This window comes from Bacillus sp. ISL-47 (assembly GCF_018613175.1).
GTDB lineage: Bacteria > Bacillota > Bacilli > Bacillales > Cytobacillaceae > Cytobacillus.
In genome coordinates this window covers 1-57,671 of record NZ_JAGGQS010000059.1, presented here as the reverse complement: position 1 = coordinate 57,671, position 57,671 = coordinate 1, and the positions used below count along the sequence as shown (strand labels likewise).

The following is a 57,671-nucleotide window of genomic DNA, read 5'->3' as shown; positions in this document are numbered from 1 at the left end:
TATTTGCGATGCGTCCTGAAGAGCTTCAGCTTGGATTTTTAAAAATGCTGCGGGGCACAGGGCTCAGACTAAGGGCTGAGGACCATCAATATATCTATATGGACCATTCACCATACGAAATACTGGGGAATAATGTTCTATCTTTTGATGACATAATCCGTATTAAACAGGTTGAGGACGTACTGGAGAAATACTGGAATGACCACAGGATGGATGCCACCATCGAATATTTGGTCACAAAAGTTTTCCCAACGCCTTTCGATTTCTTCCAGGAGTTCGGCAGCTATTGGGAGCTAAAAGGCTGGTCCAGAATCGGGCATCAGCTCGAGGATCTTTTCAGGCGCCTGTTTGAATTCCTGCAATCCATCCACATCGCGGACTTGGATATTGTTGAAGGCCTAATGAAGTATGATTATATTTCCAAGCAAAAATACAAGCCTCGGAAGCCATGGTGGCAGGCAAGCTTTGAAAGAGCAGATAGATCAAAGATTTATCAGCATTTGCTCGAACACCCAGCACAGCTTGGAGAGCATTTCTCCAGCCTAAAGCTGAACGAAAAGGATATATACAAACACACATTGCTTGAAAAATTGTCTTTTGATATAGAGAAGTATTTAGGTGAAGGAAAACTCGAAAGGCAAGAAACTGCCCTTCTTGCCTATTTTGATTCGAGTTCAGAAAAGGTGTCCATCTTTTTTGGATCTCTTAAATTATAGGTCCTGTTAACCTTGACTTTTGACTTCCGCTGCAAACACTCTCTTTCTGCGGGGTTCCCTTTGGGTACGCTGCTCCCAAATATGAATAAGCATTTGTGAATTAACCTCGAACAAAGGAAGTAAGGATGCATCCTTGGGGAGTCTCGCGGCTGCCGCTCCTATTAACGTGCTAAGTTAATCTTTAAGTTTTAAACATAGTCAATAATAAGAACAGCAAAAAACCGGCCTCTTCGCCGGTTTTTCTAGCATTTATCATTATTTTTTTTCTTATTTTTTTCCCGGTTCATAAAAGGCAGTTCATATAATTTATTTGCATTTATATCGCCAAACTCCATGCCAAATTCAACATTGGAAGAATCGCTTTGCTTGGCGTTCTTTAGCTTTTTTTTCTCCACTAGGATCTTCCCTCTCTCCCATGTTTGGAGTTGCGGTTTGCATTTTTCATTGGGTTTTCGCCCTGGCTGAATTCCGCCGAAAATTCCGATTCCTGCAAGTTTTTCTTAGGTGTTTTGCTATATTTCTCAACCGCATTATATTCAGCTTTGCGTTTAGCCATCCTAATCTCCTCCTGGAAAGAAAATTTACTTTTATATTTTTCGTAAAAAAACGGGTTTCATTCCTAAATTCATTTTCCTTATTTTACTGCTGAAAAAATTCAATAAAATAACACACTCAGTAAAAAATAAGTAAAAAAGGAATGAGCCGCTATGACAAAAAAGAACAGTAAAAACAAGAAGAACATTGGTATTGATGAGACACTTCCACACCAAATTGAGGCACCAAGCTTTAAGGACACTGGCATGGAGCTGCAGCCGCCGTTTGAGAATTCGTTCGGCGTTACGATCGGGGACAGTTTTTACTCCTCAGACAGCTCGCCTCTGGAAAAATGGAGCGATGAAACAGATCCTGCAGTAATGGCTGGCGATGAATGGGTTCATCCGACCAATGATATTGGCTGGAACACAACTGAAAACAAAGAACTGCTTGAAAGCAAAAAACCGCCTCAAGGGTATCCTTTCATGCACCCGACAAAGGATGTCAGCCGCGGTACTGATTAAGCAATAAATATAAAAGCAGCCCGGAAAAGCTCTTCCGGGCTGCTTTTTTTAGCCAATAATAACTCGTTCTTTTGGATAGTGAAAATTAGGCTGCTTTTCTTTCCCGCCAATAATATATAAGAATGAAGTCAGCCCTATCCTTCCGATAAACATTAATGCCATAATAATGCATTTTCCAATATTTGATAATTCCGGGGTTATCCCCATTGATAAGCCTGTTGTTCCGAAGGCAGAACAAACCTCAAATATTATCTCTATGATGTGATGATCTTGTTCAGTAATACTGAGGGTCACAACAGAGATAAAGCACATCCCTACTGCAAGCAAGGTGATTGCCAGCGATTTAAGAATATCGTCCTCGTGAATTTCCCGCTTAAAAACTTTAATATCACGATTCCCCTTGGCAAAGTGATAAATGAACAAAATATTTACTGCAAATGTAGTCGTTCTTATTCCTCCTCCAACCGAGCTAGGAGACGCTCCGATAAACATCAGAATACTCATTACAAGAAGCGTAGGCATAGAAAATTCACTCACATCCATAGTTGAAAGTCCGCCGCTTCTTGTCGTAGCTGATTGAAAAAACGCGTAAAAAAAGCTTTCATGCCAGCTCATACTCTTAAAGTAATGGCCGTATTCAAACAATAGCAGGATAACAGTACCGATTACTAAAAGAACAGCATACGTAACAGTTGTCAGCTTAGCAAATAAGGAAAAACGGAACGGTTGTTCATTATCCCATTTATTTCTGAACAAATAAGCCTTTGTTTCAATAAGAACCGGGAAGCCGATAGCCCCTAATGTAATTAAAATGATATGAATGAGCTGGACAAAGTAATCGCCAGCATAAGGCTGCAGAGATGCACCTGTTATATCCATCCCTCCGTTGGTTGTTGCACTTACAGAGGCAAATAGAGCATGGAGAAAGGCTTCCTCCCACGTGGGATAATATTTTAGAAAATGGAAGCCAAGAATTAAAGCACCCAGCGCCTCGATCACTAGGATGATTTTTATAATTTCCCTAATTAAGTTAACAAGTCCTGAAAGTGCATACTGATTATGATCCACCATGATCAGGCGCCGGCCCCGCAAACCAATTTTTCGGCCAAGCAATAGCCAAAAAAAGGTGCCCAAGGCCATAATTCCTATTCCGCCAAACTGCAAAATAAACATGATAACAAAATAGCCGAAAACGCTATAAGTTTCTGAAATATTAACCACAGTCAGCCCTGTTACACTTACCGCGCTGACTGCAGTAAAAACTGTGTCGATAAACGCGATTTCAACACCTGGTTTATGTACACCAGGTATTCTTAATAATAGAACTGATACAGAGACTGCCAATAAATAATAGCCTGATATTACTTGGGCAGGTGTTAGTTTATCCAGCCAGAGTCTAAAGTCTTTCCACATATTGTACCTGTCCCTTTCGAAATTTTTCCTAACCCTTATCATAATGAATATACCCTGTTTTTTAAAGGGATATAAGATAATTCGCAGGAAGTTTTTTATTTTTATATAATGGAAACAAAATAAATCAGGAGGTATTACATGTTATTGCCTGATCTTGCTGAGAAGATTATTGCTGAAGTACGTAAATTTCTTCATGAAGATATTATTGTTGCCAATACATCTGGAGTGATCATTGCTGGTACAGATCCAAGAAGAATCGGCACCTTACACGAGGGTGCATTCATTACGGCGAAAAATAAAGATAAGATGATTATCACAAAGGATGATCAATCAAGACTCCAGGGGGTAAAGGCGGGCATTAACCTTCCGATCTTTTTTAAGGGAGAAACTGCTGGAGTCATAGGAATTACCGGGGATCCCGATAAGATTTCTCCATTCGGGGAAATCATCCGTAAAATGACAGAGTTATTTATAAGCGAAAGCTATTATGCAGAGCAGCTGGATTGGCAGGCCAGAGCGCTGGAAGGCTTTATGTTTGACTGGCTTCAGTCAAAAGAATGGGATCCCTCTTTTAGAGAGCGCGCACATTTGCTTAAAATTAACCTGTCTATAAATAGACAAGTTTCCATTGCTGAATTTAAAGAAAATCCATTACTGATGCATAGGGACCTCTGGAATAGGATCCTGTCTTGGAATGAAGCCAGCGAGCAGGATTTAATCATTCGCTGGGGAAATGACAGAATTGTATTATTATCTGGAGTATCCATTTCGAACAATGATCTCACTTCAAAGGATAAAGTCATTCGCTTCCATCGGTTTTTAGAGAGCCTGCTATCTGTACAGGTTTGTATAGGCACCGGTAAACCGATGTCCCCTTCAAATTTGCCCGATGCATTCAGGCAAGCAGAAAGGGCTTTAAAAATAGCAAAAGACCGGGATAAAATAATATTCGACGAAGATTTGACAATGGAGATGATATTTGAGGACCTTTCAGCTGAAACAAAAATTGATTTTATTGATAGAACGGTTGGATCTATAATGACTGAAAAGGATTTACTGTTAACACTACAGGAATTATTTAAACAAAATCACTCCTTGAAAAATACAGCTGAGGCGCTTCACATACATATTAATACACTTCACTATCGGCTTAAGAAAATCTATGAGTTATCAGGGTTAAATACCTCAGATCTTGATGATTTAATAAAATTGTATCTAGCTATAAGACTTTTAGAGGAAGGTACAAAAAACAGCTGACATCTTTGTCATTTTTCATATATTTATCCATAGCAGGGGTTCCCTGCTTTTTTTATACTGAATTATATAGAGAAACTTTACAGTTCCGAGCGTATAAAACTAAAGGGAGAGGTATTTAAATGATTGAAAGACAGATTAAAGAAAGATTAACAGCCATTGTTGGGACTGAAAACTATGACGACTCAAAAGCAGGCCGGCTGGTTTATTCATATGATGCAACTCCGAACTTTCAAGCGATGCCTGATGCTGTCATAAGTCCTCGAAATGCTCAGGAAATTGCTGAAGTCGTAAAAATCTGCAACAGCAGCAGCATACCCATCGTGCCTAGAGGGTCTGGCACCAACCTTTGTGCAGGAACTTGTCCAACTGAGGGGGGAATTGTTCTCCTTTTCAGGCATATGAACAGAATTCTTGAAATAGATGAAGAGAACCTCACTGTAACGGTGCAGCCAGGTGCTATTACCTTGGATATGATTAACCAGGCAGAAGCAAGAGGGCTTTTTTATCCTCCTGACCCGAGTTCAATGAAAATTAGCACGATCGGCGGAAACATCAACGAAAATTCTGGCGGGCTGCGCGGCTTAAAATATGGGGTAACCAGGGATTATGTAATGGGGCTTGAAGCTGTGCTGGCTAATGGAGACATCATCAAAACAGGCGGAAAGCTTGCAAAGGATGTGGCAGGCTATGATTTCACCCGCTTATTAGTCGGTTCTGAAGGGACTCTGGGAATTATTACGGAAGCAACCTTAAAATTAATACCGCTGCCTGAAACAAAAAAGACCATGCTGGCACTATATCAGGACTTAGAGGCTGCGGCCAAGTCAGTATCTAAAATCATTTCACAAAAAATAATTCCGGCAACACTGGAATTTTTAGATCAGCCTACATTAAAAGTAGTGGAGGACTTTGCTCAAATTGGATTGCCAACAGACGTTCAAGCAGTCCTTTTGATTGAACAGGACGGTCCTCTTGAGGTTGTAGAAAGAGATGTGCAGAAAATGGCTAAAATCTGCAAAGAGCAAGGAGCTGTTTCAGTCCAGGTGGCTCAATCCGAAATAGAGGCTGAAGCGTTGAGAACTGCACGCCGGGCTGCTTTATCAGCCCTAGCCCGGCTAAAACCGACAACCATTCTCGAAGATGCGACAGTCCCAAGATCGGAAATCGCCAAAATGGTTAAAGCCATAAATGAAATCTCAGATAAATATAGGCTATCTATCTGCACTTTCGGCCACGCAGGCGATGGAAACCTGCATCCAACCTGCCCTGCAGATGCCAGAGATCACGACGAAATGGAGCGAGTAGAGAAAGCATTTGAAGAGATTTTCATCAAAGCTATTGAACTTGGCGGTACGATAACAGGTGAACATGGAGTGGGCGTTATGAAAGCACCTTATCTTGAACTCAAACTTGGCCAAGAAGGAATTGCAGCGATGAAGGCTGTAAAGGCTGCCCTTGACCCAAATAATATCTTGAATCCCGGCAAGGTATTTGCCAAGGATAGCAGAAAACGAGTGGTGGTTACAAAATGACGACGGCAAAAGAACAAACAATCATTCAGGAAGAATTTAAGAACCGCATGAATGAGGATGAGCTATTAAATTGTATGCGCTGTGGGTTTTGCCTTCCTTCCTGCCCTACTTATGTTGAGTCCGGTTTTAAAGAAACACATTCCCCGAGAGGCAGGATTGCCCTGATGAAAGCTGTAGCGGATGGACTGATTGAACCTGATGAAGATGTTGAGCGCTCACTTGACCTTTGTCTTGGCTGCCGCGCATGTGAACCTGTATGCCCATCAGGTGTGAAATATGGCCATCTGCTGGAGGAAGCCAGAGATATTATAAATCAGAATAAAAAACACTCACTCGCCGCAAAAGCAGTCCGGAATCTTGTTTTCAATGAGCTCTTCCCCCATCAGAACCGGATGCGGGCGGCTACAGGGCTTTTGGGTTTCTATCAGCGGTCAGGGCTCCAATCATTCGCTAGAAAAACAGGAATGCTTAAATGGCTGCCGGAAAATCTCGCGGCGATGGAAAAAGTGCTGCCTGAAGTTCCTACTATGAAAGAACTGAAAAATAGATCTTCCTATCTTTCAGCCTCAGGTGTTCCCAAAAAGACAGCCGCTTTTTTTACCGGCTGTTTGATGGATACTATGTTTATGAAAACCAATCATGCAACATTGAGGCTTCTTCAGCTCGCTGGCTGTGAAATGATTATCCCGGAAGATCAGGCGTGCTGCGGAGCGCTTCATGGACATAGCGGTGAAAAGCAATCTGCCAAAGAGCTTGCAAAAAGGAATATCGAAGCTTTTGAAAAGCTGGATGTGGATTATATTATAACTAATGCTGGCGGCTGCGGGGCTTTCCTTATTGATTATGGACATCTTCTCCAGGATGATCCGCAATGGGCTGACAGGGCTAGGGATTTTTCTGCAAAGCTAAAGGATATCAGCGAGGTTCTCTATGAACTTGACTTCCATAAGAATGTTAAGCTTGAACTCCCAAGCCAGGTGATTACCTATCAGGATTCTTGCCATCTGCGGAACGTTATGAAGACCGACAAAGCTCCCCGCACCCTGCTAAAAGCAATCAGAGGGATTGAGTTTACAGAGATGAAGGATTCTGACAGATGCTGCGGTTCTGCTGGCATTTATAATATTGTCGAATCTGAGATGTCTATGCAAATACTTGATCATAAAATGGTACATGCAAAATCATCAAACGCTGCAGCCATTGTTACCGCTAATCCTGGCTGTCTTTTGCAAATGAAGCTTGGTATTGAACGTGAAGGGCTAACCGGCAAGGTTAATGCGGTCCATATAGCAGATGTTCTTTTAGAAGCGGCAGGCGAAAAATAGAAAAGCTGTTTATGCCGAAATATTACCACTTATGAAACTCCCCTTTTTATTCATACTACAAATACAGAGGCAATAGAAAACTCTGTAGACCAATAAAAAGGAGTTGAATACGATGGCAAGAAGCAGCAATAAACTATTAGTTCCTGGAATCGAGCAATACATGGACCAGGTAAAATATGAAATTGCCCAGGAATTTGGTGTTCAATTAGGCTCTGATACAGTATCCCGGGCAAACGGATCTGTGGGCGGAGAAATTACTAAGAGACTTGTTCAGCAAGCTCAGGCTCAAATGTCCGGCCAAAACAATCAATAAAAACTTCATATAAATGGAAAAAAGTCCGGAGAATTCCGGACTTTACTTTTTACCATGATTATCTTTTTCTTTATCTTTTTGTTGTTTCTCAGGGTTATTCCCGTTTCCGTTATTTTCGTTATGTTTGGACCGTTCGTTTTGTTTATTTTTTTTTTCGTCATTTCCTTTTTTACTGTTTGCTTTGCTTTTATACTCTAAATCATTATTCCCATTATTACTTCTGCTGGTATTTTGCTTACTTTCCTGCTTCTCATTTTTCTTTGTCTGTCCCGGAGCAGCTGTCTTTTCTTTCTTTTCATTCAGCTTTCCCTCATTTACTGCAGGTTTTTCCTGCTTCTTTAATTGGCCAGGCGGAATTTCAGCAGGTTTCTTACTATTGTTAGAGATGCTGTTTTTCTCTTTTGGCTGATTGGCAGACGCCGGTTTATCTTTTTCTGATGGCTTCTTACTGTCAGCCTTTAATTTATTTTCTTTATATACCCCAGTTGTCAGCCCTTTTTCAATTGCCGTATTTCTATCTTCTTCACTTGCTTCAAATAACGTAACTTCTAGCTGCTCTTTTTGTGCAGCTTTTTTTATTTCTATTAACTCTGCCTGCAAGCGGTCATCCTCTTCTATTTTCTCCTCTGTATAAACGGCTGCAATAACAATCTCTTTATTTTCCCCCAAGTAGCCCTGGTCCTTTAATTGAAAGAGGATCTTGTCTGTTACAGACTGGATGTCTTCCTTTTTCCAGTCTTGAATCTTTTGGATAATGCGCTCTCCATCTTCATTGTAAGGCACGAGCTCGATTACCTGATACTTCTCATTGACCCCTAATTCAATGCTTGGATTAACGTCAATCGACATGTAGGCATAAACTTCATTGCTTTGATAAAAAGGCAGAAAAGAAACGACTGCTAACATGATCGCAAAAGCTGCTGCAAACACGGCCTTACCTCTAAATACATTAAAAATAGATAGAGAAGATGACTTTTTTCCGCTTTTTTGTTCGATTGGGAAGAAATCAATTTCCTGTCCAATTACGTATGCCCGATCCTGTTTACGAGCACGCAGAAATTCTCCTTCCGGGGTTAACAGCGTTAAAAAACGTTCGTTAATTTCCATAATAATACCTGTTTTCACGTTTCCAACACCCCTTTGATATAATCCTTTAAATAAACATAATCACCAGCTAATATAAGTGAGATGGCAATTATGTACTTTCTGTTTCTCTCTATTGTCTTCCTGCTAAGCGATACATACCCTTCCAACTGCTTAATCGGAAGCCGTTTCTTTTCAAGAAGGATGGTTTTAAGTTCATCATTTTCAACGAGAATCCCGGCAACAGCCATTGCATTTTTCCGTGCATCAGCATGTTTCGGCGACTGCTCAATCAGGTCGGCGAAGGAAAGATCAAATTGCTGAAGAATTTGGGTAAACTGGAGGATTTCTTCTCTTCTGAGCTCCTCATCCGTTTTCTTCCTGAAGTCTTCAATAGACAATTCATCTTCAATCGTTGAACCTGCTGTTTCGTCTTCATCCAAATTTGCCCCTCCATTAAAACTAAGGTTTTGATATTTGGATTGTTTGCGAATATAATCAATCACTCGTCTTTTTATCAGTACTTCTGAAAAACTGATCAGTGAACTGCCTTTATCCTGACTATATTTTTGGATCGCCTCATTAAAAGCAATGAGGCCAATGCTAAATTCATCATCAGATTCATGAATATATCTCTTGCAAACCGACGAAACTGTTTTAGCAATAAACGGCTTATACGACTCGATTAGCTCATTATGTAATACTGTATCCCCCTGCTGTATTAACTCTACCGTTTCTTCCAGCGTTCTTTTACGCTTTTTCGCCATGAACAATAAACTTAGCATTAGCCTCACCTCTTTTCAAAACACATTATATCATACGATGTCCAGACTGTTTTTTTAAGGGTGGCTATAGGATAAGGAAAAGAAAGCCTCCATGTGCTTTCTTTTCCTTTTTGTTCATGCTTTTATTGCTTGTTTCCTTTGTTCTCTTTCCCTTGGCCCTTAGCTTCTTCTGCTTTTTCTTTCCCTTTGCTGCCATTGCTCTTTGCTTCATCTTGTTTTGCTTGGACTTTTTTAGCTTGCTGTTCCTTTGCCGCTTTTTTAGCTGCTTCGCGTGCTTCTTTTTCTGCTTTTCTAGCCTCTGCACGAGCTTGCTTGGCTTCTTCTCTCTTTTTAGCTTCTAGAGCTTTTTCTTCAGCATGGGCTTGTTTCTTTTCAGCCTTAGCAGCATCCTTTTCTGCTTTTGATACCTTTACTGGTGCAACAACAGTTTCTTCCTCTTCAGTGACTGTCTCTTCAGTTACTGTTTCTTCTGTTTCAGTATCAACTGCAACATCATCTGTTGCTGGTTCTTCAACTGTTACCGGCTCTTCTTCCGTTACTTCTTCTGACTCTTCTTCTATTTTTGCTAACTTATCAGCCCATTTTTTAGTGAACTTTGCAATATTCTTTTCCATTGCCAGAATCGCAGGGTGATTTTCATCAAATCTTTCTGTAAATTTAGCCAAATTTGCTTTGAGGGAAATAATATTCTGAGCAAGAATCTCTTTAACCTCTTCCACTGAATCTTCTTCTGCAACTACTTCATCATCTAAAGCAACATCTTCTTCAACTGTTTCATCTTCTGCAACTGCAACATCTTCTTCAACTGCAACATCTTCTTCAACTGTTTCATCTTCATCAGCTGGTTCATCTTCATTAGCTGGTTCGTCTTCTTTATTTTCATCATCAGAATTTTCTTCGTCTGATTTTGGTTCTTCGCTGTCTGACTCTTTCTCATCATCAACAATGCTATCTGCATTTTCAATATGTTCTAATGCTTTTTCTATTGCTTCAAGAGCTTCTTCTTCTTTGCCTTCAGCAAAAAGGGCTTCTGCTTCTGCTAGACGCTCAGCAGCATATGTAGCGAGTAACTTAGCTTCTTTTACTTCATCAAAAGTAAGGGCAAGCTTAATTTTTTCCAATGTAAGCTTCGCAAAGTAGAAGAAGCTTCCAGGTAATAGGGATGGAGTTTCAGCTTCAATCTCTTCCAGCTGTCCTTCCGCTTTTTCTATTGCTTCAGCTGCGTCAGTTTCAGTTACAGTCGTAACCTCTGCTTCTGCTGCAGTTTCGCTATTTAACTCAACTGTCTCAAGATTAGTTTCATTATTATTTTCATTTGCAAATGCACTTGTAGCTGAGAATGTGAATGTACCTGCAATTACTAATGCCAGTGTACTTTTAGCGATTTTATTCATTTCTTTATTGGATAAAAATTTCAATGTCTTTCACCTCATGATTTTTTTAAGCGGCCCGCTTTATTCATTACAAGTGTACGGAAGTGGGAGGGGTGTTTGTGGGGGTGTTAAAAATTTTTATTTTTTAAAAATAGGATCTGTTAAAGCTCATTGTTAATTTGGCACCTCTGTTGATCGAACCGTCTGGAGAGCGAGATCCTCGGGCTGCCCGCGGTTCGCTGAGCTTCTGGAGTGAACTCAATAGGCAAATTTAACAGAGCCCAAATATAAAAAAGCTTTAACAGCACCTCTGTGAATGGTGTGTTAAAGCCCTTAATTAGGATTGGCCTTCCAGCCTTAATTTTGGACAGGATCCTTCCTCCATCTTAAAAGAATCCATCTAATGATAAACCCTGTTAATAGACCTGGAATAACAAAAAGCATAGGCAGAAAGACTGGTCCAAATCGTATACCAAAGATGGTAAGCTTGGTTGAGTACATTAGGCCTACAGTTACAAAATAAGCACCGAACACAAATGGAAGAAAAGATAATTGTTCTTTTTCTGGCATTGCACTTCGGTAAGCATCCCACATCGCAAACATATACAGACAAGGATAAAACATAAGCCATTGAAAATTAAGTACATGTTCAGCCTTGTCAATTTCCCACATAAAACTGTACATAATGGCGGAATTAAAATGACTGTATACATTTATGATAAATTCAAGAGCGACAAATAAGGTTCCTTTCCAAAGCTGCCCAATTAATAATTGGCTAAAACCGGGCAAGGCAATGCTCCATAAAACCGCTTCTAGTTTACTGAGTTTTTTCATTCATTTATCACCAGCTACAAGTCGATAGTATTATTGTGCTCTTTTCATAAGCCAATTATCTGTTTTATTTCCAATTATTTTCCTAAAAGCGTATTGACAAGTATTATGCCATTATAAAGAAAAATCATTCATGTAGTAGCTAGTAACAAATGAGGTGTTATTTTACCGGATAATCATGTATATACCGGACTATTGGATTGATTTACCGGTCACAAACTGCTTCAAAAAAAAAAGCCCCTTTCAGTTGAAGAGGCCACTTAAAAAGTCCTTTAAGGACAGCCTTTGTTAAACTAGCCAGTTGATTTCCACTCCAGGATGCTCAGCGAACTGCGGGGCGTGCGGTGAGCCTCCTCGGCGCTTAAGCGCCTGTGGGGTCACCTGTCCCTCTCCTCCCGCAGGACTTTGAATAAGCATCCTCGAATATTCACCGCACGAAGAAAATGCGAATGCATTTTCGAGGATCACGCACCTTCCGCTCCAATCAACCTAGTGCTACTTAACTAATTCATTCAGGTCTCCCCAGAAAAACCAAAAAATCCAAATGAAAGGGGGCTTGTTATTATCGAGATTCTTCCTCCCGGTCCTGATTTTTTTGTTCTTTTTCTTCCTCTTTTACAATTTTCAATAGTTCTTCTAGCATAGCCGCCATATCGTTTCTGCTGTATGGCCGAGTCTCCGCAGCGGGAAGCTGTTTGCTATCCTGTTCTGAATCTCTTTCTTGCCGTTCTTCGCGTTCCACCCTTTCTTCAAGCAAATACGCCGGCACTAAATGGCCTTCAGGTGTCGCATACATTTTATTTAATCGTCTTGTATCTTTGTCAAAGAAGCTGTATACAACTGGTATGACAAACAATGTAAGGAAGGTACTGCTGATTAAACCGCCTATGACAGTGATTCCCATTGGCTGGTTGATTTCTGTTCCTTCACCAATTCCCAAGGCAAGAGGAACCAAACCAAGAATAGTTGTTAAAGCTGTCATAAGGATTGGCCTTGCCCGGTCTTTCACTGATACAACAATGGCATCATAGGTCTTAAGGCCACTTTCTTTCTTTTGATTAATATAGTCTACAATGACAATCGCATTATTGACTACAATACCTGCAAGTACAATAATCCCAATGATTGCCGTTAAGCTAATTGGTGTGCGAGTTGCTGTCAGAGCGACGGCCACACCAATAATCATAAGAGGAACAGTAAACATTATCACAAACGGATATTTCAATGACTCAAACTGAGCTGCCATGACAAGGTAAATAAATACGATTGCCAGGATAAAGGCCAGTGCCATGTCATCAATAGAGGATTCAAGCAACTCCCGGTCCCCGCTAAATACAACTTCTGTTTCTTCAGGCAGTTCGAGATCGGCAATTTCTTTATCCACCTCTTTTGAAATGGCCCCCATATTTGTCGAGGATTTATATTTCAACGTGAATTGGACAGCATCCTGCTGGTTGATCCTCTGGATATTGACCGGCCCTTCTCCCCGCTCAATATTCGTTACTTCATCTAAAGCAACATAATTACCATCTGTTTTTTTAATAAGCAACGTCTTCAGGTTATCGATATCCTGTGTTATTTCTTTATCATATTCAACAAATACGCCATAAATATTGTTTTCATCATCTATCATTTGTGTTGCACGATTGCCGCGCGTCACATCATTTACGGCCATAGCGATTTGAGCAGGAGCCAAACCTTGCTCCAGCGCCTTTTCGCGGTCCACCGTTATTTGGATTTCCTCAACGGTATCCATAAGATCAGTAGTCAATTCTGTAACATCGTCAAGGTCTTTTAAGGCACTATATATTTTGTTTACATTCTCATTTAAGCGATTTGGATTCGTATCCCTCACACTAAAGGTTAAAGTATTTGGTGCAGTTCCTGATGAGGACTGCATATTGAATGAAAGGTCTGCACTTTCATTTACTTTGGATGCTGCTTTTTCCAAATCCTTTTTCACATCGTCAACAAATTCAAATGTTGATCTATCGCGCTCATCCAATTCTTTCATTTTAATATAGAGCTCCGCAATATTGGCATTCGTAGAGCCGCGGAAGGAACCCTCCTGTGTGGTTCCAATCAGGCTGACATATGTATCAACCTCATCCTCATCCTTTATTGCTTCCTCTACAGCATCAATGACTTTCTCTGTTTCGGACAAAGCTGTTCCGTTTTCAAGTTCCATACGGACAGTAAAAAATCCTTCATCCGTATTAGGAAGAAACTGCGTTCCGACTGTTGTTAATCCAAAGCTTCCTGCTGCCAAGAGCAACATTGTAATCGCAATAACCACAGCGCGGTTCCGCAATGACCATTTGATGGATCTTTCAAGTAAACGCATTAAGCCAGATTCCTGCCTTTTAGCTTCAAGGTTCGTTTTAGGCGCTTTAAGTAAACGGCTGGCAAGCGTAGGGACAACCGTTAGAGCCACTACTAAAGAAGCAAAGAGGCTAAAGGAGATGGTCAGCGCAAATTCTGTAAACAATTCCCCAATGATTCCTGTTATAAAGACAACAGGAAGGAACACGGCAACAGTAGTCAAAGTAGAAGCAGTGATTGCAGAGCCAACTTCTTTCGCGCCATCGCTTGCGGCCGTTTTCGGATCCTTCCCCATAGATAAATGTCGGTAAATATTTTCGATAACCACGATTGCGTTATCGACAAGCATTCCGATTCCAAGCGCCAAACCGCCTAAAGTCATAATATTCAATGTGAAATCTGAAAAGTACATCAGGACAAACGTAAAAATAACTGAATAAGGAATAGATATGCCAATGATTAGCGGACTTTTAACATTTTTCAAAAAGAAAAAGAGCACAATCATGGCAAAAAGTCCGCCCAGAAGCAGCGAGTTAGAAATATTCCCTATTGCCAAATTGATGTAATCTCCCTGGTCAAAAAGGACTTCAGAATCAATGCCTTCATATTGTTCCTGATCCAAAAGATCATCCAGTTTCTTAATAAACTCTTCTGAAACTTCTGCTGTATTTGCATCAGATTGCTGAAGAACACTTAATAAAACAGATGGTGACTGATTAGTCCGCGTAATCGTTCTATCGTCCTGATTGGTTAATTGTACCTCCGCTATATCCTGCAGACTTACTTTATCACCAGTAGCAGGATTAACAGTAACAGTAAGTTCTTTCAATATATCAAGTGAATCTAAACTGCTGATGATTCTTGTGGTCAGCTCTTTACCTTCTGTTAATACCGGATCACCTGGCATGGAAATATTATTTGACTGAATAACATCAACAACATCAGCCTGGCTTAGTTTGTAATCTTTTAATTTTTCCTGGTCAAGCTCCACCCGGACTTCTTTAATGGCTGTACCTGACATATTGACACTGGCCACACCTTCAACCTTCGTCAATTCCAGGTTCAGTTCCTCAGCAAGTTTTCTTAAAGTCTGGGATTCTTCATCCGCACTCAAAGATAATTGAATAATAGGAAACTGTGATGGATCAAATTTCATAAACCGCGGATCATCTGCATCTTCCGGCAGCTGTGTTTGATCCAGCCTTTGGATGACCTCACTTTGGGTTTCATCAATATCCGTTGTCCATGAAAACTGCATTAAGATAAAATTGGCGCTTTCCTGCGAGGTGGAGGTCAGCGTTTTAATTCCCGGCAATGTAGCCAAGTTTTCTTCCAATGGCTTCGTTACTTTTTCAACAACCTCCTCAGGGCTTGCCCCCGGGTAGGAAGTAACAACGACACCAACTGGCGGATTGATATCAGGTATGAGTTTTAATGGAATATTTAAAAGGGACACAACCCCTAAAATAAGTACTAAAAACATCGATACCAATGTAAAAATTGGCCTTCTTATAGAAAAATCACTTATACGCACTCATGCTGCTCCTTTCGTTGGCACTAGCTAAATGACAGTACCCGCTGCCTGTACGGATCCTGTTTAGTGAATTTCGGATTTTACGATTTACATAATGGAAAACAAATATACGGATATTCCCATTTTAACTATATAAGAGCTATTAACACGATGCAAGCAATGAGTGTGCTCTGAAATGTGTCAAAAAAGTGACACACCATTCCTTCTTTGAAAATTGAAAAAAGCAGCTTTATGCAGCTGCTTTTTCATTGGTTCTAGTAATTTTTATACCAGTCAACCCGTAAATTAAAGTTATAATTGGGCTTAGCATACAGAAGAATGCAAACGGAAGATAGACAGCTGTCTCCACCCCTAAGACGCCTGTAAGGAAAACACCGCAAACACTCCATGGCACCAAAGGATTAACCACAGTTCCCGCGTCTTCAAGAATTCTGGATAGATTCTTCGTATGCAGGCCTGCTTTTTCAAATGGCTCCCGGAAGGCATTGCCTGTCAAAAGAATGGAAAGATACTGCTCGCCAAGCAGGAAATTAATACCGATTGCTGTTCCGGCTGCAGAAGCAATCAGTGCAGGCACACGATTCAACATGACTTTGATTCCCTCCAGCAATGCTGGCAGAATACCCAGCTTAAAGAATAATCCACCCATAGAAAGAGCAAGCAATACAAGAGAAATAGAAAACATCATACTTTCCATTCCGCCCCTTGATAATAATGTATCGACTTCCTCTGAACCGCTCTCTGAAACATATCCTGAAAAAAGCAATGACATTACTTTTTGAACTCCAAAGCTATTTTGTACGAAAGCTGCTATTAGCAGCGCAGATAAAATTCCTGCTGAAAGTGTGATGATTGCTGATATTTTTTTTATGGCCATAACAGTCAGGATGGCAAATGGCAACAGAGAATACCAGTGAATCAGCCCCTGATCCAGCAAAGTTGCTTTCAGGTGAGAAATTTTTGTGAAATCTGACGCAGCCTCACCTGGTGACAATACAGCGAAAAGCACCAGGGAAATAGTGAAAGCAGGAACTGTCGTCCATGCCATATTTTTAATGTGGTCAAATAAGTCCACCTTTACAGTTGATGATGCCAGATTGGTTGTATCAGATAATGGCGACATTTTATCCCCAAAAAACGCTCCGGAAATAACAGCTCCTGCGGTAATAGCTTCTGAAAGTCCTAAAGCTGTGCTGACGCCCATAAAGGCAACGCCCAATGTAGCAGCTGTTGTCAGCGAGCTTCCAATGCTCATCCCTATCACAGATGCTACCACAAATACAATTGCATAAAAGAACTTTCCATTAACAGCTTCAAGAGCCATGTATATAAAAGTAGGAATGGTTCCGCTCGCCATCCAGCTGCTGATTAGCATTCCGATGAAGAAAAAGATGAAAATTGCTCCTAGCCCGGACTTGGCTCCTTCAACTAGCCCCTTCTCGAGCTCTTTCACAGATACCTTTTTTAATAACCCAAAAGCAAATAACCCCATAATCGCCAAAACTACCGGAATATGCGGTACTGCCCCTGCAAAAATAATAGAATAACTGATACCGCCCAAAATAATTAAAGTAACAATTAATGCCTCCAACGGCTTCAAACGCAATGCTGCTTGATCTTGGTGCATGATGTATTCCTCCTATGCATAACTGTAAGTTTAAGCAAACAAAAAGAGCCCTCTCGCCTATAGGGACGAAGGAGCTCCGCGGTACCACCCTAATTGATAAGCCCCAAAATATAGCTTATCCTCTTTAAAAAACTTTGCCCTTTTCAATGCAGTTGTAATTCAACCAATTGCTGCCTGGATTTTCAGCACCCATCCAGTCTCTATTTGCTGCCGGCAATTAGTCTCGTGATCTGCGGACAAGATTTATTTTCTTTTAATTGAGTATACGACTTTTAAACTTAAACGCTTTTTAGCGTTAAAGCGTATGTGTTAATAATATATTATCTATTTGAGGCAATGTCAAGTGTACTGTTAGAGGAATATATAGGAATTGAATGGATTTCATACGGGGAGGCTCCCTTTATTCGCGGCTTTCTTTCGTTTTCGCCCGGGCGTTCTGGGGTGCGCGATTTTCAGCTTCTTTAAGCGCCAGTTTTGCTAACTCTACCTCTCTAATTTCCCCACCCAATCCGGACTCAAAGGAAAAAAGGGCCCCCTTAAGAGACCCGCTTTCTTATTGTGAATCCATTGGATTATATAATTTGACATTCGGATTTTTTTCTTGGAACCATCTTAGTGCAAAGTCATTTTCAAATAGGAAGACTTTTTTGTCATAGCGGTCGTTGACAAGCAGGCTTCTTCCACTGGAGAGATTTTCGTTTACGTCATCGCCTTCCACCCAGCGTGCAATTTTTGAGCCGAGTCTTTCCATATACACTTCTGTGTTGTATTCATTTTTCATGCGGTGCTCAAACACTTCGAATTGCAGCTGTCCGACTGCTCCCAATAGGTATTCTTCCATTTTTACAGTTTTGAAGAGCTGGATTGCACCTTCTTGCACCAGCTGCTGAATGCCTTTATGAAAGTGTTTTTGCTTCATAACATTCTTTGCAGTTACTTTTACAAAGAGCTCCGGTGTAAACTGCGGAAGACGTTCATATTGAAAGTTATTTTTCCCGACTGTTAAGGTGTCCCCGATCTGGTATGTTCCCGGATCATAAATGCCGATAATATCTCCGCTTACAGCCGAATCCACGGTGCTTCTGTCATCCGCCATAAATTGTGTGGACTGTGCTAGCTTGATGGATTTTCCGATCCTTGGAATATTAACTGCCATACCTCGTTCAAATTGCCCGGAGCAGATTCTTAAAAATGCAATCCTGTCGCGATGTGCAGGGTTCATATTTGCCTGAATCTTAAATATAAAGCCGGAAAACTCTTCTGATAGCGGATCAATTTCACCTGCTGTTGAATTCCGCGGCTGAGGCGGCGGTGCAAATTGAAGGTATGATTCCAAAAACGTCTGTACACCAAAGTTGGTCAAGGCACTTCCGAAAAATACAGGTGTCAGTTCCCCGTTAGCAATGCGCTCTCTGGAAAATTCATTGCCCGCTTCATTTAAAAGCATAATTTCTTCAAGAGTTTGATCATACAGGCCTGAGTCCTTTAAGGAATGATCCCCCTCGATTTCACCTTCTTCGTTCAAGGTGACAAAGCGGTCCTCTTCGTCCACACGGAATTGTTCAATTCGGTTGTTAAATCGGTCATAAATGCCAAGGAACTCTTTTCCCATCCCAATTGGCCAGTTCATAGGATATGACTCAATCCCCATTACTTCTTCCAATTCAGCTAGCAATTCCAAAGGCGGCTTCCCCTGGCGGTCCAACTTATTCATAAAGGTAAAGATTGGAATACCTCTCATACGGCAGACTTTGAACAGCTTGAGCGTCTGCTCCTCAATTCCTTTAGCAGAATCAATTATCATTACTGCGCTGTCAACAGCAGTCAATGTACGATACGTATCTTCACTGAAATCCTGGTGGCCAGGAGTATCCAGGATATTTACACGGGCACCTTCATATTCAAACTGCATCACACTGGAGGTAACCGAAATTCCACGCTGCTTTTCGATTTCCATCCAGTCACTTGTCGCATATTTACCAGTCTTTTTACCTTTTACCGTACCAGCATCCCGAATGGCTCCCCCGAATAACAGAAGTTTTTCAGTCAGCGTTGTTTTCCCGGCATCCGGGTGGGAGATAATCGCAAAAGTGCGGCGGGATAAAACTTCATCATTAAAATTTTTGGACATATTAGTTCCTCTCTTACTTATATGAAAATTTGTTATAAAAGCAATGATTGGGTAAATCTATGTTAATTATTGCAATACCTTCAATTCTATCGCGCGCGAGTAAAGTTTGCAATGCATTTAAGATTTGCTTATTTCTTTTTATATTCCATTTTCAGGATTATAATAATTAAAACAAATATGATAGCAAAGGAGGCGGAATCATGGATACGATTACACATACATTATTCGGCCTGAGCCTTTACGGTGCAGTGGATAAAAGAACCATGGACAAAAATCATAAAAGGGCTTACTTGCTGACTGCTGTCGGTGCCAGCCAAATTCCTGATATAGATGTTATTTCACGTCTCTGGGACACTGAGGGGCTGTATCAAATGTGGCACAGGGGGATTACCCATTCTGTTTTTCTGACTCCCATTTGGGCATTTTTATTTTTCCTTTTATCCCTTTTGCTTTTCAAAGTAAAGGATAAGAAGCTTTTCCTGCTTGGATTGCTAGCCGTTTTCATACATAATACCAGTGATTTGTTCAATGCTTGGGGAACTGGCTATTTGGAACCTTTTTCAAATATGCGGATTACGTTTGGCACAATTCCAATTGTCGATTTAGTCATTTGGATCATAATGGGAACAGCCTTTATCTTTTCAAAAAGAAATAAGCTAAAATCACCCTACTATTACAAAATGGCGTGGGCATTCATCCTTCTGCATGTAATTGTCCAAAGCACGCAAGGCTTCTTACTATATAAACAATACGATGGCCAATACCATCAAATAGCCTTGTCTGCTGGTTTTGTTCCATGGACGTATTCAGTCATTACCAAAAATGAAGATGAAGTTATCATATATAATGATAATTTGTTTCAAGAAAAAGAAAAACAGTACGTACTGCAATCAAACGAAACCGCCGATTTGGACAAATTGTTCTCGCAGCGCCCTGAAGCTAAAACCCTTTATGAATGGTCCCCGTTTGTCGTACTCGTTGATGATGATGAACGGCTTGGGATTTATGATCCCCGTTTTTATAGAAACGGGCAGTCTTTTTTATTTGAATATATCGAAAAAAATACTAAGTGATGAGTCATGGGGCTCATCTTTTTTTTGCTATGTTCCATTTCATTATTGATTTTGGAACACTGTTGATTGGAGAAGAAGGCACGAAATCCTCGAACATGTACTTGCATTTTCTTCGTGCGGTGTTGTTTATTCAAGGATGCTTATTAAAATTAATGCGGGAAGCGCGAGTCAAAGGGGACCCGCAGGTGTTCACGCCGAGAAGGCTACCGGACCGTCCGCTGTTTCTTAGTACCTGGGAGCGGAAGTCGAAGGCCGATTTAACAGAGCCTTTTGTTTAATAGCCACTATATAGGCATTATTTTATTATTCATGATTTTGCACCTTTTGCACATAATACAACTATTAAGCTTCAAGGCGGAGTTTTTTGGGAATAGGAGTACTGCTGACTCAATCCGTCCAGTCTCGTGCAAGAAATACTACATAGTATAAGAGGTGTAAAAAAATGAATTTTCTTTGGGGAATTTTCGGCATCATTGTCGTTTTGGGTATCGCATTCCTGCTTTCGAACAATAAAAAGGCAATTAATTTGCGGACTGTTGCCGGCGGGCTTGCGATTCAGCTGATTTTTGCCTTCCTGGTATTAAAGTGGGAAGCCGGCAAAAATGCACTGAACTGGCTGACTATGAAAGTAAATGACATTATAAATTATGCCAATCAGGGAATTAACTTCTTATTTGGCGGCCTATTTACAGAAGAGTCAGGAATTGCATTTGTGTTTGCCTTTCAGGTTCTGCCGGTCGTTATCTTTTTTTCCTCATTAATCTCTGTCCTTTATTATTTAAGGATCATGCAGTTTTTCATTAAAATTTTGGGTGGCGCACTTTCGTGGCTTCTAGGAACCAGAAAGGCTGAATCCATGTCAGCTGCAGCGAACATTTTTGTGGGGCAAACGGAGGCCCCGCTCGTCGTACGCCCTTACATCGCAAATATGACGAAATCAGAGTTATTTGCTGTCATGACCGGTGGCCTTGCATCTGTTGCCGGTTCAGTTCTGATTGGTTACTCCCTGCTTGGAGTGCCATTGGAATATCTGCTTGCAGCCAGCTTTATGGCTGCTCCAGCGGGATTAATTTTGGCAAAAATAATGCTTCCTGAAACAGAAGAAAAAGAAGAACCAAAGGAGTTCGATATGGAAGTGGACAGCGACTCCGCCAATGTTATTGACGCAGCGGCAAAAGGAGCCAGTGTTGGCCTGGAACTTGCTTTGAATATTGGTGCAATGCTGCTGGCGTTTATTGCTCTGGTTGCCTTAATTAACGGGCTGCTAGGCTGGGTTGGCGGATTGTTTGGATTTGGCGGCTTGACCCTTGAAACCATTCTCGGCTATATTTTTTCTCCGCTTGCATTTGCGATCGGGGTCCCATGGGAGGAAGCCGTTCAGGCAGGAAACTTTATCGGGCAAAAATTAATTTTGAATGAATTCGTCGCTTACTCCGCTTTTGCACCGGAAATTCCAAATTTATCTGACAAAACTGTGGCAATTATCAGCTTTGCCCTTTGCGGATTTGCCAATATCTCTTCATTGGGAATCCTTCTCGGAGGACTTGGAGGATTAGCTCCTAATCGCAGACCGGACATTGCACGTCTTGGGCTTAAAGCTGTTGCAGCCGGAGCCCTCGCATCCATGCTAAGTGCCGCGATTGCCGGCATGCTATTTTAAACTGCTTCCGGGCGTAGCATTTGCTATAAAAATGATTTCGTTGATATATCAAAAATTTCGTTGATAAGTGCCTTTCCATAACAAAAATCCTCCTGCAGCCTCATTTGCAGGAGGATTTTCCCATTTATCTTTTCAAGTAGTAAGTCACTGATTCATATGGACGCAATTTGATTTCGTCCGCTGCCGAAGGTGAACCCTCGTAATTAGATAGCAATATTTCTGAATTGTATCCTTCTAAATTAACTGCATCCGGCATTTTAAATGAGGTTTCTTTACCATAAAAATTATTTATCACAAGGAGCTTCTCATTTTCACCGTTACGAATATAGGCAAATACATCAGGGTGCTCCTCGGAAATTAATTCATAATCACCAGAAGTGATTATGTCATATTGCTTTCGGAGCTGGATTAGTTTTTTATAATGATAAAAAACAGAGTCCAGGTCTTTTATCGCATTTTCTGCATTGATTTCCGTGTAATTGGAAGCTACATTAATCCACGGGGTTCCTTCTGTAAAGCCAGCATTTTCAGTTGTATCCCATTGGACAGGCGTACGGGAGTTATCACGGGATTTGCTTTTTAAAATCTCGATAATCTCCCTGTCAGACTTCCCCTTTTCTCGAAGAATATTATAAATGTTCAATGATTCTACATCACGGTACTCATCAATGCTGTCAAAGCCAGGGTTTGTCATGCCAAACTCTTCCCCCTGATAAATGTATGGAGTTCCCTGCATCATATGGATTGTAGTTGCCAGCATTTTTGCAGATTCACGATGATATTTTTGGTCATCTCCATATCTTGAGACAACCCGGGGCTGGTCATGGTTACACCAGAAAAGTGCATTCCATCCGCCGCCTTTATGCATTTCAGCTTGCCACTTGGACAAAATCTGTTTCAATGCTCCGAAATCAAAGTCTGCCAAAGCCCATTTCTCGCCATTAGGATAATCCACTTTTAAATGATGGAAATTAAATGTCATACTTAGTTCTTCACGCTCAGGATTCGAATATTTGATGCAATGGTCGATTGTTGTGGAGGACATTTCGCCAACCGTCATGCTGTCATATTTAGAGAATACTTTCTCGTTCATTTCGTGCATGAATTCATGGGCACGCGGTCCATCTGTATAAAACCTTCTGCCATCGCCTGGCGGTATAGCCCCGTCATCATCCGGAAAGCGCTGGTCCTTGGAAATCAGGTTGATTACATCAAGCCTAAAACCATCAACCCCTTTATCAAACCAGAACTTCATCATGTCATAGACTTTGCGTCGAAGCTCTTCATTTTCCCAATTTAAATCAGCCTGGGTCACGTCAAAGAGATGCAAGTAGTATTGTTCTGTTGTTTCATCATATTCCCATGCATTTCCGCCAAATTTGGATTCCCAGTTTGTTGGTTCAGTTCCATCAGCTTTTGGGTCCTTCCAAATATAAAAATCCCTGTACGGGTTGTCTTTTGATTTTTTTGCTTCCCGGAACCATTCATGCTCTGTTGAAGTGTGGTTGACAACAATGTCCATAATGATTTTAATATCGCGTTTATGTGCCTCTTCCAGAAGCTTATCGAAGTCCTCCATCGTTCCATATTCTTCATGGATGCTAAAATAGTCGCTAATATCATAGCCATTATCACGCTGCGGAGACTTATAAATCGGTGTGAGCCAAACGACGTCCACACCCAATTCCTTTAAGTAATCCAGTTTGGCGATGATGCCGGGAATATCCCCCACCCCATTGCCTGTTGTATCGTTAAAGCTTTTCGGATAAATCTGATATACGACTGCTTTTTTCCACCAAGGTTGTTTCATTTGAATCACACCTGTTTTTAGTATTTTTTATCAAAAAGTAGTACCTGGGCTTCATATGGCCGCAGGCTCATCTCCCCGGTCCCCTGCAAACCTTCATAGTTCCCAATCAGCACCTTATGCTCGCTTTCCAGTAAACCTTCCGGGATGATAACTTCAGGATTTCCCTCATAGAAGTTGCATACTACTAGAAGTGTTTGATCGCCAAGAGATCTTGTAAATGCATAAACTTCTGGATGGTCCTCCAGGATTAAGTTATATTTGCCGTACACAATGATGTCATATTGCTTTCTGAGTTCAATGAGTTTTTTATAATAATGAAAAACAGAGTTTGGATCTTTCAGCGCCTTCTCTGCATTAATATTTTTATAATTTGGATTCACTTTTATCCAGGGAGTGCCTTCAGTAAATCCGCCATGTTTAGACGAATCCCATTGCATCGGTGTTCGAGCGTTGTCACGCCCTTTTGCATAAATGCTTTTCATGGCCTCCTGTTCAGACCAGCCATCATGGAGCGCTTCTTTATAAAAATGAAGGGTTTCAATATCTTTATACTCATCAATGCTTTCAAACCGGACATTTGTCATGCCGATTTCCTCCCCCTGATAAATATAGGGAGTCCCCTTCATCATGTGAAGCAGTGTTGCAAGCATCTGAGCAGACTTTTCCCGGTACTTGCTGTCATTGCCGAATCGTGAAACGGAGCGCGGCTGATCATGGTTATTAAAATAAAGACTGTTCCAGCCAACCTCATCCAGTTCATTTTGCCATTTGGTAAGATTCATTTTTAAATCCCGCAAATTAAGAGGCATCAGATCCCATTTGCCCTTTGGCCCGTTATCGAGGCTGACATGTTCAAATTGGAAGACCATATTTAATTCGTTCCGGTCTTCGCTTGTATACTGTCTGGCCCATTCGGGGGTAACGCCCGGCATTTCCCCCACAGTCATCACATCATAATGGGATAAAGCTTTTTTGTTCATTTCCTGCAAATATTCGTGGATTCTTGGTCCATTACGGTAATACTTGCTGCCTGAAGCAAATTTTTTGCCAGTCTTTGGTTTATCATTAGGCAGGCCGTCCACTTTGGATATGAAGTTGATAACATCCATTCTGAATCCATCAATGCCTTTATCAAGCCACCATGTCATCATGTTATAGATCTCATTCCTTAGTTTAGGATTTTCCCAATTCAAATCTGGCTGCTTTTTCGAAAATAGATGCAAATAGTATTCGCCGGTATTTTCATCAAATTCCCAGGCCGAGCCGCCAAAATTGCTGCCCCAGTTATTGGGCTCTCCTCCATTCTGTCCTTGGCGCCATATGTAGTAATCCCTGTATGGATTGTCTTTCGATTTAATGGCTTCAGCAAACCAAATATGCTCGTCAGAACTATGGTTTACAACCAAATCCATAATGAGCTTAATGCCCCTCTTATGCATCTGTTCAAGAAGTTCTTCCCAATCTTCCATTGTTCCAAACTCACTCATAATCCCCTGATAATCGCTAATATCATAGCCATTATCATCATTGGGTGATTTATAAACCGGCGAAAGCCATACAACATCAATTCCTAGCTCCTTTAAGTAATCAAGCCTCGAAATGATTCCCTGAAGATCTCCTATTCCATCGCCATTGCTATCCATGAAGCTGCGCGGATAGATTTGGTAAACTACACTTTCCTTCCACCATTGCTTCTTCATTTGACACCCCCGATATTTTTATAATTTCCATTGGTACACCAAAAAAAATGGCGATACCATGGAATCAAAAATATTCCATGGCATCAAAAGTTTATTCAGCTTTTTTAAATTTTGAAAAGACCATTGTCAGAACGAACGGTACGACTAGTGCAATTCCCATTCCAATGAAGAATGCTCCCCAGTTTTCTGCAAAAATAGAGAAGAATGCCGGCAAACCGCCTACACCGATGGATGGTGCTTTAACTCCATTGATTGTGATAAATATTCCGGCAATCGCAGATCCGATAATAGCTGCAAAAAACGGATATTTAAAGCGAAGGTTAACCCCGAACATTGCCGGTTCCGTTACACCCAAGTATGCTGAAATTGATGAAGTAAGTGCGAGGCCCTTTACCTTTTCGTTTCCTTTACTTAACAGCATCATGGCTAATGCTGCTGACCCCTGTGCGATATTGGACAGGGCAACCATTGGCCATAAAAATGTACCGCCGATGCTGCCAATTAACTGTAAGTCGACCGCAAGGAATGTGTGATGCATCCCCGTGATAACCAGTGGAGCGTATAATCCGCCGTAAATAAGACCGCCAAGGGCTGGAACAGCATCAAAGATTCCAACAACACCATTTGTAATCCAGCTTCCGATTGTAAATGTGATTGGTCCAATAGCAATAAATGATAAGAAACCTGTAACCAATAAAGCAATTGGAGCAACAGTCAATAGCTGAAATGCATCCGGAATTCTTTTTCGTAAAAACACTTCAATCTTCGCAAGCACATATGAAGCAAATAATACTGGCAGCACTTGGCCCTGATAGCCTACCTTTTCTACTTCAAGTCCGAATAGATTCCATTTAGGAACTTCCTCGGCCGCACCATAGCCCCAGGCATTTAAAAGATCCGGGTGAACAAGCATTAAACCTAATACCATACCTAAGAGCGGGCTTCCGCCAAATCGATTCACAGCACTCCAGCCAATCAAGCCTGGCAGAAATACGAATGCTGTATTGGCAATCAAGTTAATGATGCTCGCCAAATCAGCCCAGTTCGTATAAACCTCAACAAACGACTGATCATCAAAGAAAATATCAGGCGCTGTCATAATATTGTTTATACCCATTAACAAACCTGCTGTTACGATGGCGGGCAAGATTGGAATAAAGATATCCGCCAGCGTTTTAATGCCTCGCTGCAATGGATTCAAGTTCTCGGCAGCTGCACTTTTTGTTTCTTCTTTTGATGATTCCCCAATACCTGTTGCTTCTGTCATTTCTTTATAAACTTTATCAACGAGTCCTTGTCCAATGACAACCTGGAACTGACCGTTGGAGGAAAACGAGCCTTTTACAACATCTATATTTTCGAGTTTTTCCTTATCGACTTTTCCTTCATCTTTTAAAGCAAATCGTAATCGTGTCACACAATGAGTGGCAGCTGCGATATTCTCTTTGCCGCCAATTGCTTCTACTATTTGCTCGGCTGACTGTTTATTTGCACTCATTCTTCTCTCTCCTCCTGTTACCGTTTTCATTCTTCTGAAAAAACAGCTGTAAGGTTCTTCTATATTCTTCTCGTTCACTACATATCTATCCATTTTCTTGGATAGTAAAAGACGTTATTCAGACTATTGAAAAACAACTTGTATATACATGAACTGTTTACGCTTTCATTTTATCTTGTATATACATGTTTCGTCAACTATTTTTTCTTTGCCGTTACTTTCCATTTTATATATACCTAGAAAAGCTTTGAAACAACAAAAAAGCCGGCTCCCAGACCTAAATGGTCTGAAGCCGGCTATCATTCTTATTTAAGCTGCTCTTTCTTTTTATCATCGTCATCATCATTTGTTAATTCACGAGTAGACTTTTTAAATTCCTTTAAGGTTTCTCCAAAAGCTTTCCCTATCTCAGGCAGCTTCTTTGGACCAAAAATAATAAGTGCCAGGACCAAAATCAGGATTAAACCTGGAATTCCAATGTTTGTTAACATTATATACACTCCTTCTATATCGAATCGCATGAGGAACATTCGAAAAGACAATAGGCAAAATCAAGGTTCACTGTCCATTATAGTAGAAAGAATGAAAAAAGCATAGCCGGAGTTTTACTTTTTAGACTTAGATGACTCTATCTATTTCTTCTAGCACCTCTCCAATTTTCCGGTTATGAATAACTTCATCTGCATAAAAATCAAAATCTGTAGGCTCCATGTTAACAATTACGAGCTTTGCACCGTTTTGTTTGGCTATTAACGGGAACTGGTTGGCCGGAGTAACGGTCAAGGATGAACCAAGCACAATAAAAAGCTCAGCCTTCTCTGATGCATCTGCAGCAAAATCCAATGCCAGTTCAGGAAGCATTTCACCAAAGAGGACGATTGAAGGGCGAAGCATTCCCCCGCATGTACAATGATAATGGTCGTGCAGATATTCCTCACTCGGATATTCTTTTTTGCATACCTGGCAATGGAGTGTTTGCAGGTTCCCGTGAAGCTCAGCCATATTACAGCTGCCGGCCAGCCTATGGAATCCATCTACATTCTGGGTAATGATGCTTTGGAGAATGCCCCTTTTTTCCCAATTTGCGAGAATATAGTGCCCTTTATGAGGCTTACATTCCTTTAAGCCTGTGACCCTGTGCCGGTAAAATTCAATAAACTCATTCACATTATGATTTAAAGCTTCTGTACTGGCTATTTTCCCAGGATCCTTCTTTTTCCACATTCCATTATCAGCAGACCTGAAATCAGGCAAACCGCTCTCCGTGGACATACCTGCTCCAGTTAAAATAACGGTATACCTTGATTCCTTCAGCCATTTTTCAAGCATAGTTATCATCTCCGAAATATATTATTCCTCTAAAATACTATTTCCATCTTTTTCAAAGGATAAAATGTTTATGTCTTCCTATGTATGCGGTAAATAATAGATTATATGTGTTTACGCCATTTATCAATATAGGAGTGATTGCAATGCCAGAGACGGAAACAAAAGATTACCGGGAAGGCTTTAAAAGGTTCTCTTCTAGAGCCAAGAGATATGCGGAAGATCCTGTAAAAACAAGAGGATTGCTAAGCAAAGCGACAACAAAAGCTAATCAGAATAAATCTTCATTAAGTGATATATGGGAAAATTTCCAGCTATTGATTGACTTGGTTAAATCCTGGTCAAAAGGAGATTACAGGCACATTTCAAAAAAATCGATCCTATTTATTATCGCTTCAATCTTGTACTTTGTTTCACCAGTGGACCTTGTACCCGATTTTTTAGCAGGAATGGGGATCATTGATGATGCAGCTGTGCTTGGATTTGCTGTAAGCCAAATTACAGGAGAGCTTGAAAAATTTAAAATCTGGAAGGAAAGCCGGGCGATTGAAATGGAATAAAAAAACTTGAAACTGCCGGATTATACAGAACCACTTGTTTTTGCGAAGGTTTGGAAAGGAAGATAATAAAAACCTCATACAGGAGGTTTTTATTATGGAAACGGTGATTGCCGACCTCAGTCGAAACCGTTTTTGTACGCAGTCATTTCCTTGTTTCGTCAGGGTTAAAAGATATGGAATCATGACCTGTCATACAATGCTTCATTTACTGCTTTTTTAGATATTGGACTGCAGGCTTTATCAGCCATGGCTTGGAGGCTGCAGCTTCCAGAAAAGGGTTTATCGGCCGATTTTAGTAAAATACCGGCCAAACTGTTTGATTTACCGGCCAATTTTAGCAAAATACCGGCCAAACCGGTTGATTTACCGGCCAATTTTAGCAAAATACCGTTTAAACGGCCAATCTCTGTTTTTTAACGGCCAAAACCGCCATTTTATCGGCCAAATAAGGGGAGGGATCGGCCAAAACGAAAGTTTGCCGACGAACTATAAACTTTTTGCTGTCCATTTTTATTCCTTTTGTTATAATGGTGAAGGAAAGTCATAGAAGCTTTAAAATAGAACGCCTCATGAAGGTATTTATTTTTGCAGATTGTTTGTCTAAAATTGAATAGCAAGAATTGTAGGGGAACTGGTTTAGCCGGTTGAGACTTCATCATAAGATGTTGACCCTTTGAACCTGATCTGGCTCATACCAGCGTAGGGAACATATTCTTAAACATAAAAATGTTTGTTATATGCGCTCTGGTATCTATGCCGGGGCGTTTTTATTTTTTCAGGGCAAGCTATAATTATCTTTCCGGAAAAAGACTACATAAAACAAACAGGAGGGTTAATGATGAAAAGATGGATGGCAGCTGTTTGTTCTGTCCTAATGCTCGCTGGCTGTGCCGGGAATGGGCAAGAAACACAGCCGGGAAACGAAGAAAAGGCCAAAGAAGAATTGAAGAAAGTCACAGTTGTTCTGGACTGGACACCAAATACCAATCATACAGGCTTATACGCAGCTAAGGACAAAGGCTATTTTGAAGAGGAAGGACTTGACGTGGAAATCATTATGCCTGGAGAAGCTGGTGCAGACCAGCTGACGGCATCGGGTAAGGCGGATTTCGGTGTCAGCTATCAGGAAAGCATCACGGAAGCCCGGGTACAGGGTGTTCCGCTCGTATCGGTCGCTGCTGTTATTCAGCATAATACATCCGGCTTTGCTTCCCCAGCAGATAAAAATATTAAAACACCAAAGGATTTTGAAGGGAAAACTTATGGTGGCTGGGGAGCGCCGGTTGAAAAATCAGTAATCGAGTCATTGATGAAAACAGAGAATGCAGATGTTGAGAAAGTTTCGATTGTCAACATGGGGGACGCTGATTTTTTTACGGCTGTTAAGAGAGATATAGATTTTGCATGGATTTATTATGGCTGGACAGGTGTAGAAGCCGAGCTGCGAGGGGAAAAGATTAATATGGTCTACCTGACTGACTACTCGGAAAAACTGGACTATTACACACCTGTATTGGCTACCAATGAGAAAATGATACAAACTAATCCGGATACCGTAAAAGCATTTGTCAAAGCGGCATCCAAAGGCTATGAATATGCTATTGAGAACCCTGATGAAGCAGCTGATATTCTTCTCGAGAACGCTCCAGACCTTGATAGCGAACTGGTTAAAAGGAGCCAGGAATGGCTTTCTCCCCGTTATCAGGACGATGCAGCCAGATGGGGTGAACAAAAGCTTGAGGTTTGGGAAAACTATGCAAAGTGGATGCATGAAAATGGCCTTTTAGATAAAGAATTAGATGCCGGCAAAGCTTTCACAAATGACTTCCTGCCGGAATAAGGAGAGTTAATGAAATGGCAAACGCACTTGTAAGCATTCAAATCATACCGAAAACAAAAAATGGGGAAAATGTTATACCATATGTTGACGAAGCCATCAGCGTAATACAGGAATCCGGGGTTAAATATGAGGTTCACCCCCTGGAAACAACAATGGAGGGCGATCTGGAACATTTATTGAAAATCGTCGCAGAAATGAATACCAAAATGATTGAAAAAGGAAGCAGCAATGTTATTTCACAGGTGAAGATCCTATATCAGCCAACTGGAATTGAAATGAATGATTTAACGGAGAAATACCGTCCATGAAAAATGTTTTAATGAAAGGATGGAGACCGGCTGCGGTTCTCCTCCTTTTATTCATTCTGTGGGAGCTGGCAATCATGCTGGCTGAAGTCCCTGCATGGCTGCTGCCGCCGCCGACTGAAATTTTTCAGGAAGCGGTTGCCGGATGGGATGGCTTTCTCCTTCACCTTCAATCCACTGTCATGCTTTCATTACTGGGGTTTGCGATTGGTACGGGAATCGGCTTGCTTACAGCCGTATTGCTGCACTTATTGCCTTTTTTAAGGGAGTCGATTTACCCGCTCCTCATTCTATCGCAAAATGTACCCATCATTGTTCTGGCCCCTTTGCTGGTTGTGTGGTTTGGATTCGGCATTCTTCCAAAACTGATCGTCATCACATTGGTTTGCTTTTTCCCGATTACAGTTGCCGCTTTGGATGGCTTCAGGCAAACACCCCGAGAACTTAAGCACTATATGCTAATGGCAGGAGCAAACAAAGGACAGCTGTTTTGGAAATTGGAACTTCCATATTCACTTCCGTCTTTATTTTCCGGCCTGAAAATTTCTGCAACCTACAGTGTAATGGGATCTGTAATTTCGGAATGGCTAGGCGCAAAGAACGGTATAGGCGTGTATATGACACTCGCCTCCTCTTCGTTTAGGACGGACCGTGTATTTGTAGCCATATTTGCCATCATGGTGCTCAGCCTGCTGTTTTTTGGAGCTATTCTTTTGGCAGAGCGCTTGCTGGTCAAATGGAAAACACAGGACGGTGTTAGGAAATGATACAATTATCCCTTGAGCATTTAACAAAAAGCTTTGATTCAAATCTGGTTCTTAGCAATCTGAGCTTTCATATAAACGAAGGAGAATTTGTCTCGATCCTGGGTCCATCCGGAAGCGGAAAAAGCACCATTTTTAATCTGATTGGCGGTTTACTTTTGCCAGACGATGGCACGATTCAGCTGAGTGGTGAGAAAATCAACGGCAAACGAGGGTCTATCAGCTATATGCCTCAAACACCCTCCTTAATGCCATGGAGAACAATTCTCCAAAATGTCCTCCTGGGACAGGAGCTTAAAGGGAATTCAGATCCTGATACAGCTAGGGATATGCTTCATAAAGCAGGGCTCGCAGACTATGAGAATGCCTATCCTCATGAGCTTTCTGGGGGCATGAAGCAAAGAGCAGCTTTTATTCGGGCACTCTTAAGCCCGCAGCCAGTGATCCTGCTGGATGAACCTTTTTCGGCATTGGATGAACTAACCCGCCACGATATGCAAAAATGGCTGCTTGATATATGGAGTGAACATAAGCCGACCATCCTATTTGTTACACATAATATAGAAGAAGCCATTTATCTGTCCGACCGTATATTAATTCTCAGCAGTAAACCCGCTAAGGTGGTTCATGAATTTAACGTGCCCTTTTCCCGGCCTAGAAGAGGAGAGCTTCTGCTCGATGAAAAATTCCTTGCATGCAAAAGAGAAATACATACGGCGTTAAAAAATCAATAGAGGGTGAATATTTTGGATAAGATAGTTGATGCCCATATTCATCTTGATAAATATAGTGATGAAGAAATAAAAGAAATTTTTAAAGATTCGCCATTCCAGCTATCAGTCATTACGGTTTCGTTTGATTTGGAGTCCTGCAAACGGAATCTCTTGCTTTCAAACGAATATCCTAATGTAAAACCTGCCTTCGGTTTTCATCCTGAACAAGACTTGCCAAACGATCAGGAACTTTCAGATCTCTTTAAGTGGATGGAGACTCATAAAGATCAAATGATAGCTGTGGGAGAGGTAGGGCTGCCCTACTATTTAAGGAAAAAGCATGCTAGAGACACCTTTCAGATTGAAGGTTACTTAGTTCTTCTGGAAGAATTTATTAAATTTGCTAAACAATGGAATAAACCCATTGCCCTTCACGCTGTGTATGATGATGCACCAATTGTGTGCACTCTATTAGAAAAGCATTCTGTTCAAAAGGCCCACTTTCATTGGTTTAAAGGTGACCAGGCAACAGTCAGCAGGTTAATCTCAAACGGATATTACATATCCTTTACTCCAGATATCGTCTATGAAAAGGAAATTCAGGAACTTGTCCGTACCTATCCGCTGAAAAGGATGATGGCAGAAACGGATGGTCCATGGCCATTTGAAGGACCATTCAAAAGCCAGCCTACCCATCCAGCAATGATGCAGCATTCCATCAGAATCTTGGCAGATATTAAAAAGAAACCTTCTTTAGGAAGTGTTTATAAACAGCTTTTCGAAAATACCAAAAGCTTCTATAATATATGATTTTATTTTCTGCTTACAAACCGGGAAAACATTTTTGAATGGACGGCCATTTGAGATCAAATGGCCGTTTTTATGCGTCTTCTTCTATCTTTAGTGGAGAGCTTTCTTCAATGGCAACCTTTACTGCCACTTCTTCCCTTTTCCCATAGATGTTGTGGATGCTGATTCGGCCGGAATAATTAATAGCATCTCTATTATTTCCGTTTGAGCCCTAACTGCTGATCAACTCTCGGCTTAAAAATTATCAGAATAGTATTAATAAACTAGATAAATATAATCACTTCGCACCATTCCTTATTTTGGAAATATGGGTTATTCTTATATTGGACGATACTTTTAGGGGGTATAAATTTGAAAAAGTATATTTTCTTGCTATTGACTATTTTACTAGCTTTCTCTGGCAATGTATTTGCACAGCCCAAGAGCGGTGCTGAACATTTGAGTGAAAAAGAATTTATAAAGAAAGTAAAGAAGGCTGATGAGTATAAGACATTTAAATCTTACTTCCTAAAGGATGCTCCCATGCAGCCAAAGCCTCTTATAGATGTAAGTGGCAGCCAGTACGGATGGGCTGTTCAATATGAAATGGAATACAATGAAAAAAGTTTTTTTCTGGATGATGATGCAATAGTAAATTTCTCCTCCCTCTTATCCTTTTCATACGAGTTTGACGGCAGCGGATTAAAAGCCCGCCTTGTTGACTATAGCAGGCTTATGGACGATAAGGCCTTTTATGTAAAAGACCTGGGTACAGGTGAAGAAAGCAAAATAGAGGTTTCTGAAGATAGCATGTTTCAAGAGTATCTGGCTGAGGTGGAAGTAAAAAAGAAGCAGATACTTGAGGATGCAGCCAAAAATAAAGAGGCCATTTCTGAAGAAAATAGAGCTGCAGGTGAACTCTGCTACTACTGTACAAAATATGAATGGCGCGGCGGTTACTCTTGTGCTCCAGCTGCCATGGGATCTGAAACTTCTGTCACTTCGCAACTGGCTGCAAACGATTTAAATGCAGATGCCGTCATGGCTGAATGCTATGTCCCACGCCACAAGGTTTGCGTTCAAGGAGAATGGAGAACCTACTGCCCGATACAATAAAAAAATCGGCTAAGCAGCAGCTTAGCCGATTTTTTTATCCCTTTGTACCTGATGCTATATTTGAACCTTCAATAAAGTGCTTTTGGAAGAAAAAGAATAACAGCACAACGGGGAGCAATACCATTACTGACATGGCCATTAAGTAATGCCACTGGGTTTGCACTGTACCTTTAAATGTTTGAAGTCCGATTTGCAGGGTGTATAAACTTTCATCATTTAAATACAACAATGGTCCGAGCAGGTCATTCCATGCTCCATTAAATGAGAAAATGGCCACTGTAATGAGAGCAGGCTTCGTAAGCGGAAGCATGATATGCCACCAGATTTGTAAATGGTTTGCGCCATCGAGCACAGCTGCTTCAATCAGTTCATTCGGTATGGTCATCATGAACTGACGCAAAAGGAAAATAAAAAAAGCACTTCCCAAAAAGGCAGGAACGATTAGCGGCAAATACGTATTTACCCAGCCTAGCTTGGAAAATAAGATATATTGCGGAACCATCGTAACAAAACCGGGAATCAGCATCGTTGACAATACAACCACAAACAACGAATTTCTTCCTTTAAAACGGATTTTTGCAAACGCATAGGCAACTAATGAGTTAACAAGTACACTTCCAGCCATCCCACAAAAAGCAATAAAGAAAGTATTCATTGCCCAGCGTGTAAACGGAGCTGTCTTCCAGGCTTCCGCATAATTAGAAAAATGAAATTCACTTGGTATAAAAGTAGGCGGATACTGGGCAATCTCCGCGGGAGATTTCAAGGAGGTTGAAATCATCCACCATATCGGCGAAAGGATTAGAACACTTCCTGCTAATAATACGGTGAAAACAATAGTCTGCTTGACTTTCTCTTTAAACTTTTTCGTTTCATAAAACCTTGGTGCGGCAGCCGCTCTCATTTATTGTCTCCCCCCTCGTAATGTACACATTTTTTGCCCAGCTTCATATTGATTACGGTCAGAATCATAACTACTATAAAAAGAAGCCATGCCATCGCAGATGCATATCCCATGTCAAATACTTCAAATGCATTATTCCACATATGAAGGTTATAAAATAATAGTGAGTTTCCTGGTCCACCGCTTCCGTTTTCTGTCATAACGTAAGCTTCCTGAAAGATTTGGAATGAACCAATCGTACTTGTAAGCACATCAAAAAAGATGATTGGTGATATCATTGGCAGTGTAATATAAAAGAATTTTTGCATGGCACCTGCCCCATCAAGTTCGGCAGCTTCATACATGGAGGAAGACACTCCCTGTAAACTTGCAAGGTAGAGAAGCATTCCTCCTCCAACACTCCACATTTTCATCAGGAGCAATGCAGGTTTCGTCCATTCCGGATCGAACAGCCAGGCGGGACCCTCAATGCCCAACCATCCAAGAAAAGTGTTTACAAGTCCTGTCGAAGGACTCAAGAGCTGCATCCACAAAAAATAAACTGCTACACCGGAGAGAATTGCCGGCAAATAATAAAGCGTTCGGAAAAATTTCATCCCTTTTATCTTCTGATTTAATAGAACTGACAGGAAGATTGCTCCAGCAGTTGTCAGCGGAACAGAAAATAACACATAATAAAGAGTATTCCATAAAGAAGTTTTAAAAAGGTCATCAATGGTAAACATTCTTTTAAAATTATCGAGTCCAATAAAATTCATTTTTGAAGTAATATTATAATCTGTAAAACTTGCAAATAAAGAAAATAAAAGCGGTCCAAGTGTAAGTCCCAAGAAACCAAAAATCCAAGGACTGATGAATAGATAGCCAAAAATATTCTCTCTTGTTTGGCGGGACAGCCGCTTGCGGGCCGTTTTCTTTTTCTCTTTTTCGCCTGCAATGTCCGTCCCGCGGCGCGCTATCGTTGTATCATAAGATTTCAACCCCATACACCCTCTTTTTGCTGTATTTTAAAGAGAGAAGGACGCGCCCTTCTCTCTTTCCTTTACTTTCTTTTCAGTTTTTCTACATCTTGTTCTGCTTCTTCGAGCGCTTTTTCAGGTGTTGTTTTCCCTAACAGCACATTGTCTATATGCGGATTGATCCGGCTTTGATAATCCGGGTACTCAACCGGAACCGGGAACAATTGTGTTTGTTCAAGGTTTTTCACGGAAGCTTCATAAACATATCTATCATCACCTTGAAGCTCTTCCACCGCAGCTTCTGCCGCTTCTATGTTTGCGACGTTATCATAGTTTTCCATTGCCCAGTACTTCTGTGCTTTCGGGCCTGTTAAATACTCAATAAATTTCATTGCTTCCTCAGGATGCTTGGCGCCTTTTGGAACTTCAGCCACAAAACCGCCGCCATCGCTCCAGTTGCCTGACCCTTCTTCATAAGCAGGAATCGGGGCAACGCCGAAATTCATATCTTTCCCATAATCACGGATTTGCGTATAGAATGTACCGACGTCAATCCACATCGCTACCTTTCCTGCGATGAACGGATTTGATTGTTCACTGCCAAACTCTGCTTCGAAGGATTGAACTGTTTTTTCACCAAGGCGATCCTTCCAGCCTAAAAGCCACTCAAGAGCTTCTTTCTTTTTAGGAGTATCGATATATAATTCGCCTTCTTTAATAAATCCTTTTCCGCCATCTGCACTTGTCATCCAGCTAGGTGCGCCAATGCTGCCCCAAAGCGGATAGAAGCCTACACGCTCATATCGGTCTCCCTTTTTAATATCCAGACTTTGAGCATATTCTTCCAGCTCATCCCATGTAGCAGGCGGTTTTTCAGGATCAAGCCCCGCTTCTTTAAATGCGTCTTTATTATAAAATAGCAATCTCGTATCTGTGTTAAATGGAACAGCGTAAGGCTTATCCTCATACATGACTGTTTCCCATAAATGCGGATAGAATTGGTCTTTAAATGAGTCATCCATATATTTGCTTAAATCTTCAACCTGCTCATTTTCTGCACGTTGTGCTACCGAATTGATATCATTGATAATAACATCCGCGGGGTTCCCGGCAGCAACAGATGCAAGGTTTTTAGTCCATATATCGCCCCATGGCAAATATGTATGCTTTACAAAAACCTCATCCTGTGACTGGTTAAAATCATCTATTATTTTTTCGATAATAGGCCTTCTTGTTTCAGAACCCCAGAAACTCCAAAAATCAACGATCACCTTGCCGTCTTTTGTTTTTTCTGCCTGTGCACTCTCTTCCCCAGAGCATCCCGCCAAGGTCCCTAAAAGCAGGATTGCTGAAATAATAAAGATAATTCCTTTTTTCATGATGCTCCCCCTATGAGATTTATATCTTTAGTTTTTAAGAAACTGCCTATACCTTTGCGCAAAGGAATGATTCTGGCCAGATAGTAAAATAATTTATTAACAAGGATAGAAGTACCCCTGACATTCAGGTTTTAAACATTTTTTTGAAATTTTTCTCGGAATTTGTAAAGATATAGGAATGAAAGACAAAAAAAGACTCCTTATTGGAGTCAGATTAAGGAGTCTTTTGAAGGCTATCAGATATGGCTTTTAAGTATTGCAGGAAAAGGCCGCTTTCTTCAGATGACACTTTGTACATCTTTTCGCTTGCCATTGGACGGATAAATACTTCGCCATCCTCTTCCCAGATTTTAAGTTTGATCGGCTCTTTGCCTTTTAACATGATTTGTACATCAAACAGCGGTTTCGATGAGAGGACAGCATCTGCCGGCTGTGCTGAATCAACAGCATTTCTCACTGTATTTTCCCACTTTTCATCTTGTACAATCGCTGATTTTGCTGAATCAGTCCGTTCTGCTGAAAAAGTCTTTTCTGATTCCGATAAAGAAATAGCTGTCTGGGTAATAATACTATTGCCTATTCCTGCCATGGATTCGCTATTGCTGCCATGTGTCATGTCAACCTCAGAATAAATGATGAAAGCAAAAAGAACACAGGCAGCCAATGCAGCGGCAGCAGTTAGAAATCTTGGGAACATGTATCTATTCATAGCTGGTTTTCGTTCTATTTCATTAATAATTTTCCGAAAACTCTCTTGTTTTTGTTTTTGCGGGCGTGGGATCCGGTTTAATTCACTGAATGAATTATCGAATCCGGATGAGTTCTTCATGGATCTCCCCCCCTTTTCTCCAGTTCTTTTTTTAGCGCGGCGAGTGCACGGGAAGTGGTGATTTTTACTTTATTCTCATTCCAATTCAAAATCTCAGCTGTTTCCTTTATGGAAAACTCCTTTATTTTTCTTAAAATTAGCACTTCTTGATAGGTTAATTTCAAATGACGGATTGCTTCATATAAGAGTGCGGCTTTTTCTCCCTTAATAATAATTTCCGTGGGAGTATCTTCATCTGAAGGCAAATGGAATTTTTCAATAGAAAAAAATTTAAATCTGTTTTTCTTGCGCAAATAATCAATAGCAACATTTCTGGATATCCGTACAAGCCACGTAAAGATTTGTGACTCCCCATTAAATTGGTTCATATATTTATAGGCTTTAATAAAGGTATCCTGGGTTAAATCTTCTGCAACCTCTTTATCATTTACGAGAAGAAATATGTATCCATAAATGCGATCGCTATATTCATTGTACATTTCTTCAAATGTTTCTGCGGAAATTCTCTCCATTAGTGGCGCCCCCTCGCATATTATTAGACGAATCAGATGAAAAAAAGAAACACTATTTTTCCATTTTACAAGCGGAGGTTCAAGGACTCTCCTATTGGTACATCTGCATTTATGTATTAAAATGCAAAATTTAATCAATATACCTATTTTTCTATTCCTCTTTAGTCATATTGCTTCATTTTTCAATTCAAACATAAAACGAGATTAATGGACTGAAACATTTCGATAGGGAGCAAAAATAAAAGAATATCGTAGAAGTTACACTGCATATTGCCTATATTATTAATTATTTTTGGCTTAAATCCTCTTCATGTTAAATGGTAAGCTGATCCTGCCCGCCCCTCTTTTTATTTATTTTACCATTCACGAAAAATACTGCCTCCCCCCATTTCCTTATTTTTTCCATGTATTTAATCAAATACTTTCTGTATTTTTTTAAATGGTTCCTTTACTCCACTCAGCACATGTAATAAATGAAACTTTCGGACTGTAACTTTTTGCCGGTGCTGCAACCTTCTCTCTATTTTACAAAACCCCAGCATTTTTCTTTTTCTTTCGACAACCTTCCCCCTAATTAATTCGCTAAAGTACTTGTGTAGGAAAGGATTTCCATCTCTATTATAACCTTAAGGGGGTGATTGTTTTCTGAGTCAAAGAGTTGTCTTTCTGAATAAGTGATTAATCCAAATGAGGAGGTAATTTTTTGAAAAAAAGAAAAAGAATCGCTTTTAACAAGTTTCTCTATATTATGTTGACAACATTTTTAATTCTACCGCTGATGTTACCAAGCATGGGATCTGCTGAAAGCAAAAGCTCCCCTCATACATCGGTTAAGAAGGCTTCACTTGAGACTGCAAAAAATAAAATAAACCGTTCATTGATGGAACAATTCGAGAAAGAGGATAACGTAACATACTTAATCAAGTTTAAAGAACAAGCTGATACAGCCCAAGCGGCCAAGAAGGCTGAAAAAGAGGCTCAATCACAAAAGCTAACTGCCTCCAAATTAAAGTACATGAAACGATCTGCAGTCCTATCCTCACTACGATCTACAGCTATTGAAACTCAAGGTCATGTCGCTGATTTCCTTCAAAAGCAGGAAAAAGCCGGCAAGGCGAAAAATGTTCAATCCTTCTACATTGTCAATGCCATGGCTGTTACATCTTCAAAGGATGTAATGGAACAAATTGCAACATTCCCTGAAGTAGAAAAAATCCTTCCAAACGAGACAAGACAGCTTCATAAGCCAACAAAAGAAGCTGAGAAAGCTCTCCAGACACAAGCAGAAACAAACTCTATAGAGTGGAATATTAACCGTGTTGGCGCTCCTGCCGTCTGGGAAATGGGTATCGACGGTTCCGGTACTGTCGTTGCTTCCATTGATACAGGCGTTCAGTGGAACCATCCTGCTTTAAAAGAAAAATACCTCGGCTATAATGCAGCAGAACCGGATTCTCCATCCCATGAATACAACTGGTTCGATGCTACTGCCGGGCAAACAGCTCCCTATGATGATCAAGGCCACGGAACCCATGTAACTGGAACAATGGTTGGTTCTGAACCAAACGGTGCCAATCAGGTTGGAGTCGCTCCCGGTGCAAAATGGATTGCAGTTAAAGCATTCACTGCATCCGGTGGAACTGACGTAGACCTGCTGGAAGCTGGCGAATGGATTTTAGCTCCGAAGGATGCTGAAGGAAATCCTCATCCAGAAAAGGCGCCAGACGTCGTCAATAACTCATGGGGCGGCGGACCAGGGCTTGATGAATGGTACCGCCCTATGGTGCAGGCTTGGCGTGCAGCTGAAATTTTCCCTGAGTTTTCTGCGGGCAACACAACATTATTTAATCCGGGAGGACCGGGATCTGTTGCCACACCAGCTAACTATCCAGAATCATTCGCAACTGGTGCGACTGATATAAACAATGGTTTAGCAAGCTTCTCACTGCAGGGACCATCTCCATACGAAGAAATTAAGCCTGATGTATCTGCACCTGGAGTTAACATTCGTTCCTCCGTTCCTGGCAGCGGATATGAAGGCGGCTGGAACGGAACATCCATGGCAGGCCCGCACGTTTCTGCGGTTGCAGCATTGCTTCGCCAAGTTGATTCAAGCTTGACTGTTGAGGAAATGGAGGAAATTTTATTAACCACCTCTACTCCGTTAACAAATGGTACTTATCCTGAGAGTCCAAATAACGGCTTTGGATATGGCTTAGTCAATGCTTTTGATGCGGTTTCTTCCGTAATGACTGGCCTTGGTAAAATTAATGGTCAGGTAGCAAAAGAGGGAGACGACACCGAAGCTCCTGAAGTCAATCATGAAGCACCTCAGGAAACATATGCAGGAATGGATCTTGTATTGGATTTATCTGCAGCAGATAATGTAAGCGTCACTAGAGTGGATCTCGAATACTTAAGAGCTGACGGCAGCTGGGGAACAGTTGAGGCCGAACGAACAGCTGGAAACTATAAAGATGGCACATACCAGGCAGTTATTCCTGGTTCAGATATTGCTGAGCCTTCTGTGACATATAAATGGAAAGTAATCGATTTCGGCGGAAATCTAACCGAAACCGATTCATTTGAAGTAGGGGTTAGACCGGGTATTAGTATCGGCTACTCTCAAAATTTTGAATCGCAGCCGGTAGGGTGGACTTCATATGGTCCTGAAAACAGCTGGGAATGGGGTGTGCCTGCTTCCGGCCCTGGAAATGCAGCTTCAGGTGAGAAAGTATATGCAACAAACCTTGCCGGAACTTATGCGAACAGAGCCAATATGAACCTGCAAATGCCGCCGATCGACTTGCCTGAGGGAAATGCATACCTACAATTCAAGCAATGGCATGAACTTGAGAACCGTTATGATTATGGCCATGTCTTTGTGTCAACAGATATGGAGAACTGGGAACAGGTCCTTCGAGTCAATGGCACTACAACAGGATGGATTGATGGTGAAGTAGATTTAAGTGCTTATGCAGGCCAAAGAATCTATGTAGCCTTTAATGTTACTACAGATGGTTCTGTGTTAAAGCAAGGATGGTATCTGGATGATGTCCAGTTATCAGATGCACCGATCGAACCAGCCCGCAAAGCTCAGCTGGGCGTCGAAAAGGATGAAGCTTCAGCTGAATTAAGGAAAGACGCAGTAAACCCTGACAAAATTACTCCTAAAAAGGACGCTCCTGCAAAGAATGAAGCAAATCAGCAGCAGCCTGCCCCTTCCGTTTTACCTTTACAGGCAGAAGTAAGCGTACTGGAATCAGGTAGATCTGTGTTTACCAATCCCCAGGATGGATCTTATGAATTCGTTCACGCTTCAGGGGAATACACTGTCCAGGCAGAAGCTTACGGATTCCGTTCACAGACTCAAAGCGTTAATATTCCACAAGACGGAGAAGTTACTGCAAACTTTATTTTAGAAGAAATTCCAAAGGGAACAGTAACTGGTGTAGTTACGAATGAAGTCACAGGCGAACCTGTAGCGGGTTCCACTCTTTTATTAATAGAAGATGCTGCCGTTCAGCCTGTCATCACAAATGAAAACGGAGAATATACGCTTACAGCCTATGAAGGCACATACACATTAAAAACGATGGCTCCTTCCTTCTATAGCAAAGAGCAAAGTATTACAATTGAGGGCGAATCTTCAGAGGAACTTAACATTGATTTAAAGCCATTTATTGGGTATCCAGGTGAAATTGGCTATGACGATGGAACAGCTGAAAATGCACGTGCATTCTATGATGCCGGCAATGGCTGGGCTGTTAAAATGTCCCTGGCTTCGGGCCATGATCGTGCAATGGTAACAGGCGGATTATTCCGCTTCTGGGATACATCCTGGCCAAATCCAGGCGGAACAGATTTCAAGGTGGAAGTCTATGATGCAAGCGGTCCAGATGGAGCACCTGGCAAAAAGCTTGCAGGTCCTTATGATGCCACTGCTTTAAGAAACGGAGAATGGACACATGTTGACTTAAGTGAGGAAGGCATCCTGGTAAACGGGGACTTCTACATGGTGTATATCCAATCGGCACCAAATCCGAACGCACCAGGACTAGGAACAGATGAAGACGGCGGGAATGCTGGACGGAGCTGGCAAATGGTTGGTGGAGCATGGTCACCTTCACCTGAGGATGAAGGCAACTATATGATTCGAGCAACAGTGAACTATGAAGTAACTGCACCTGTGATCATCTCTCCAGCTGACGGAACGTTCACAAACCAGGGCACCGTTACTATTGAAGGTACCTCCGCTCCAACAACAACTGTCAATATATTCAATAATGGAGAGGAAATCTCTTCAGCAGAAACAACAGATGAAGGGACATTCTCAGCGGAAATTTCACTAGCCGAAGGAGAAAATATCCTTACTGCCAAAGCATCGACTGAAGCTGGTTCAACGGATGCTTCGGAGCCTGTAAAAGTAATATTTGATCAGACTAAACCGGAATTGGCCATTACAAGTCCTGCTGATGAGACAAAAACAAACAAAGAAACAGTGACAGTTGAAGGATCTGTATCGGACGAAAACCTTGACTGGGTTAAAGTAAATGGCCAACCTGCACAGGTTGCAGAAGGCAAATATTCTCTCCGTATCCTATTGGATGAAGGTGAAAATGTCATCACCGTTACAGCAAAGGATAAAGCGGAAAATACTGAGGAAAAAACAGTCACCATTGATGCAAAATACACTGCCCCAGAGATTGGAAATCTTCTGCCTTCAGAAGACAAAGAAATTAAGAAAGGTGAATCTGTAAAAATTGAATTTGACAGCGAACCAGGATTAACGGCTGTCTTTGCCATTAGAATGCCGTTAACCAATACAGGTGCACAGCTGACAAACGCTATCGATCTTCCAATGATGGAAGAATCTCCAGGCCATTATGTCGGCTACTACACAGCCACATCCAATGTAAAAGCGCCTGGAGCAGAAATTGAAGTGAAAGCAACGGATGAATACGGCAATGAAACAAGAAAGACTGCTGACGGAAAGCTGTGGATTAACGAGAAAAAGAAGAAGAAGAAGAAGAAAGGCAATTAAAAAAAGGCAGGCCCAGCTTCATTTGGGCCTGCCTTTTCGGATTATAAATCTGTCAGCTCTTTCTTTTCCTTCAGTAATTCTTTAAATTTTTGATCAAGCTCCGAATATTTAGGTTCTCCTGGAGAAAGCAGGCTCAGCTCTCCCAGTATTGCGGTAATCCGATTTTCAATAACCATCATTTCCTCTTTCCTGTTATCTCCATTTTCAAGGGGGGTGGCCTTCTTTGATTTTACACCAAATTCCCTAAGCCCCATTTCATACCTTGCGATTCTGTTATTTTCAAAGACAAGCATTTTGCTGCTTAACTTCTCCATAAAATATCGATCATGCGAAATAATAATAAGTGTACCAGTAAAATCCTTCAGCGTTTTTTCAAACTGCTCCCTGCTTGGCAAATCCAAATGATTCGTCGGTTCATCCAGTATGAGGACATCATACTCTCTTAAAAGCATATCTGTGAGATTGATTCTTATGCGTTCCCCCATGCTCAGATTCTCAATGGGCTGGTTGATCATCGCTTCTTTCAATCCCAAATTTGCTAAAAGAGTCCTTGCTCTGAATATGGTTTCACGGTCTGTAAGATTAAGGGCTTCAACCGGACTCTTTGCCAAAGGAAGATCACTTACATCCTGGCTTAAGTAGGCAATCTTTAAAGTGTCACTTCTCCAAAGCTCTCCCTCAGATACGGGAATTTCATTCAGGAGCATTCGGATAAATGTAGTTTTGCCTGCCCCATTTCCTCCTAGAATACCTATTTTTTCACCGTGCTTTATATAAAAGTGGCTATCCTTGAAAAGGACTCTGTCTCCGAATCTTTTCGATAAGTTTTTCGCTTCAATAATTCTCTTTCCTCTTTTGCCAGAGGCATCAAATTGAAAATGTACTTTTGCCTCTCCTTCTGGTTTTTCGATTTTGTTCTTTTCAAGCTCCTGCTCAAGTCTCTTCATTTTGGACTTAATCTGCTGGTCCATCCTCTTTGCTTTGACACGATTATATTCCTTAAAGCCAATTTGCCTATTTTCCGAGGGGCTCCCGCCTTTCGTTGATTCCCGGTGGGCTTTCTCAGACCATTTTTTCAAGTTGGCCATTTGGTTTTCGATCCGCTCAATATCCCGCTGCTGGGTATTGTATTGATGTAGCTGATCTTCGTAATTCTTTTCTTTTTGCTCTCGATATGAAGTGTAATTTCCGTCGTAGATGGAAAGAGTGCCATTCTGCAGTTCGAAGATTTGCTGAGCAGTCTCATCAAGAAAATAGCGGTCATGGGATATCATCAGAACAGGCCCGCTGAAGGCGCTGATTTGGTTTATAAGCCACTCAATCCCCTTTGAATCCAAATGGTTGGTCGGTTCATCCAAAATCAGCATATCTGGTTTGGAAGTCCAAACCTTTGCTAAAGACAGTTTAAGCCTTTCCCCGTCACTCAAAGATTTAAGCCTTTCCTGCTCCCACTCCTGGATTTTCGACAAACCCAGCTTGCTCGCCTGATAAAGCATGTCTTTATCGAGAATCGTTTCAAACTCCTGAAACTCACCGACTGAATAATCTGCTGATTGATGAAGGTAACCGATTCTGAATGGTTCTTTCATCCGCTCGATTGACCCTTTATCCGCCTCGATGCTTCCGAATAGGATATTGGCCAAAGTGGTTTTTCCAGTTCCATTCAAACCAACAAGGCCGATACGATCCCGCTGAAAGATATCAAATTGCAGATTGGAAAACACTGTTTTATCAGCATACGATTTTTCTATTCCTCTCGCCTTAAGAACAGGCAAATGCAAATTTCTATTGTGCTTATCCGTGTTTAAACGCTTATTTTCACCCATAAAAAAACCTCCCCGATACCCGGAGAGGATTGTGCACCCATCTTTAGAATGGTGCAAACATAAAAAAACGAGCCTAAACAAACATTAATCCGCCAATAACCATAAAGATTATCCTTTATAACGATAAAAGGGGTGATTAAAAAAGGGCACACTAATCCTATGTTCTCCGGGTTAAGCTTTTTAAAATTTAAAAAGATACCAGAAAAAATAAGATTAGAACTTCATGCCCCTGAATCATCCCTTTCAAACGATTTGATTGTAGTATAAATTTAAGTGGCTATTTTTGTCAATAGGCTTTTTACCAGGTTGTGAACATGTGTGGCCGTTCAGCTTCCAGGGGTGATTAGTCAATACGGATATGCTTGTTAGTCAGTTCTTTAAGCATATTTAAGACAGTTGCACGCTCTTCCTGATTAAATCCGCTAACCCACTCTGACACTAGTTTATACTCCTTTTGATGCATATCACGCTGCAGTCCGCCCTCCAATATGGAATAAATCTCTCGCATCGTATTTTCTCGACCCTGCGTTTTAAACTCAGCCATGTCAGCCAACCTCCCATTTAGAATTAGATGTTATTCATTTCCCCAATTTGAGTGGTTGGAAACACAGATAAGAGGCTAGTTAAAATTTTAAGAGCAGGAATGGTATTTGATTCGGGAACCGGGGGTTTTACACGCGGTTTTACCCACTTTTAGCGCGGGCCATGCTTTTACACGCGTTTTTTCTTCTTTACGCTCCAGCCGAACCTTTATGCATACCTCACTCCCCAGCCCCAAAATATGTATCCCTAAACAAAAGAAAAGCAGGCAGACCCTGCTTTTCTTTTACTCTATTACCACTTAAAGCAAGCAGCGCCTACGATAATAAGCAAGATAAATAGAACAACGATTAATGCAAAACCGCCGCCATATCCAGCTCCACCATAGCCGTAGCCGCCATATCCGTAGCCGTACATTATAGAATCCCCTCCTTTACCAGAAAAATCTGTCTCTGATACTTTTTAATATCCGTATCCACCGTAACCCCAAGAAGCACCGATGATAATTAGCAAAATAAACAATACAACTAGAAGGGCGAAACCTCCGCCGTATCCGCATCCGTCTGACATAGTCAATTACCTCCTTTGTTTGATTCAATATATCCTATTCAATTCACCCAATTTGTGCGATAGACGAATACACAGTTTTTAACCGCAAAAAAGAAGCCCCTCCAGGAGAGGCTTCAAATTTTTCTTGATATAACAGCTTTTTTAATCTATTTTTCAAGAAAAAATAGGCATATTCATTATTTTTCATCTGTTGTTTTTGCTTCAGCTTCTATGTGAGCTGACTCCTGTTTACTAACTGTTAATTCTTCTGTCAGCTGGTCAAGGCTTTGACGGACGTTCCCTTTGCCTGAAAAGTTCTGCAGAAGTTCCTTCACATCGATTCCAGATGAAGCTTTTAGGCTTTCCTGCATCGTGGACATCAGATTGATAGCATAGCCGGTCACCTTGTTGGCACCGCCATTTTTTCCGTCACTGCCTGTATCGACGACCGTAATTTTATCAATATTAGTTAATGGGCTCGCAAGCTGTTTCGCATATTCTGGAAGCATTTTGATGACCATATCCATAATCGCTGCCTGCCCATACTGTTCAAATGCTTCGGCAATTTTTCGTTTGGCTTCTGCCTCTGCAAGACCTTTGAGACGGATGATTTCTGCTTCTGTTTCACCTTGTGCACGCTCGGAATCCGCCTTCGCTAACCCATCTGCCCTTACACGTTCTGCTTCAGCCCTGGCCTGCGATTCGATTCGATACTGGTTGGCATCTGCTTCTGCAATTTGTTTCTTCTTTTCTGCCTCAGCTGCCTGTTCAACTGCGTATCGATCCGCGTCAGCCTTCTTCTTTACTTCGGAATCATATTGTCGTTCTCTTCTTAAAATTTCTTTTTCTTCAAGCTCGATTTGTTTTTGGCGCTCAATGATACGGATTTGCATTTCATGCTCAGTTACTTCCTGCTTGGCACGGGCAGTTTCCAGATCATACGCTTGATCGGCACGAGCCTTGGCGATGTCCTGGTCCCTTCTATAGTCAGCCATTTTCATTTGATTTTCTTTCTCTGCTTCTGCTATTTCCGTTGCTCTTTCAAGCTCGGCTTTTTTCGCATCTTTATCCGCTTCAGCCCGCTTAATCCTTGTTTCCTTTTCAGCTTCTGCAGTTGCAATATCGGCATCCCGTTTAACCTGGGCAATTCTCGGCCTTCCGAGTGAATCCAGATAGCCATTTTTATCACGGACATCCTTAATCGTAAAAGAAACAATAATCAGACCCATCTTGGCCAAATCCTGTGAAGCAACCCTCTGGACCTCCTGGGAAAATTTATCGCGGTTCTTGTATATTTCTTCTACGGTCATAGAACCAAGAATTGATCTTAAATGGCCTTCAAGAACTTCCTTCGCTTCATTCTCGCGGTCTTCTTTTGACTTGCCGAGGAATTGTTCTGCGGCGGTGGCAATTTCACCGATGCTTCCGCCTATTTTAATAATCGCAGTTCCGTCAGCCATTACTGGAACTCCCTGCTCGGTATATACCTCCGGAGTTGTTACCTCCAGTTTGCTTGATAGCAGACTTAACGGCTCTGCCTGCTGGAATACAGGAAGGACAAAGGCTCCTCCCCCCCTGATTATTTTTATTTTGTTACCAGATTCATCAATATGGACATTTTTACTGCCCAAGTAGCTTCCTGTTACGATTAAAGCTTCATCCGGTCCTGCTGTCCGGTACTTTGTGATGAATACACCCAATAATGCTATCAAAAAAAACGCGGCAATGCCGACAACGATCCACACCATTATCATTTTGTTTCCTCCTATCTATAATTGTTCATGTTCCATAACTTGTATGACCCCATTGTTCACATCGACAATCAGTACTTTTTTTCCTTCTGCAATAAAAGTATTTTCATAGCTTTCGGCCGGTTTCGATATCCTTCCGCTAATATTCTCAATCATCACTTCGCCGAAACCGTTTTCTGGTATGGGAATTAAAACAGTACCTACCCTTCCCCTTAATGATTCCTCTGTATAGACAAGGGATTCCTCAGCTGAAGACAAAGGAACAAGGACAAAAACATTAAGCAGTGTGTCCAAAATCAAAGCAATCGCAATTCCTATCAAAAGGATAACCAGACTACTAAGGGAAGTCAGCATTTCCAAAATATAACCCGCAGCTGAAGTAAACGTGATAAAGGCAAGGATCAGCACCGGATTTAGAAAGCTCGTTGCCTCGCCAATTCCCTCGGCCATATCGCCGAAAAAGATATACAAAGTAATTAAAATTCCTGAAAAAATAAGTGTGTAGAGGTAAATGGTTTGAATAGGCAATCCGAATAATTCCATGGGCAAGCATCCTTATCCATATGTTTTTTTGGCGGCAAACCGCACTCTTTCCTGCATCGCCTTAAAGATGTTAAATGCCATCCTCCTTTTCCTGTTAATTCTATTACTGGAATAATTTATTTACGTGTAATGACTTTAAAATGTTTCATTTTTCTGGAATATCTATGCATATAAAATAGTTTCCAGTAAGATATCTAAATTTGTGTTTTAAATAGCTTGTCTATCTTTTAGCCCATTTTTGTCATTTTCATTTCCCCTCCTGCATAACTTATTCAGGGATAAAAAAACCAATTTTATAGGATTAAATGCTGAGAATTGGTGGAATAGAGATATATACTTAATTAGCGGAGGGATAAGGAATATGACAAGAACTGATCTTCACTTGGAAAAGCCAAGAAGTAATTTCTTGATGGTGTCAATTATCCTATGTGGCAGTTGTTTAATCGCACTCTTTACAGCACTTTATTTTTATTCTCAAAGCCTTATAACCATTGAAGCGCCAAAGAAAGACCTTGGTCAGAAAATCGTCATTCAGCTTCCTTCTGGAAAAAGCGTCTTTACATATGAAAATCTGATTGTAAAAGAAGAAGGAAAGCTTTTTTACAAAGGGGAAAGAAATACACTGGACCTGACTGGTGGTATTATTGTTTATGAGGAATGGGAATAATAAGCCTAAATAAAAGCTCTGCCCCAAATTAGGGCAGAGCTTCATTTATTCTAGTAGTAAAACCCTGGGTAACCGTAATATGGATATGGCGGGTAATAGTATGGCCCATAAAAAGGCGGCCTTGCCAAAGCACCTAACGCCAATCCTCCTAACAGACCTCCGACGAACGGAAATCCAAATCCTCCGTAAAAAGGCCTTCTTCCAAAACCAAATGGTCTTATTCTTTGGTCAACCATCGAAAACTCTGGTGGCATATGATTCACCCTTTTTCCTCCTCAAGTGGAATGCAGATAAAAATACCCACTAAATCATATGCAATTTTCCAGAATGGGAATGGGTTATTGTCTCTTTAGAATAAAAAAAAGGAAGAGGCTCCCTTCTTCCTTTTTAAATCATTATATGTGAACTCCTAGAGCAAGCTGTGCGTACCGGGACATTCTTTCTTTTGTCCAAGGCGGACTCCAGACAATATCCACATCCACAGTCTTGATTTTTTCTACATTTTCCAGGATACTAGCTTTCACGCCTGCCATGATTTGCCCAGCCAGTGGACAGCCCATAGAAGTCATCGTCATAACAATATGCGCCTTATCTTCTTCGATGTTTACTTCATAAATCAAGCCCAAATTTACAATATCTATTCCAAGTTCAGGATCAATAACCTCTTCTAATGCTTCAAAAACCTTATCTTTAAGCTGAGAACTCATAATCTGATGCCTCCATTTATAATGAGATTTATTCTCATTATAGAAACTCAAGAGACGTTATGAAGTGAGGGGCATCACACTCAGAAGGAAAATCTGCATTTTCACTATCTTAAAGAGGTTTTTTTCGAAATGAATATTTTAATGTCTGTTCCACCTTGACGTGTGGCAGATTTGCGTGGGCACACAAGTTTTGAGCTTTTATTTGCGGATATTTTTTATACGTATAGCTCAAATTTAGTAACTCATATAAAACTTTTAAATGTATAGCTCTGATTGATTTAAAGACAGGACTATCAACAATGACAGATTTTATGAATGCTTCAAACCTCCTCCCAAAACGAGAAAATTTATCATTTCCAATACGATAAAAAACCGGCTATCCTTAAGGGTGGCCGGCTAAATACTAAAGTTTTATTTTACCTTCGGGAAGCCAAATCCTGATGCATAGTCATCACCGGCTGCAGTTCCGCTTCCGCCTTTTATATCGTTTAACTTTGCACGGTTTTGGAGTTCAGTGCGAAGCTGAGTGTTGCTCATATTAGTATTGGATGCCCAGATTTTTGCAGCAAGCCCGGAAACGTGTGGAGTAGCCATAGAAGTTCCGCTGATCGTATTATAGGAGCCGTTATACCAGGTTGATTCGATGGCACGTCCTGGAGCAGAGACTTCCACATCCCGTTCCTGGATGGCATAGTCGCCATCTGTAAGAGGGTTGCCCCGTGAAGAGAAATCCGCCACCCGGTATGTACCGTTTACCTGAACATCTTCGAGCGCGGCTACTGCAATCGCATTTGTTAGGGCTCCCGGATAGCCAATTGTATTGCTGCCAGGACCACTGTTTCCTGCTGCGGCTACGACCAGGACACCTTTGCCGTATGCATAGTCGACGGCGCTTGCAATCATGGAATCTTTACTGCTGGATCCCAGGGACATTGATATGATTACCTTCGAACCTGTCCGTTCTGCTTCGTCAGCAGCATGCCTGATAGCACCGGCAATATCATCAGAATAGCCTGATCCGCGGTCATTCAGTACTTTATAGGCCCATAGGTCTGCTTCCGGTGCAACGCCATAAACACCCTGGCCATTCGCCCCGCCATGTGCGAGCACCGTACCCGCCACATGGGTTCCATGGCCATTCTTATCATTGCAGGAGCCGTTTACAAGCGGGTTTTTTCTTTGTGTGAAATCCTTGCATTGCTCGTCGCTTCCCGTCAAATCGGCATGCCCGGTATATACCCCTGTATCAAGGACAGCCACTTTTATGCCGTTTCCGCCGGAAGTAGCCTGGATGCTGCTGTCATTATAAATCGCTTCAATTCCCCAAGGTGTTTCATCAGATGGAGCTGCTTCAGTCCCAGTTCCTGGTTTTGCATCAATTGTATGTTCCCGAACAAGCTGTATTTTCAGATTTTTATTTTTAAGCAATGCTTGATATTGCTTGCTGTTCACATTGGTTGTAAAACCTTTATCGCCAAAGTCCCACCTGGCTTCATATTGGGTTTTCAGTTTGTTGTTTTCAGCGGAAGAGCCCTGAACCCAAACACGGTAATCCTCCTTTGTCTCCGGGGCCTGACCAAATGCACCGGCTGAAAACATTGATAATCCCATTGTCATACTAAGCAAGGCTGCTCCCAAAACTCTTTTTTTCTTCATTCCTTCTCTCCTCTCAATTTGTAAAATTTCCGTCTCACCTGATGTATGTTAAGTATATTTAAAATATTCAGAAAATATCAATAAGCCATTCTATTTATTTTGTATCAATAGAACTACTCCTAAATAACTATTTGCTTAAAAAGTATCAGGTCAAAGGGTTCAATTACACGAAAAATCTATTTTAGAGAGAAGAATATTTGACAAGTTCTTTTCGTATCCTTTAAGATGAGCAAAAAATTGCGAGGAGAAATGACTGTGAAGGGAATGAAAAATGCTTTTTTTACAGCTTTGGCAACAGTTATCTCATTTTTCGGCATAAAAAAAATTGCCAGCTCTACTCATAAAATTAAAAAAATTGGTCATCGGGGTGCAGCCGGGTATTGTCCTGAAAATACATTCCCTTCATATGACCGTGCACTTGAAATGGGTGCGGACTATCTTGAAATAGATGTCCAATTGAGCAAGGATGGAAAACTTGTCGTAATTCATGATACGCTGGTAGACCGTACAACCGACCATAAAGGGAAGGTCTCAGATTATACCTTTGATGAGCTGAGGAAGATGGATGCAGGAAGCTGGTTTTCTCAAAAATACCGCGGTGCTTCCATTCCCTCGTTTGAAGAGGTTTTGGATGCATATGCCAATCAGGTTGGGCTCTTAATTGAATTGAAAAAGCCATCAATTTACCCGGGAATCGAGGAACTTATCGCAAAGGAACTAAAAAAACGGAGCCTTCATCTCAAAGGAGGAGATCATATTATCGTTCAATCATTTGAAACCCAGTCCATGAAAAAATTTCATGAACTGCTCCCTGAAGTGCCGGTCGGCATCCTGATTAATTATCCGCCCGACAAAATTGAAATTAAAAAGTTAGCGAAATTTGCTAGTTATGTAAATCCAAAGTGGACTGTGGTAAATAAGCGTGTGATTAATCTTATCCATTCAAATGGTATGAAGGCAGTATCCTGGACTGTCAGATCGAAAAGAGAAGCTGAGAAATTAAAGCATTATCCTTTGGATGGAATTGTTGCTGACTATTTGGATCTTATTGAATAATAACAAAGGAGCAGACCTGAAGGGCTGCTCCTTTGTTCATATAACTCCTTGCTGTCTCTCCGAATTCTGTAAAAGCTTAAGTGTCTCTAAATCGCTTTCCGCCGCAAGTTTAAACGGTTTTTTATAGGATTCCGGCCCTTTACCCGTGATAAAGATCCAATCATTCTTTTTCGCTTGCTGCCATGCTTTTTGAATGGCCAATGTCCGGTCGGCAATGACCTGTCCCTTGCCGTTTCCGAATTGTTCATTCAGCTTGTGCAGATCACTGATCATCTTTTCCTCTGTTTCATCATTTAAATCATCGGCAGTCAAATAAAATTGGCTGCTGTATCTTGCTGAAACCTTAATCATTTCTTCCCGTTTGGATTGATCCCTGCCCCCTCGGAAGCCGTAAATATGAAAAATCCTTTCAGCTCCCTGCTGCCTCGCTGTTTCCAGGCAGTACTCAAACGCATCCTTCGTATGGGCATAATCAACAACAAATTTTGCACCGGTTGGATGTGTGATCGTTTCAAACCGTCCAGGTATTCCTGGGAAAGACGCAAGGGCTTTAATCATGTCATCGGACTCGATCCCCATATCCTTACCCGTTAAGAAAGCCATGGCGGCATTATAGACATTATGATAACCGGGAAGAGGAAATTTGATTTTATAACGTTTATCCTCCATTTTCAATGTGAAAACTGTTTGGCCGTTCAACTGTACGTCCTCAATGGAACAGCACTTATCATCTCCAAGCATGATTAATGGGACTTTCTCTATCTTCAGGTCTTCTGCCATTTTTTCTCCCCATGAATTATAAAGATTAACAACAGCTTTTCCCTCATCTTTTAAAAGGGAAAAAATCTTCTTCTTATCATTAAAATAACTGTCCATATTTTCATGATAATCAAGGTGGTCATGGGCAAGATTTGTAAAAAGCCCATAGTCAATTTCCAAGCCTTCAGTTCTAGATTGTTCGAGTGCATGAGAGGAAATTTCCATCACAACAAATTCATCCATGCTTTTGCTTAACATTTTTTGGATCTGTAAAGCGTCCGGCGTTGTATTGGTGGGCTTGTACACCTCATTATTAATCACATATGAAACAGTCCCAAGCAACGAGCATGTCCGGCCGGCAGTCTCCAATATGTGCTTTAGAATATATGAGGTAGTCGTTTTGCCATTTGTTCCTGTAATGCCAACTATTTTATGTTCTCTGGATGGGTGACCATAAAAACAGCTTGCAAGCTTTCCTAAACTTGTCCTGCTGTCTGCCACTCTTATATATGGAATATCCAATTGCAAATCCTCTTCACCTACTATTGCAGCTGCGCCCTTTTGGACAGCTTGTTCAATAAAAGAATGGCCGTCAGCCTGAAACCCTTTTATCGCTACAAACAAGCTCCCTTTCCCCACATGGCGTGAGTCCATTTCAATCCCTGTAATTTCCGGATCATTCGTAACTAAATCCATCTCCCCGCTATCCTTTAGGCATTTAATAACCTGGGATAATCTCATATTTCTGTCTCCTTTTATGTTTAAACTTCAGATTTTCTGTATATAAGTCTAGATTCGTTATCTTTTATTTTCCCTCTTTTACAGGAAATATGCCCTCAGAACAAAGACAAAAAACGGCGGAACGCAAAATCGTTAAAACATCCTAGGCTTGAGGATAAATATGGGTGAACGGCTTTAAAAAATAAGCGATTCACCCTATTGAAATTATTGTTTATCCATATTTTTACGCTATGGATAAAGGCCGCTTTGCAAACTGGGATAAATATCTTACATTTAATCTGCTATGCTGGGAAATCAGATACGCATCTCTTGTCGCACCTATTTTTCTTAATGTGTTTAAGGCCCTTATCATTCCCGCTTCTGTTTCTATTCCAATCCCATTTCCATAGAACAAACCTCCGCCCAGATACACAGTATTCTCTCCCATCCAAACAGGGTGGTCATAATCAGGATTATAAAAATAAACCACATCACCAGGGATAAAGTTTCTTCCTTTTTTTGTAATGATAGACAGATCGTAATCATAATTCCAGTCCCACACAAGAAGGCCCTGGAAAAGGGTGTTGAACCGGCTGACAGAAATCGAATCCAATACTGCTTTATAAAAAATCAGCACAATAGCTGTTGTACATTCAAAAGCATATTCCCTGGCGTTAGTAAACACATCCATGATGGCATCGGACGGCATTACCGAAGGATTAAGAAGATATCCATATTTTGTTCTTCTCCAAATGCGCGGATTAAAACGGGATGTGGCAAAGGGTGCAAATTCAATAGGACTTGCATGCAGCTGCCTTGCTGCTTTGATGATATTCTCCCTTAAGAGGATATCGAACAGCAATTCATGCATCGAATCATATTGATGAATCTCAGGACTGTTCTCCAGGGCAAAATATATTTCACGCTGAACTCCGAAAAAGCGGGCAATCCCAGGTTTATTCTGATTATTCGAAAGGACAATCATCGTTTTCCCCCCTTCAAAAGAACTTATAGTAGCTTATGGATTCTTTTACAGGAGGGTTCCACCAAAATGGTTTAGCCATGAGCTGAATAATTATATGCTTGTTTCTGTCTCCATTTTGAGTCGATTCCTCCAGCATTCCTTGCCTTCGGTCTCCCTTTCTTTCCTTTTCCAGTATCTTTTCCCAAATCCGATTAGACATGTGTGCTACTATTTTTTTATTTGAAAGCGTTTTTATTTTTGTAAAATATCTTTTTTTTCTGAAAATATCTTGCTTTTTAATCTCTTTTGCTAGTACAATATTCCACATATTCATAAGTTTCAGATACTTTTATGGAGATATTTTTTACAACAGGAGGCATGTTAGCATGGTGACATTTTTAGGCTCAATTGTCTTGCTTTTGGCGGGGTACGCTGTTTACTCAAAGGTGGTAGAGCGAATTTTTGGAATAGATGACAGCAGCCAAACACCGGCATATACAGAAAAAGACGGAATGGATTATGTTCCGATGAGCTGGTGGAAAGGAAGCTTAATTCAATTATTGAATATTGCTGGACTTGGTCCAATCTTTGGTGCAATTATGGGAGCTTTATACGGACCTGTAGCGTTTATCTGGATTGTGGCAGGTTCCATTTTTGCAGGCGCAGTTCATGATTATTTTTCAGGAATGCTTTCATTGAGACACAAAGGTGAGCAATATCCAAGCCTTGTTGGCAGATATTTGGGCAAGGCTGCTAAAACGACAATAAATATTATTTCCCTAATATTAATGGTATTGGTGGCTGCGGCGTTTACCGCGGGTCCTGCACAGCTAATTTCCAGCTTAACGCCCTTAAGCTTTATGGCCTCGCTGCTTGCCATTTTTGCATACTTTTTACTGGCTGCCGTTTTGCCTGTAAATCGTATTATTGGAAAGATCTATCCTCTTTTTGGAGCCATTCTAATCTTTATGGCTGTATCAATTGCCATTGCATTGCTTTTCAGCGGAAAGTCGATTCCTAATGTGACATTGGCTAATTTCCATCCAGGGGAGCTTCCGATCTGGCCATTATTAATGGTTACGATTTCATGCGGAGCCATTTCAGGATTTCATTCGACACAAAGCCCAATTGTGGCCAGAACGTTAAAGAAAGAAAGCGATGGAAGAAAGGTCTTCTATGGTGCCATGATCGCGGAAGGCGTTATCGCACTCATTTGGGCCGCAGCGGGAATGACCTTTTTCGGAGGTACAGGAGGACTTCAGGAGGCACTCGCAGCCGGCGGTCCTGCTGGAGCGGTCAATGAAATTTCCAAAAGCCTGCTTGGCACTCTAGGAGGGATCCTGGCAATATTAGGCGTGATCATTCTCCCGATTACAACAGGTGACACTGCTCTCCGTTCTTCTAGAATGATGCTGACAGAATTACTATCCTCCTTCATGAATATGGAAGGCAAGTGGAAGGTAATCTTAACTACCCTGCCTGTAGCAATTCCGACTTTATACCTTTCTACAATTGATTACTCTTTCTTATGGAGATATGTAGGATGGACAAACCAGGTTGTTGCTACGGTTATGCTCTGGACAGGTGCTATGTACCTTTTGAAAAACAAGAAGTTCCATTGGATTTGCGGCGTACCAGCTATGTTTATGACAGGCGTCGTTTCTACTTACATCTTCTATGCGCCAGAGGGATTTCAGATGGATTATCAGTTGTCCATGATCATCGGATCGGTTATTACAGTAACTGTAGCAGGCTGGTATATTTACCAAATTATAAAAAATAAACAAACAAGTAAAAATGAAGCGAAGTTAAAAGCTGCTTAATCAAAATGAAGAGGCTGGGACAAAACCCA

50 protein-coding genes and 1 riboswitch (1 of these 51 running past the window's edge) are annotated in these 57,671 nt (G+C 41.1%); of the genes, 19 read left to right on the top strand and 31 right to left on the bottom strand.

Annotation, left to right across the window (positions count from 1 at the left end):
- Nucleotides 1-716, top strand: the end of a protein-coding gene (locus J7I93_RS19960) for a B12-binding domain-containing radical SAM protein (protein WP_214727845.1). Its footprint begins 1,033 nt before the window's first position; the window shows 716 of its 1,749 coding nt (coding positions 1,034-1,749); its start codon lies beyond the left edge, outside the window; it ends in the stop codon at nucleotides 714-716.
- Nucleotides 717-958: 242 nt separating this feature from the next.
- Here the strand turns inward: J7I93_RS19960 and J7I93_RS19955 are convergent, their stop codons facing one another.
- Complete coding sequence (locus J7I93_RS19955; RefSeq protein ID WP_214727843.1) at nucleotides 959-1,111, bottom strand: hypothetical protein; 153 nt, start codon at nucleotides 1,109-1,111, stop codon at nucleotides 959-961.
- On the bottom strand, nucleotides 1,111-1,272 hold the full coding sequence (locus J7I93_RS19950; RefSeq protein ID WP_214727841.1) for a hypothetical protein: 162 nt from the start codon (nucleotides 1,270-1,272) through the stop codon (nucleotides 1,111-1,113). The genes J7I93_RS19955 and J7I93_RS19950 overlap by 1 nt, the downstream gene beginning before the upstream one ends.
- Nucleotides 1,273-1,423: 151 nt before the next feature.
- Here J7I93_RS19950 and J7I93_RS19945 point away from each other — a divergent pair, with 151 nt between their 5' ends.
- On the top strand, nucleotides 1,424-1,774 hold the full coding sequence (locus J7I93_RS19945) for a DUF3905 domain-containing protein (RefSeq protein WP_214727839.1): 351 nt from the start codon (nucleotides 1,424-1,426) through the stop codon (nucleotides 1,772-1,774).
- Nucleotides 1,775-1,822: 48 nt separating this feature from the next.
- Here the strand turns inward: J7I93_RS19945 and J7I93_RS19940 are convergent, their stop codons facing one another.
- Nucleotides 1,823-3,187 carry a TrkH family potassium uptake protein gene (locus tag J7I93_RS19940; protein WP_214727837.1) on the bottom strand — a complete coding sequence of 455 codons (1,365 nt, stop codon included), beginning with the start codon at nucleotides 3,185-3,187 and terminating at the stop codon, nucleotides 1,823-1,825.
- A 138-nt stretch (nucleotides 3,188-3,325) separates the two neighbouring features.
- Between J7I93_RS19940 and J7I93_RS19935 the strand changes: the two genes are divergently transcribed.
- The 4 genes from J7I93_RS19935 (at nucleotide 3,326) to J7I93_RS19920 (ending at nucleotide 7,614) form a co-directional block, all read left to right on the top strand.
- On the top strand, nucleotides 3,326-4,444 hold the full coding sequence (locus J7I93_RS19935) for a CdaR family transcriptional regulator (RefSeq protein ID WP_214727835.1): 1,119 nt from the start codon (nucleotides 3,326-3,328) through the stop codon (nucleotides 4,442-4,444).
- Between the two features lie 119 nt (nucleotides 4,445-4,563).
- Entirely contained in the window at nucleotides 4,564-5,976 is a 1,413-nt protein-coding gene (gene glcD, locus J7I93_RS19930; protein WP_214727832.1) for a glycolate oxidase subunit GlcD, read from the top strand.
- Nucleotides 5,973-7,301 carry a (Fe-S)-binding protein gene (locus J7I93_RS19925; RefSeq protein ID WP_214727830.1) on the top strand — a complete coding sequence of 443 codons (1,329 nt, stop codon included), beginning with the start codon at nucleotides 5,973-5,975 and terminating at the stop codon, nucleotides 7,299-7,301. Before glcD ends, J7I93_RS19925 begins: the two co-directional genes overlap by 4 nt.
- 112 nt (nucleotides 7,302-7,413) lie before the next feature.
- Complete coding sequence (locus J7I93_RS19920; RefSeq protein ID WP_009331086.1) at nucleotides 7,414-7,614, top strand: alpha/beta-type small acid-soluble spore protein; 201 nt, start codon at nucleotides 7,414-7,416, stop codon at nucleotides 7,612-7,614.
- A gap of 42 nt (nucleotides 7,615-7,656) precedes the next feature.
- Here J7I93_RS19920 and J7I93_RS19915 read toward each other — a convergent pair whose 3' ends face one another.
- From J7I93_RS19915 to J7I93_RS19885, 7 genes are all read right to left on the bottom strand, one after another.
- Nucleotides 7,657-8,739 (bottom strand): anti-sigma factor domain-containing protein, encoded by a 1,083-nt coding sequence (locus J7I93_RS19915; protein ID WP_214727828.1) that lies wholly within the window; start codon nucleotides 8,737-8,739, stop codon nucleotides 7,657-7,659.
- The gene (gene sigI, locus J7I93_RS19910) at nucleotides 8,736-9,482 is read right to left on the bottom strand and encodes an RNA polymerase sigma factor SigI (RefSeq protein ID WP_214727826.1); all 747 of its coding nucleotides are present in this window, start codon (nucleotides 9,480-9,482) and stop codon (nucleotides 8,736-8,738) included. The genes J7I93_RS19915 and sigI overlap by 4 nt, the downstream gene beginning before the upstream one ends.
- Nucleotides 9,483-9,604: 122 nt before the next feature.
- Nucleotides 9,605-10,900: a DUF5667 domain-containing protein gene (locus tag J7I93_RS19905; RefSeq protein ID WP_214727824.1), complete on the bottom strand. Its 1,296-nt coding sequence runs from the start codon at nucleotides 10,898-10,900 to the stop codon at nucleotides 9,605-9,607.
- A 312-nt stretch (nucleotides 10,901-11,212) separates the two neighbouring features.
- On the bottom strand, nucleotides 11,213-11,689 hold the full coding sequence (locus tag J7I93_RS19900; protein ID WP_214727822.1) for a hypothetical protein: 477 nt from the start codon (nucleotides 11,687-11,689) through the stop codon (nucleotides 11,213-11,215).
- Between the two features lie 559 nt (nucleotides 11,690-12,248).
- Nucleotides 12,249-15,542 carry an efflux RND transporter permease subunit gene (locus tag J7I93_RS19895; RefSeq protein WP_214727820.1) on the bottom strand — a complete coding sequence of 1,098 codons (3,294 nt, stop codon included), beginning with the start codon at nucleotides 15,540-15,542 and terminating at the stop codon, nucleotides 12,249-12,251.
- A gap of 229 nt (nucleotides 15,543-15,771) precedes the next feature.
- Nucleotides 15,772-17,169: a Na+/H+ antiporter NhaC gene (gene nhaC, locus J7I93_RS19890; protein WP_214727818.1), complete on the bottom strand. Its 1,398-nt coding sequence runs from the start codon at nucleotides 17,167-17,169 to the stop codon at nucleotides 15,772-15,774.
- Nucleotides 17,170-17,722: 553 nt separating this feature from the next.
- Nucleotides 17,723-19,300, bottom strand: a complete 1,578-nt coding sequence (locus tag J7I93_RS19885) for a peptide chain release factor 3 (RefSeq protein ID WP_214727816.1) — start codon at nucleotides 19,298-19,300, stop codon at nucleotides 17,723-17,725.
- Nucleotides 19,301-19,500: 200 nt separating this feature from the next.
- Here J7I93_RS19885 and J7I93_RS19880 point away from each other — a divergent pair, with 200 nt between their 5' ends.
- On the top strand, nucleotides 19,501-20,373 hold the full coding sequence (locus J7I93_RS19880; RefSeq protein WP_214727814.1) for a metal-dependent hydrolase: 873 nt from the start codon (nucleotides 19,501-19,503) through the stop codon (nucleotides 20,371-20,373).
- Nucleotides 20,374-20,815: 442 nt separating this feature from the next.
- Nucleotides 20,816-22,033 (top strand): NupC/NupG family nucleoside CNT transporter, encoded by a 1,218-nt coding sequence (locus tag J7I93_RS19875; protein WP_214727812.1) that lies wholly within the window; start codon nucleotides 20,816-20,818, stop codon nucleotides 22,031-22,033.
- A gap of 124 nt (nucleotides 22,034-22,157) precedes the next feature.
- Here J7I93_RS19875 and treC read toward each other — a convergent pair whose 3' ends face one another.
- From treC to J7I93_RS19850, 5 genes are all read right to left on the bottom strand, one after another.
- Complete coding sequence (gene treC, locus J7I93_RS19870) at nucleotides 22,158-23,843, bottom strand: alpha,alpha-phosphotrehalase (RefSeq protein WP_214727810.1); 1,686 nt, start codon at nucleotides 23,841-23,843, stop codon at nucleotides 22,158-22,160.
- Between the two features lie 17 nt (nucleotides 23,844-23,860).
- Nucleotides 23,861-25,543 carry a glycoside hydrolase family 13 protein gene (locus J7I93_RS19865; RefSeq protein ID WP_214727807.1) on the bottom strand — a complete coding sequence of 561 codons (1,683 nt, stop codon included), beginning with the start codon at nucleotides 25,541-25,543 and terminating at the stop codon, nucleotides 23,861-23,863.
- Between the two features lie 91 nt (nucleotides 25,544-25,634).
- Nucleotides 25,635-27,041: a PTS system trehalose-specific EIIBC component gene (gene treP, locus J7I93_RS19860; protein WP_214727805.1), complete on the bottom strand. Its 1,407-nt coding sequence runs from the start codon at nucleotides 27,039-27,041 to the stop codon at nucleotides 25,635-25,637.
- A gap of 305 nt (nucleotides 27,042-27,346) precedes the next feature.
- Nucleotides 27,347-27,532, bottom strand: a complete 186-nt coding sequence (gene tatA / locus J7I93_RS19855; RefSeq protein ID WP_026582264.1) for a twin-arginine translocase TatA/TatE family subunit — start codon at nucleotides 27,530-27,532, stop codon at nucleotides 27,347-27,349.
- 127 nt (nucleotides 27,533-27,659) lie between these two features.
- Entirely contained in the window at nucleotides 27,660-28,370 is a 711-nt protein-coding gene (locus J7I93_RS19850; RefSeq protein WP_214727803.1) for an NAD-dependent protein deacylase, read from the bottom strand.
- 143 nt (nucleotides 28,371-28,513) lie between these two features.
- Here J7I93_RS19850 and J7I93_RS19845 point away from each other — a divergent pair, with 143 nt between their 5' ends.
- The 7 genes from J7I93_RS19845 to J7I93_RS19815 all read left to right on the top strand — a co-directional run bounded on the left by J7I93_RS19845 (nucleotide 28,514) and on the right by J7I93_RS19815 (nucleotide 34,454).
- Nucleotides 28,514-28,927: a YkvA family protein gene (locus J7I93_RS19845; protein ID WP_214727801.1), complete on the top strand. Its 414-nt coding sequence runs from the start codon at nucleotides 28,514-28,516 to the stop codon at nucleotides 28,925-28,927.
- A gap of 614 nt (nucleotides 28,928-29,541) precedes the next feature.
- Nucleotides 29,542-29,650, top strand: a riboswitch (TPP riboswitch).
- Between the two features lie 115 nt (nucleotides 29,651-29,765).
- A complete protein-coding gene (locus J7I93_RS19840) occupies nucleotides 29,766-30,767 on the top strand; it encodes an ABC transporter substrate-binding protein (protein ID WP_214727874.1) in 1,002 nt (333 codons plus the stop codon).
- Nucleotides 30,768-30,781: 14 nt separating this feature from the next.
- The gene (locus J7I93_RS19835; protein WP_214727799.1) at nucleotides 30,782-31,075 is read left to right on the top strand and encodes a thiamine-binding protein; all 294 of its coding nucleotides are present in this window, start codon (nucleotides 30,782-30,784) and stop codon (nucleotides 31,073-31,075) included.
- Complete coding sequence (locus tag J7I93_RS19830; protein ID WP_214727797.1) at nucleotides 31,072-31,839, top strand: ABC transporter permease; 768 nt, start codon at nucleotides 31,072-31,074, stop codon at nucleotides 31,837-31,839. The genes J7I93_RS19835 and J7I93_RS19830 overlap by 4 nt, the downstream gene beginning before the upstream one ends.
- Nucleotides 31,836-32,570: an ABC transporter ATP-binding protein gene (locus J7I93_RS19825; protein ID WP_214727795.1), complete on the top strand. Its 735-nt coding sequence runs from the start codon at nucleotides 31,836-31,838 to the stop codon at nucleotides 32,568-32,570. The genes J7I93_RS19830 and J7I93_RS19825 overlap by 4 nt, the downstream gene beginning before the upstream one ends.
- Before the next feature lie 12 nt (nucleotides 32,571-32,582).
- Nucleotides 32,583-33,359: a TatD family hydrolase gene (locus tag J7I93_RS19820; protein WP_214727793.1), complete on the top strand. Its 777-nt coding sequence runs from the start codon at nucleotides 32,583-32,585 to the stop codon at nucleotides 33,357-33,359.
- A gap of 351 nt (nucleotides 33,360-33,710) precedes the next feature.
- Complete coding sequence (locus J7I93_RS19815) at nucleotides 33,711-34,454, top strand: hypothetical protein (protein WP_214727791.1); 744 nt, start codon at nucleotides 33,711-33,713, stop codon at nucleotides 34,452-34,454.
- A gap of 34 nt (nucleotides 34,455-34,488) precedes the next feature.
- Here the strand turns inward: J7I93_RS19815 and J7I93_RS19810 are convergent, their stop codons facing one another.
- The 5 genes from J7I93_RS19810 to J7I93_RS19790 form a co-directional block, all read right to left on the bottom strand.
- Nucleotides 34,489-35,358, bottom strand: coding sequence for a carbohydrate ABC transporter permease (locus J7I93_RS19810; RefSeq protein ID WP_214727789.1), 870 nt, complete (start codon nucleotides 35,356-35,358; stop codon nucleotides 34,489-34,491).
- Nucleotides 35,355-36,338 carry a carbohydrate ABC transporter permease gene (locus J7I93_RS19805; RefSeq protein ID WP_251025915.1) on the bottom strand — a complete coding sequence of 328 codons (984 nt, stop codon included), beginning with the start codon at nucleotides 36,336-36,338 and terminating at the stop codon, nucleotides 35,355-35,357. The genes J7I93_RS19810 and J7I93_RS19805 overlap by 4 nt, the downstream gene beginning before the upstream one ends.
- Before the next feature lie 62 nt (nucleotides 36,339-36,400).
- A complete protein-coding gene (locus J7I93_RS19800; RefSeq protein ID WP_214727787.1) occupies nucleotides 36,401-37,696 on the bottom strand; it encodes an ABC transporter substrate-binding protein in 1,296 nt (431 codons plus the stop codon).
- 214 nt (nucleotides 37,697-37,910) lie between these two features.
- On the bottom strand, nucleotides 37,911-38,525 hold the full coding sequence (locus tag J7I93_RS19795; protein ID WP_214727785.1) for a hypothetical protein: 615 nt from the start codon (nucleotides 38,523-38,525) through the stop codon (nucleotides 37,911-37,913).
- Nucleotides 38,522-39,037, bottom strand: coding sequence for an RNA polymerase sigma factor (locus tag J7I93_RS19790; protein WP_214727783.1), 516 nt, complete (start codon nucleotides 39,035-39,037; stop codon nucleotides 38,522-38,524). Before J7I93_RS19790 ends, J7I93_RS19795 begins: the two co-directional genes overlap by 4 nt.
- 748 nt (nucleotides 39,038-39,785) lie before the next feature.
- Here J7I93_RS19790 and J7I93_RS19785 point away from each other — a divergent pair.
- The gene (locus J7I93_RS19785) at nucleotides 39,786-44,081 is read left to right on the top strand and encodes a S8 family serine peptidase (protein WP_483297145.1); all 4,296 of its coding nucleotides are present in this window, start codon (nucleotides 39,786-39,788) and stop codon (nucleotides 44,079-44,081) included.
- A 41-nt stretch (nucleotides 44,082-44,122) separates the two neighbouring features.
- On the opposite strand, the gene abc-f is transcribed toward J7I93_RS19785, so the two are convergent.
- The 6 genes from abc-f to J7I93_RS19755 all read right to left on the bottom strand — a co-directional run bounded on the left by abc-f (nucleotide 44,123) and on the right by J7I93_RS19755 (nucleotide 49,290).
- Entirely contained in the window at nucleotides 44,123-45,907 is a 1,785-nt protein-coding gene (gene abc-f / locus J7I93_RS19780) for a ribosomal protection-like ABC-F family protein (protein ID WP_214727779.1), read from the bottom strand.
- 343 nt (nucleotides 45,908-46,250) lie between these two features.
- The gene (locus J7I93_RS19775; protein ID WP_214727777.1) at nucleotides 46,251-46,451 is read right to left on the bottom strand and encodes a hypothetical protein; all 201 of its coding nucleotides are present in this window, start codon (nucleotides 46,449-46,451) and stop codon (nucleotides 46,251-46,253) included.
- A 290-nt stretch (nucleotides 46,452-46,741) separates the two neighbouring features.
- Nucleotides 46,742-46,864 (bottom strand): YjcZ family sporulation protein, encoded by a 123-nt coding sequence (locus J7I93_RS19770; RefSeq protein WP_110067460.1) that lies wholly within the window; start codon nucleotides 46,862-46,864, stop codon nucleotides 46,742-46,744.
- A gap of 45 nt (nucleotides 46,865-46,909) precedes the next feature.
- Nucleotides 46,910-47,017 carry a YjcZ family sporulation protein gene (locus J7I93_RS19765; RefSeq protein WP_110067459.1) on the bottom strand — a complete coding sequence of 36 codons (108 nt, stop codon included), beginning with the start codon at nucleotides 47,015-47,017 and terminating at the stop codon, nucleotides 46,910-46,912.
- 176 nt (nucleotides 47,018-47,193) lie between these two features.
- The gene (locus tag J7I93_RS19760) at nucleotides 47,194-48,750 is read right to left on the bottom strand and encodes a flotillin lipid rafts scaffold protein FloT (protein ID WP_214727775.1); all 1,557 of its coding nucleotides are present in this window, start codon (nucleotides 48,748-48,750) and stop codon (nucleotides 47,194-47,196) included.
- Nucleotides 48,751-48,765: 15 nt separating this feature from the next.
- Nucleotides 48,766-49,290, bottom strand: a complete 525-nt coding sequence (locus J7I93_RS19755; protein WP_214727773.1) for an NfeD family protein — start codon at nucleotides 49,288-49,290, stop codon at nucleotides 48,766-48,768.
- Between the two features lie 361 nt (nucleotides 49,291-49,651).
- Between J7I93_RS19755 and J7I93_RS19750 the strand changes: the two genes are divergently transcribed.
- On the top strand, nucleotides 49,652-49,957 hold the full coding sequence (locus J7I93_RS19750) for a hypothetical protein (protein ID WP_214727771.1): 306 nt from the start codon (nucleotides 49,652-49,654) through the stop codon (nucleotides 49,955-49,957).
- Between the two features lie 50 nt (nucleotides 49,958-50,007).
- Here the strand turns inward: J7I93_RS19750 and J7I93_RS19745 are convergent, their stop codons facing one another.
- The 3 genes from J7I93_RS19745 to J7I93_RS19735 form a co-directional block, all read right to left on the bottom strand.
- Complete coding sequence (locus tag J7I93_RS19745) at nucleotides 50,008-50,211, bottom strand: hypothetical protein (protein ID WP_251025917.1); 204 nt, start codon at nucleotides 50,209-50,211, stop codon at nucleotides 50,008-50,010.
- Between the two features lie 141 nt (nucleotides 50,212-50,352).
- Nucleotides 50,353-50,664, bottom strand: a complete 312-nt coding sequence (locus J7I93_RS19740) for a metal-sulfur cluster assembly factor (RefSeq protein ID WP_214727769.1) — start codon at nucleotides 50,662-50,664, stop codon at nucleotides 50,353-50,355.
- 411 nt (nucleotides 50,665-51,075) lie between these two features.
- Nucleotides 51,076-52,320 (bottom strand): S8 family peptidase, encoded by a 1,245-nt coding sequence (locus tag J7I93_RS19735; RefSeq protein WP_214727767.1) that lies wholly within the window; start codon nucleotides 52,318-52,320, stop codon nucleotides 51,076-51,078.
- A 249-nt stretch (nucleotides 52,321-52,569) separates the two neighbouring features.
- Between J7I93_RS19735 and J7I93_RS19730 the strand changes: the two genes are divergently transcribed.
- Nucleotides 52,570-53,376, top strand: coding sequence for a glycerophosphodiester phosphodiesterase (locus J7I93_RS19730; RefSeq protein ID WP_251025914.1), 807 nt, complete (start codon nucleotides 52,570-52,572; stop codon nucleotides 53,374-53,376).
- Between the two features lie 36 nt (nucleotides 53,377-53,412).
- Here the strand turns inward: J7I93_RS19730 and J7I93_RS19725 are convergent, their stop codons facing one another.
- Nucleotides 53,413-54,876, bottom strand: a complete 1,464-nt coding sequence (locus tag J7I93_RS19725) for a UDP-N-acetylmuramoyl-L-alanyl-D-glutamate--2,6-diaminopimelate ligase (RefSeq protein WP_214727763.1) — start codon at nucleotides 54,874-54,876, stop codon at nucleotides 53,413-53,415.
- A gap of 223 nt (nucleotides 54,877-55,099) precedes the next feature.
- The gene (locus J7I93_RS19720; RefSeq protein ID WP_214727761.1) at nucleotides 55,100-55,840 is read right to left on the bottom strand and encodes a protein-glutamine gamma-glutamyltransferase; all 741 of its coding nucleotides are present in this window, start codon (nucleotides 55,838-55,840) and stop codon (nucleotides 55,100-55,102) included.
- A gap of 365 nt (nucleotides 55,841-56,205) precedes the next feature.
- On the opposite strand from J7I93_RS19720, the gene J7I93_RS19715 reads away from it, so the two are divergent.
- Nucleotides 56,206-57,642: a carbon starvation CstA family protein gene (locus J7I93_RS19715; protein ID WP_214727759.1), complete on the top strand. Its 1,437-nt coding sequence runs from the start codon at nucleotides 56,206-56,208 to the stop codon at nucleotides 57,640-57,642.
- Nucleotides 57,643-57,671 lie beyond the last annotated feature (29 nt).

Excerpts from the sequence above, each read along its gene's own strand:
- J7I93_RS19730 (WP_251025914.1), top strand. The coding sequence starts at position 52,570 with ATGACTGTGAAGGGAATGAAAAATGCTTTTTTTACAGCTTTGGCAACA.
- J7I93_RS19765 (WP_110067459.1), bottom strand. The coding sequence starts at position 47,017 with ATGTCAGACGGATGCGGATACGGCGGAGGTTTCGCCCTTCTAGTTGTA.
- J7I93_RS19880 (WP_214727814.1), top strand. The coding sequence starts at position 19,501 with ATGGATACGATTACACATACATTATTCGGCCTGAGCCTTTACGGTGCA.
- J7I93_RS19850 (WP_214727803.1), bottom strand. The coding sequence starts at position 28,370 with ATGCTTGAAAAATGGCTGAAGGAATCAAGGTATACCGTTATTTTAACT.
- J7I93_RS19920 (WP_009331086.1), top strand. The coding sequence starts at position 7,414 with ATGGCAAGAAGCAGCAATAAACTATTAGTTCCTGGAATCGAGCAATAC.
- J7I93_RS19835 (WP_214727799.1), top strand. The coding sequence starts at position 30,782 with ATGGCAAACGCACTTGTAAGCATTCAAATCATACCGAAAACAAAAAAT.
- tatA (WP_026582264.1), bottom strand. The coding sequence starts at position 27,532 with ATGTTAACAAACATTGGAATTCCAGGTTTAATCCTGATTTTGGTCCTG.
- J7I93_RS19750 (WP_214727771.1), top strand. The coding sequence starts at position 49,652 with ATGACAAGAACTGATCTTCACTTGGAAAAGCCAAGAAGTAATTTCTTG.
- J7I93_RS19830 (WP_214727797.1), top strand. The coding sequence starts at position 31,072 with ATGAAAAATGTTTTAATGAAAGGATGGAGACCGGCTGCGGTTCTCCTC.
- J7I93_RS19735 (WP_214727767.1), bottom strand. The coding sequence starts at position 52,320 with ATGAAGAAAAAAAGAGTTTTGGGAGCAGCCTTGCTTAGTATGACAATG.
- J7I93_RS19950 (WP_214727841.1), bottom strand. The coding sequence starts at position 1,272 with ATGGCTAAACGCAAAGCTGAATATAATGCGGTTGAGAAATATAGCAAA.
- J7I93_RS19740 (WP_214727769.1), bottom strand. The coding sequence starts at position 50,664 with ATGAGTTCTCAGCTTAAAGATAAGGTTTTTGAAGCATTAGAAGAGGTT.
- J7I93_RS19795 (WP_214727785.1), bottom strand. The coding sequence starts at position 38,525 with ATGAAGAACTCATCCGGATTCGATAATTCATTCAGTGAATTAAACCGG.
- glcD (WP_214727832.1), top strand. The coding sequence starts at position 4,564 with ATGATTGAAAGACAGATTAAAGAAAGATTAACAGCCATTGTTGGGACT.
- J7I93_RS19720 (WP_214727761.1), bottom strand. The coding sequence starts at position 55,840 with ATGATTGTCCTTTCGAATAATCAGAATAAACCTGGGATTGCCCGCTTT.
- treC (WP_214727810.1), bottom strand. The coding sequence starts at position 23,843 with ATGAAACAACCTTGGTGGAAAAAAGCAGTCGTATATCAGATTTATCCG.
- J7I93_RS19770 (WP_110067460.1), bottom strand. The coding sequence starts at position 46,864 with ATGTACGGCTACGGATATGGCGGCTACGGCTATGGTGGAGCTGGATAT.
- J7I93_RS19885 (WP_214727816.1), bottom strand. The coding sequence starts at position 19,300 with ATGTCCAAAAATTTTAATGATGAAGTTTTATCCCGCCGCACTTTTGCG.
- J7I93_RS19840 (WP_214727874.1), top strand. The coding sequence starts at position 29,766 with ATGAAAAGATGGATGGCAGCTGTTTGTTCTGTCCTAATGCTCGCTGGC.
- J7I93_RS19935 (WP_214727835.1), top strand. The coding sequence starts at position 3,326 with ATGTTATTGCCTGATCTTGCTGAGAAGATTATTGCTGAAGTACGTAAA.
- J7I93_RS19900 (WP_214727822.1), bottom strand. The coding sequence starts at position 11,689 with ATGAAAAAACTCAGTAAACTAGAAGCGGTTTTATGGAGCATTGCCTTG.
- J7I93_RS19810 (WP_214727789.1), bottom strand. The coding sequence starts at position 35,358 with ATGAGAGCGGCTGCCGCACCAAGGTTTTATGAAACGAAAAAGTTTAAA.
- J7I93_RS19940 (WP_214727837.1), bottom strand. The coding sequence starts at position 3,187 with ATGTGGAAAGACTTTAGACTCTGGCTGGATAAACTAACACCTGCCCAA.
- J7I93_RS19760 (WP_214727775.1), bottom strand. The coding sequence starts at position 48,750 with ATGATAATGGTGTGGATCGTTGTCGGCATTGCCGCGTTTTTTTTGATA.
- J7I93_RS19785 (WP_483297145.1), top strand. The coding sequence starts at position 39,786 with ATGTTGACAACATTTTTAATTCTACCGCTGATGTTACCAAGCATGGGA.
- J7I93_RS19845 (WP_214727801.1), top strand. The coding sequence starts at position 28,514 with ATGCCAGAGACGGAAACAAAAGATTACCGGGAAGGCTTTAAAAGGTTC.
- J7I93_RS19790 (WP_214727783.1), bottom strand. The coding sequence starts at position 39,037 with ATGGAGAGAATTTCCGCAGAAACATTTGAAGAAATGTACAATGAATAT.
- sigI (WP_214727826.1), bottom strand. The coding sequence starts at position 9,482 with ATGCTAAGTTTATTGTTCATGGCGAAAAAGCGTAAAAGAACGCTGGAA.
- J7I93_RS19775 (WP_214727777.1), bottom strand. The coding sequence starts at position 46,451 with ATGGCTGAGTTTAAAACGCAGGGTCGAGAAAATACGATGCGAGAGATT.
- J7I93_RS19825 (WP_214727795.1), top strand. The coding sequence starts at position 31,836 with ATGATACAATTATCCCTTGAGCATTTAACAAAAAGCTTTGATTCAAAT.
- J7I93_RS19745 (WP_251025917.1), bottom strand. The coding sequence starts at position 50,211 with ATGCCACCAGAGTTTTCGATGGTTGACCAAAGAATAAGACCATTTGGT.
- J7I93_RS19715 (WP_214727759.1), top strand. The coding sequence starts at position 56,206 with ATGGTGACATTTTTAGGCTCAATTGTCTTGCTTTTGGCGGGGTACGCT.
- J7I93_RS19725 (WP_214727763.1), bottom strand. The coding sequence starts at position 54,876 with ATGAGATTATCCCAGGTTATTAAATGCCTAAAGGATAGCGGGGAGATG.
- nhaC (WP_214727818.1), bottom strand. The coding sequence starts at position 17,169 with ATGCACCAAGATCAAGCAGCATTGCGTTTGAAGCCGTTGGAGGCATTA.
- J7I93_RS19800 (WP_214727787.1), bottom strand. The coding sequence starts at position 37,696 with ATGAAAAAAGGAATTATCTTTATTATTTCAGCAATCCTGCTTTTAGGG.
- J7I93_RS19875 (WP_214727812.1), top strand. The coding sequence starts at position 20,816 with ATGAATTTTCTTTGGGGAATTTTCGGCATCATTGTCGTTTTGGGTATC.
- abc-f (WP_214727779.1), bottom strand. The coding sequence starts at position 45,907 with ATGGGTGAAAATAAGCGTTTAAACACGGATAAGCACAATAGAAATTTG.
- J7I93_RS19865 (WP_214727807.1), bottom strand. The coding sequence starts at position 25,543 with ATGAAGAAGCAATGGTGGAAGGAAAGTGTAGTTTACCAAATCTATCCG.
- treP (WP_214727805.1), bottom strand. The coding sequence starts at position 27,041 with ATGAGTGCAAATAAACAGTCAGCCGAGCAAATAGTAGAAGCAATTGGC.
- J7I93_RS19755 (WP_214727773.1), bottom strand. The coding sequence starts at position 49,290 with ATGGAATTATTCGGATTGCCTATTCAAACCATTTACCTCTACACACTT.
- J7I93_RS19925 (WP_214727830.1), top strand. The coding sequence starts at position 5,973 with ATGACGACGGCAAAAGAACAAACAATCATTCAGGAAGAATTTAAGAAC.
- J7I93_RS19945 (WP_214727839.1), top strand. The coding sequence starts at position 1,424 with ATGACAAAAAAGAACAGTAAAAACAAGAAGAACATTGGTATTGATGAG.